We start from the raw sequence: 57,039 nt of genomic DNA, 5'->3' as shown, positions 1-57,039 counted from the left end.
GTTAAACGGCCACCTTGTAAAACCGGCCTCGTTTCACACGCATACGCATGTAAACGCACACCCTTCTCTTTCCCAATATAAAATGGGGCTAATGCTGTTCCATATCTAGCAGTTGCAATACTTCCAGCGTTACAAATTGTTAAAATTTTATCACCGTCTTTAAAACATGTTAAAGCATGTTCTCCAATACTTCGGCACACCATTTCATCCTCTTGCTGAATATGAAGCGCTTCTTCTTCTAATATTTTTTGAGCTTCTTTTATTGTAGTAATCTCTCGAATAGATTCTCTCATACGATCGATTGCCCAAAATAAATTGACTGCTGTCGGGCGTGATGTTCCTAAATAGTTACAATCTCTATTAAACTTCTTCTGAAACTCATAGATATTTATAGCATCGTATTTCTTTGCCGCAAGCGCCAAACCAAACGCAGCTACAATTCCAATTGCAGGCGCTCCTCGTACTTCTAACATAATGATACTTTTCCATACATCTTCAATATTCGTTAATGTTTTGTATTCAGTGAAATGCGGCAACTTTGTTTGATTTAATACTGCAATTGCATCGCCTTTCCAACTTACAGATCTCGGAATAGTAATAATTGTACTCATGCTTTTACGCCTCCAACTGTCTGTTGAAATAATGTTCGAAACAGTTGAATATCAGCACCCTTGGCTTCATATTTTATTAGTTCTCTACCTAAGGATAACGCTTGTTTTTTAGCTTGAATTCTATTTTCTTTATTTGCTATCCCATCTAAATCCGCTACATGAGCTAAGCCAATTGTTCTACGAATCAGTTCACATCCGGCAAATCCGACGGCATCAGTAAAGATATTTTGCAAAATAATTGGTAACCATTGTTTTTCTTTCGTATATGCTTCTACACCTTCGCCAATCCATAACTTCGTAAAGTTTTCTACAAAATAACTCCATGTCTTTTCTATATGGAAAAATAGTACACTTCTCTTTTCTTCTTCTCTAGATAAAGCATTTAATAATAGATTTGCAATAAATTGACCGATATCAAATCCAAATGGACCGTACGTTGCAAATTCTGGATCGATCACTTTCGTTTCAGAAGGTGATGAAAAAATACTACCAGTATGTAAATCACCATGAATAAGCGCTTCTTTTCTCGTTAAAAACTTATATTTATATTGTGCTACTTTTAGTTTTAAAGTTTTGTCACTCCAAAGTTCATCAATCACTGACTGTAAATCTGACTCATAATCATTCGTATCATAATGTCCAAACGGATCCGTAAAAACTAAATCTTCTGTAATTTTACTAAGGTCTGGATTTAGAAATGTACCTTCTAGTACCCTTTTCTCTTCTGACTGTAAACCGAAATCTGAAGTATAAAACAAAACATGTGCTAGAAAACGACCGATATGCTGGGATAAAAGTGGATATCCTTCTCCATCTATTAATCCTTTTCTTGTAATTGTTAGTCTTGATAAGTCTTCTATTACTGTAACTGCTAACTCTTCATCATGACTGTACACTACCGGAACATAATCTGGCACATACTTCGCAAAAATTTGTAATGCTTTACTTTCAATCGTCGCTCTTTTTATAGACAGTGGCCAGCTCTCACCAACTACTTTCGCATATGGCAGTGCTTGTTTTATTATAATAGACTTCTCTCCATCATCTAATTTGAACACGTAATTTAAATTTCCATCTCCAATTTCATGACAAACTACATTTGCTTTCTTTTCAAAATAACCGTGTTCTTTCGCATATTGTATAGCTGTTGTTTCAGTTAATGAATAATATCCCATCGTCTTCTCCTCCTTTTCATTCAGAGGTTTTTCTAAAATAGAAAAACCCCTTTCCACAAAGAAAGAGGTTTGAAGTTTATCTTCTCCCCTCTTATCTGCCAGAAAGTTTACTTTCTGCTGGAATTAGCACCGTGCCTTTTGGCGTCATAAACGCCCCATTTCACAATGGTATTACGGTCGGTTGCTGGGCTTCATCGGGCCAAATCCCTCCACCTGCTCTTGATAAGAGTTTTATAATTTTTAGAATTTTTAACTTTATGATGAAGACTATACCAAGAATAAAAATCACTTGTCAACATTTTATTTGTATAATTCTGGACGACGATCTGCAAAAACTGGAATTCCTTTACGTACCTCTTTAATTTTCTCGAATTTAAGTTCTCCAAATAAAATTGATTCCTCTTCATTTGCCTCTACCACAACTTCACCCCAAGGATCCACAATTAGAGAATGACCTGCAAACTCATTATTCGGATCCTTTCCTGCTCTATTGCACGCAACAACATAACACTGATTTTCAACTGCTCTCGCCTGTAAAAGCAAACGCCAATGTGCTAAACGTACTAATGGCCATTCTGCTACAACAAATAAAACTTTTGCACCTTTAGCAGTATGAACGCGCATCCACTCTGGAAAACGAATATCATAACAAATTGTACCAGCACACTCTACATCATCTAACTTAAATTCACCTGTCTCATTACCAGCAACTAAATATTTATGTTCATCCATCAGCTGAAATAAATGTACTTTACTATATTCATTGACTAGATTCCCTTCATTGTTTACAACATACATTGTATTTGTAACCCCTTGCTCTGTTTGCTTTGCTATGGAACCACCAACAATATGTACACCATATTGCTTCGACCATTCTTTCAACTTTTCTTTCGTTTCTAATCCATCCGTATCTGCAATTTTAGAAAGTCTCGTTAAATCATATCCTGTTGTCCATAGTTCTGGTAAGACGATAACATCTGGTCTTTCTTTCATCGCTTCACTTATTTTTTTTTTAGCGTTCTCAATATTTTTTTCTACATCTCCAAAGACAATATCCATTTGAATACATGCGACTTTCATTTTTTCAGCCCCATTCTCATTTTTTTCTTTACAAAATACTGGAAAGATTATATCATTTGTCACTAGAATTGTAACAACTTTCAAAAGAGGTGGAAAGTATGAAATTATTTCAACCTTCTGAGATAGTAACATCATTGCCAACACAATTTTTCGCTTCACTTGTTGCAAAAGTTAACAAAGTCGTTGCAGCTGGTCACGATGTTATTAATCTAGGTCAAGGTAATCCAGATCAACCAACACCGCAGCATATCGTTAAAGCTTTACAAGATGCTGCTGAAAAGACCATTCATCATAAATATCCGCCATTTCGCGGACACGAAAGCTTAAAAGAAGCCGTGGCAACATTCTATCAACGTGAATATGATGTAGTAGTAAATCCAAAAACTGAAGTTGCTATTTTGTTTGGCGGAAAGGCTGGATTAGTAGAATTACCAGTTTGTTTTACAAACCCTGGTGATACTATTCTCGTTCCAGATCCAGGCTATCCAGATTATTTATCAGGAGTTGCTTTAGCAAAAGCACAATTTGAAACAATGCCGCTTATTGCAGAAAATAATTTTTTACCGGATTATACAAAAATTGATGACTCTGTTGCGGAGCGAGCAAAGTTAATGTTTTTAAACTATCCAAATAACCCTACCGGTGCTACTGCATCAAAAGATTTTTTTGATGCAACCATTCATTTTGCTAATAAACATAATATATTAGTTGTTCATGATTTCGCTTACGGTGCTATCGGATTCGATGGTCAAAAGCCTGTTAGTTTCTTGCAAGCAGACGGCGCTAAAGATACAGGCATTGAGATTTACACTTTATCGAAAACTTTCAATATGGCTGGATGGCGTATTGCTTTTGCAGTAGGAAATGAAAGTGTCATCGAAACTATTAACCTATTGCAAGATCATATGTATGTTAGTATTTTTGGTGCAGTTCAAGATGCTGCCCGCGAAGCACTATTAGGCTCGCAGTCTTGTGTGGTAGATCTTGTTAATAGTTATGAATCTCGGAGAAATGCTCTTATTTCAGCTTGTCACTCAATTGGTTGGAAAGTAAACATTCCAACAGGATCATTCTTTGCATGGCTTCCTGTTCCAAAAGGATATACATCTGAGCAATTTTCTGACATTTTACTAGAAAAAGCACACGTTGCAGTTGCTCCTGGTGTTGGATTTGGTGAGCACGGCGAAGGGTATGTCCGTGTTGGTCTCTTGCATACAGAAGATAGATTACGAGAAGCAATTAATCGAATTGATAAATTAAATTTTTTCAAAAAGTCATTGACAACATAAAAAATATCTGACAAAATTCAGTTATCTTAAAAATTTAAACATTTCTAAATACTTCTTATCAAGAGCAGGTGGAGGGACGAGCCCGACGAAACCCGGCAACCGATCTACAATTGTAGACACGGTGCTAATTCTCGCAGCGTTACGCTGACAGATAAGGAGCTGGTTGTAAAAAAACCTCTCCTTAGCTGAGAGGTTTTTTTATTTAACTAGGAGGTTATAACAATGAGCGGAATTATAGCGACATATTTAATCCACGATGATTCTCACAACTTAGAAAAGAAAGCAGAACAAATTGCAATCGGTTTAACAATTGGTTCATGGACTCATTTACCACACTTATTACAAGAACAATTAAAACAACATAAAGGCAATGTCATTCATATTGAAGCGTTAGACGAACAAGAACATATTAACTCTTACCTTGGCAAAAAAGTATCACGTGGACTCATTAAAATTCATTATCCATCGCTGAACTTTAGCCCTGACTTACCAGCCATTTTGACAACAACATTTGGAAAACTTTCGTTAGATGGAGAAATTAAACTAATTGATTTAACATTCTCAGACGAATTAAAGAAACAGTTCCCTGGACCAAAATTTGGAATTGAAGGCATCCGAAACCTTTTACAAGTTCAAGATCGACCTCTTCTAATGAGTATTTTCAAAGGGATGATAGGACGGAATATTGGATATTTAAAAACTCAACTACGCGATCAGGCAATTGGAGGCGTAGATATTGTAAAAGATGATGAAATTTCATTCGAAAACTCATTAACACCACTTATAAAAAGAATTGAATCTGGGAAAGAAGTTTTACAATCTGTATACGAAACTTACGGGCATAAAACTTTATACGCAGTAAATTTAACAGGTCGAACTTATGATTTAAAAGAAAACGCGAAACGTGCGGTGGTAGCTGGAGCAGACATTCTTTTATTTAATGTATTTTCTTATGGATTAGATGTACTGCAAGCACTTGTAGAAGACGATGAAATTCCAATTCCTATTATGGCACACCCTGCTGTAAGTGGCGCATATTCATCATCGAAACTATACGGTTTCTCTTCTCCATTACTACTTGGAAAATTACTACGTTACGCTGGTGCTGATTTTTCTTTATTCCCATCACCATACGGCAACGTTGCATTAGAAAAAGAGGAAGCTCTTCTCATTACAGAAGCATTAACTGAGGAAGACCACTATTTCAAGAAAAGTTTTTCTGTTCCATCTGCTGGAATTCATCCTGGTTTCGTTCCCTTTATTTTACGAGATTTTGGTAAGGATGTTGTTATTAATGCCGGCGGCGGGATTCATGGGCATCCAAATGGAGCTCAAGGTGGTGGCAAAGCTTTCCGTGCTGCAATTGAAGCTACTTTACAAGGTAAACCACTCCATGAAGTGGATGAAATAAATTTGCATAGCGCACTACAAATATGGGGAAATCCTTCTCATGAGGTGAAATTATGAGTATTCAAGTATTTTGTGATTTCGATGGTACGATTACAAATAACGATAATATCATGTCCATTATGGAAAAATTCGCACCACCAGAAGCAGAGGAAATAAAGCAAAAAATTTTATCGCAAGAACTTTCTATTCAAGAAGGTGTTTCTCAATTATTTCGATTAATACCTATTAATCTACACGATGATATTATTCAGTTTTTACAAGAAACTGCTGAAATCCGTACAGGTTTTCATGAATTCATACAATTCATTAATGAAAATAACATTTCCTTTTACGTTATATCAGGTGGAATGGATTTCTTCGTCTATCCACTCTTACAAGAAATAATCCCTAAAGAACAAATTTATTGTAATGCAACTGACTTTTCAGGAGAATTTGTTGAAGTGAAATGGCCGCACCCTTGTGACGAGCAATGTCAGCATAGTTGTGGTCTCTGTAAATCATCATTAATTCGTAAACTAAGCTCTAAAGATGATTTTCATATTGTGATTGGAGATTCTATTACTGATTTACAAGCAACAAAACAAGCAGATAAAGTATTCGCCCGTGACTTCCTTATTACAAAGTGTGAAGAAAATCGTATTGCTTATACACCGTTTGAAACATTTCACGATGTTCTAGCTGAACTAAAACATTTGTTGGAGGTGAAATTATGAAACAACTTTTTCGTCAATGGTATGACTTAAGTGAAATTAAAAAAGAATTAACAACTCGGAATTGGTTTCCAGCAACGAGTGGAAATATTTCTATAAAAGTCAGTCATGATCCCCTTACTTTTCTTATTACAGCAAGTGGCAAAGATAAAACAAAAACCACTCCAGATGATTTTTTATTAGTAAATCATCAAGGAGTTCCCGTTTTAGAAACTGAGTTACGCCCTTCGGCAGAAACAATATTGCATACACATATTTATAACAATACGAACGCCGGGTGCGTACTTCATGTTCATACAACTGATAACAATGTCATCACAAATTTGTATAGTGATGCAGTCACCCTTCAAAATCAAGAGATTATTAAAGCTCTTGATATTTGGGAAGAAGGTGCAACGATTAACATTCCTATTATCGAAAATGATGCTCATATCCCGACGCTTGGAGAGAAATTCCGAAAGCATATACAAGGAGATTCAGGAGCAGTATTAATTCGAAACCATGGCATTACCGTATGGGGCCGTGATAGCTTTGATGCAAAAAAAAGATTAGAAGCTTATGAGTTTTTATTCCAATTTCATATAAAATTATTATCAATTCAAGGAGGCGTTTCTAATGGCGCAAATTCGTATTCATGAGGAAAATACTCGTATTGAAAATGAAGTAGAAGTATCAAACTTTCTACAAGGAGAAGATGTTTTATATGAGAAATGGAATATTTCTAAACTTCCTACTCATTTAAAAGAAAATTACTCCTTAACAGATGAAAACAAAGCTGAAATATTAACGTTGTTTTCAAAAGAAATTGCTGATGTTTCAGAGCGCAGAGGTTATAAAGCATATGATGTGATTTCACTTTCAAATAGCACACCTAACCTTGACGAGTTATTAATTAATTTCCAAAAAGAACACCATCATACTGACGATGAAGTTCGCTTTATTGTCAGCGGTCATGGCATCTTCGCTATTGAAGGAAAAGATGGTCGATTCTTTGACGTTGAACTCGAGCCTGGTGATCTTATATCTGTGCCTGAAAATGCAAGACACTATTTCACCTTACAAGATGATCGCCAAGTTGTAGCTATTCGTATTTTTGTTACAACAGAAGGTTGGGTTCCAATTTATTAAGGTAGCTAGTTGAATAAAAGAACTTGGAACCCCTTTTCCAACCTTTTATTCACTCTACATATATACATCCTCCTATGGAACAGGCTTATTTCATAACATTGAAGTAAGCCTGATTTTTTATTTACTAAAATGATTTGTCCCTTTCGTTTGTTCAAATCAAATATCTCGAATCACAATTCCACTTTATCAAGTACATTCCGGAATATATTTTGAACATTTATTGAACTTTTTTTGAATTTTTTCTGAAAATTCTGTTTTACGTATGATATACTACAAATAATAAGAAGGAACAGAATATTGCAAACAGAGGGGGATAATCATGAGTTTACTTATCGCACTTATACTAGGAGTTACATGCGGAGCTATTCCTGTCATTTTAGGAGCTATTATGGAAGAATTAGAAGTTGGTGTTTTAGGTTTTGCTGCATCATGTGTAAGCGCTTTATTTTTCGGTTTATATGGTGCTATTCCTGTTTCTATTCTGTGCGCATTTTATATACTACGCCATGCTCGCGCAAAACAGCTCGGCCCTAATCACATTGCCCAAGTTATTCCATTCCCAATTGAACGATGCCGCCGCGCTTCCAGCCTATAAAGTGAAACTTTAATCAGTGGGAGTTTTACTGCCCACAAATAGCGGGATAAATTATCCAACTTAAATATTATGCCTGCCTAAATAAATAAAAAGTCCTCAAATGAGGACTTTTTATTTATTTTCTTCTAGAAATTGAAACAATTCTTGCAAATGAAGTGCATCTTCACTGTAGCTAACGGATACATGACATGTCCCTTCAATCTCAGCATGCATATAAAGGACAATTCCATCCCGATCATATTTCAATGCCAAATAAAACTCCATTTCCTCTAACATCTTTTTCGAGCTTCGGATAACATAATGCCCTTTCTCATCTCTTCCATATTCAAAATCTGGTCCAAAATCGTATTTTTGTTTAAAAGCTTCTTTTTGCTTATCATTAATCTGTACACAAGTTGCTCGCTGCACAGCATCAATCATCTCGTCAAACTTTTGGAGATCCATTCCATTTACCCCCTTATATACTTTTTGTATAATACTTGTGTTCCGCTATTCTCTTTTCCATCTGCGATTAGCTCTTCATACAATTCCTTCGCTAGGGTTAAACCCGGTACTGGTAATTGTAATTTTTCAGCTTCATCTAAAGCAATCTTCATATCTTTCATAAAATGCTTTACATAAAAGCCAGGTTCAAAATCTCCTTTTAACATTCGAGGAGCTAAATTACTTAATGACCAGCTACCTGCTGCTCCTGTCGAAATACTCTCTAATACTTTATCTGCATTAAGTCCAGCCTTTTTCGCATATGCTACCGCTTCACATACGCCTATCATGTTAGAAGCAATTGCTATTTGATTGCACATTTTTGTATGTTGTCCACTCCCAGCAGGGCCTTGCAACTGAATATTTGTTCCTAGTTTTTCAAATAGAGGTAAGCAAATATCATATATTCTGTGCTCTCCACCAACCATAATTGCTAGTCTTGCTTCTTTAGCCCCAATGTCCCCGCCAGATACTGGTGCATCTAATGTATATATATTCTTGCTTTTCGCAACTTCATTAATACGTTTTGCCAATGTTGGTGTAGATGTTGTAAAGTCAATTGCTATCGTACCTTCATTTGCATGTTCTAAAATTCCATCAATCCCAAAGTACACTTCCTCTACATCATGAGGATAACCAACCATCGTCATAACAACATCAACTTGCTTTACTAACGCTTTCGGTGTATCACACCAAGTCGCACCCTCTTGCACTAAAGAAGCTGCCTTCGCTTTCGTTCTATTATATACATATACTTTATGACCGCCTTGCATTAAATGATGTACCATACTTTTTCCCATTACACCAATACCGATGAAACCTATTGATAAATTTTTATTCTCCATCTTCTCATCCCCTTTGTTCTAATAAATCATTTACCATCTTCCGAAATTCCTTATTAAAATCATCATCCAAACTATTCTTCACATTTGAGAATAAAATAACAAACGTTCCTTTTTCTTTATTGAAATTATTAAACGTATTCCAACCAGATAATACACCATGGTTATGGAAAAAATCAGGATATATGTAAAAGCTAAATGCATATTTCCTCTCTGCTGAAGGTGTAAACATCGCTTGTATACTTTGTTCAGAAAGAAGCTTCCCATTTATAATCGCTTCATCTAATTTTTTCATATCCCCTACTGTCGTATACATCTCACCCGATCCATATAACCAGTCCATTCCTAATTTTTGTGCTGGTACAAGATCTTGGTCTTTCTTCACATAACCCTTCGTGAAGTTTTTATCTCCAGGTACCATATTTCCCATACCCGATTCATGCATCTCTGCTTTTGTAAATATATTCTCCTTTATGTAATCTCCTAAAGGCTTTTTCGATATACTTTCTATAATAAAAGCAAGCACCATATAATTATAATCTGTATACCTCCAACCTGTTCCTGGAGGAAATTCTACATTTTGACGTCCAATCCAATTAATTAACTGTAAACGGGAGGCTGCATTCACATTTCCTTTGGCATGTTCAGGCAAACCCGAGGTATGTGTTAATAAATGATATAACGTGATATTTTTATCTGCTGGAAATGAAGGAATGTATTTATTTACATTATCTTGGATATTTAACTTCCCTTGTTCTTGTAACTGTAGAATGGATGTAGCAACAACTGTTTTCGTAATAGAACCGATACGATATTTTGTTTGAGGCGTATTTTCTATTTTATTTTGAACATCAGCATATCCATATCCTTTATTCAATATAACATGCTCTTTATCTGTCACCAAAACTGTCCCATTAAATTGCTTTCCTACTAAATACTGATCTAACTTTTGAGATATACTAGCATAATCAATTTTTTGTACTTCTTCTATATTATCCTGTACCTCTGACTCAATAGCAGGGGTTACCTTTGTTGTTAATACTGCTTGTTCCTTTGGATCGGGACTATAGAGAAAATAGTATACTCCGCCACAAACTACAGCAGACAGTGAAGCCATAACCATTATTTTTTTTATCATATTGTTCCTCCGTAATTACTTCATGTGAACTACCCACCACTTAGTCTCTCTTGCGAGCTTACTTGAAGTGGGAGCTTCTCGGTTAAAATGGTCCCCCATATTCTATTATCAAGTAATAAAAAAAAATCGCAACAATTTGTTGCGAAAAATCACATTTTTTCTTTTCTATATATACATACTTGATTTTTCCCATTTTTTTTCGCTTCATATAACGCAATATCCGCTCTTTGCATTAACTCTTCTCTTGTAATCCCTTGCTCATATAACGCAACTCCAAAACTCGCTGTTAATTTCGAAATTCCAGAGAAATGCTTTGTTTCAATGAAAAATCGCAATGATTCCGCAACTTGAAACGCTTCTTTTTCTACCGTATTTGTCACTAATATTATAAATTCCTCTCCTCCCCATCTTGCAAATACATGTTGATCTTCAACTTTAGATTTCATAAGATCTGCAAGTTGTACTAATGCTAAATCGCCAAAATCATGACCATATGTGTCATTTACTGATTTAAAATTATCTATATCAAACAAAATAAGTGCAACTTTTTCATCATTACGTAATACATTCTCCCACTCTGTCTCCAATATTTGTTGGAATTTCAAGCGATTATATATTTCTGTCAATGAATCTATCATAGCCAATCTTTCTTGCTCTTGATAGATTTCATCTAATTCTGTAATCTCTGTGCATTTTACTATAAATCGCGATAAGTCTTCTGGTAATGGTGTCGCACGTAATAGAAAAGTAAATGCTTCTCCTTCATAATTGTACATTTTAATTCTTCTTCCATTTGATAAAGTATCATCCAGCCATGTTATATCGTGAGTCGTCGAATAATATCCGTTCTCTCTAATAAGATGTTCTGCAAACACTAAATGTTGTTCACGATACGTAAATAAATTATCATGTCCGAAGAATTGTAAAAAATTCGTATTACAATCAACAATCTCATCATCTTCTACTATAAATAATAAATCATTTTGAAAATCAAACATCGTTTGAAGCAATTCTTGTTGTAAACCTACTTGCCGCACTAAAGAAAGTTGATATAAACTCTTATTCACTTCCTCTAGTACCACTTGTGGAGTTACTGGTGCTATAACAATATTACGTATTCCTAACAGTAGTAAATCTGCAAACTGATTGTCTATCTGTTGATCCCAAATGATAATGAATGTGCTCTGTGAATTATATATATTCTTTATATATTTTATTTGAGCAAAATCTGTTACATACATAATTACAATATGTGGTCTAGTTCTATGAAACAATATTTCTCCTTCTTCAAAACTATTTGCTATAAACATACATTTTGGATGGACGTTTTCTATCGTTTGTTGATGTGTACATCCATCTTCTATATAAAGGACATCCAACTGAAGATCTTGTAATACATTTTGGAAAACAGTATTCTCTAATAAAAAATGTAGTATGTTCATCACTAGTCTTCACTCACTTCATATATCTTGTTTTACTGAATTCCTCACAATCATTTTATAAAGAATTGTGAGGAACTCATATTAACAAGCTAATTGAGAATGTTATCTTCGCTTATCTGCTCTGGAAATTCCTTTTTAGTGTATGATTATATGAATTGTATCGTTTGTATGAATGCCCTGCCTTACTATTTAAAACTTGACAATTAAAATAAAGGTATTATATTCTTAAATTCAATAACTTACAAAATGTAAGTAGAGTATATTACATTTATTTCATATTAAGTTGATATGTAATTTGGAGGATATATAATGACAAACAACGACTTTTTTAACGTTTTATATGAACGCACATCTACACGTGCATTCAACCCTGAAAAAGAAATTTCATCTACAGAGTTACATGAAATTTTAAAAGCAGCTGCGCAAGCACCTTCTGCTTGGAACTTGCAACACTGGAAATTCCTTGTTTTCCAAGGCGAAGATGTACAAAAACGATTACACCCAATTGCTTATAACCAACAACAAATTCTTGATGCTTCTGCCGTAGTCGCTATTTTAGGTGATTTAGAGGCATATAAAAATGTTGAACCTGTTTACGGTCCAATTGTAGAACAAGGATTTATGAAAGCAGACGCAAAAGAGCGCTTAGCTAAAAATATTGAATCTGCATATACTCGTGAGCAATACCCACGAGATGCTGCCTTTTCAAATGCTGCTTTAGCAGCAATGCAACTTATGCTTGCTGCTAAAGCAACTGGCTGGGATACTTGCGCAATTGGTGGTTTCAACCCACAAGCACTAATGGAAGAATTTAATGTTTCATCTCGTTACGTACCAATTATGCTTATTACAATTGGTGAATCAACTTTAAAAGGTCACCCTGCACCGCGCATGAGCGTAGAACAAGTAAGTGAATGGGCGAAATAATAAAAACGAAGGTAATTTCATTACCTTCGTTTTTTTATATTCTGTCACACATCCGTAATATTACAATGTATTATTCGACATCTATACATAGAGAAATTGTAATTTTTACGCTATCACCATAAACAAATATGGCGTTTTGTGTCGAAATTTGTTAAAGCATTGAAATATAACCGTGTATTTTTGTTACAATTGTGATAAAATGATAACAAATAGATAACAAGAGAGGGATTTTCATTGAGTTCATACGGAAGCTTTATCGCACTTTTGAGTTACATAGTAACTGTACTACTGCTATATTTTATTGGCGATGCTGCAAACATATCAGTGTTACAATTCCCTAAAGAAGAAGCGTTACAATTAGAAGCAGAAAAACATACTGCACGATCCATTGCACCACTACTCTTAGCTCTTCCTGTATATATCATCGTTTTATATAAAAGTAAAAAAGTGTAAAGGCTACCTATTCCATTCATTTCGGTGGTCTTTACATTTTTTTGTGACATTTCCCCTATTTTAAACATCATTCCATACTAAATACCCATCTAGTCATTTAAAATGAGAAAATCCCCTAGAAAAATTTCCATTATCTGTCCAGTCACTAACTACCGAACTTACATAGATTATAAGTGTGAAGGGGGTGATGAGGATTATGTTTGGATCATTTGGATGCTGTGATAACTTTAGAGACTGTCATCATCGTGAAAGAGAGTGTGACCATCGCGACCATCGCGAGAAAGAGAAAGAGAGAGAAGAAGTTAGACCACAACGACCTGCTGTATGTAACGTACTTGCTAGCATTTCAGTTGGAACAGAGCTTTCTCTTTTAAGCATTAGAGGTAACGGAACATTCAATAATGTAATTTTTGAAGGTTTCGCTAACGGTGTTGCTCTTTTCTCTGCTTTAGCTCGTAATGACAAAGACAACAAAGATAACAATAAAGACGATAAGAACAATCAAAATCGAAATACTTTTACTGGCATTTTACGTGTTTGCCCAACTGATATCGTTGCAATCGCTATCTAATTCTGTTCTTTATCCTCAATAGCCGCAAAATAAGATATACTTTTCTCATAGAAAAAACCTGAGACCGATTTCAAATCGACTCAGGTTTTTTTACTATTATATGCTTTTAACTAATTCAACAACTTCTTCAGCAGTTGACATTGTTAATGCTTTTTCTGCTAATGTTTCCATTTCTGCTTTTGACAACTTGCTTAGTTGTGTTCTTGCAGGAAGAATAGATGTTGCACTCATACTGAACTCATCTAAACCTAAGCCTAATAATAATGGGATAGCAAGTGCATCTCCCGCCATCTCACCACACATACCAGCCCATTTGCCTTCTTTATGAGCAGCATCGATAACCATTTTTACAAGACGTAAAATAGATGGGTTATATGGTTGGTATAAGTAAGCTACACGTTCGTTCATACGGTCTGCAGCCATTGTGTATTGGATTAAGTCATTTGTTCCGATAGAGAAGAAATCAACTTCTTTTGCGAACTGATCTGCTAATACTGCTGAAGCTGGAATTTCAACCATCATACCAACTTCAATAGAATCAGAAACCGTTGTACCCGCTTGAACAAGTCTTTCTTTCTCTTCTAATAAGATTGCTTTCGCTTGACGGAACTCATCAAGAGTTGCAATCATTGGGAACATAATTTTTAAGTTACCGTATACGCTAGCACGAAGTAATGCACGAAGTTGTGTACGGAACACATCTTGCTCATCAAGACATAAGCGAATTGCACGGTATCCTAAGAACGGGTTCATTTCTTTTGGTAAATGTAAGTATGGAAGTTCTTTATCTCCACCGATATCAAGTGTACGAACAACGACAGGTTGATCTTCTTTTACACCTTCAAGAACTGCTTTATACGCTTCGAACTGCTCTTCTTCTGTTGGAAGATTGTCACGGCCCATGTATAAGAATTCTGTACGGTATAAACCAACGCCTTCTCCGCCATTATCGATAATACCTTGTACATCATTTGGTGTTCCGATATTAGCAACAAGCTCAACGTGATGTCCATCACTTGTTACAGTTGCTTGGTCTTTTAATTTTGCCCATACAGCTTTTTGCTCTTCAAATTTAGCTTTCTTTTCTTCAAAAGAACGAAGAGTTTCTTCAGATGGGTTTACAATTACTTCTCCATCTAAACCGTCAATGATTACGATATCGCCGTTTTGGATTTTCTCCATAACAACCTTCGTACCAACAACAGCTGGAATTTCCATAGAACGAGCCATAATTGCAGAGTGAGATGTACGTCCACCGATATCAGTTGTGAAACCTTTTGCATACTTACGGTTTAACTGAGCTGTATCAGATGGTGTTAAATCTTCAGCAATGATGATTACTTCTTCAGAAATTGTACCAGGGTTTGAGAAGTTAATTCCTAGTAAATGTGCAAGCACACGTTTTGTTACGTCGCGAATATCCGCAGCACGTTCTTTCATGTATTCGTTATCCATGTTTTCAAACATAGAAATAAACATTGATGCAACTTCATCCATTGCAAATTCAGCATTTACTTTTTCGCCATTTACTTTATCTTTTACTGGATTTACTAATTCTGGATCATTTAATACTAATAAATGTGCTTCAAAGATAGCAGCTTTATCAGCACCTAGCTCAGCAAAAGCATGGTCCTTAATAGCTTCTAGTTCAGATTTTGCTTTCTCAAGCGCAGCGTCTAAGCGTGCAATTTCAGCAGCTTCGTCTGTAATTGATTTCTTTTCAATGTTAAATTCAGGATTCTCAAGTCTGAAAGCCTTTGCAATAGCAATCCCACTTGATGCAGCGATCCCTTGAATGTTAAGAGTCATTATTCTCCTAATCCTTCGTTTTTCATAGTTTCTTCGATAGCTGCTAGTGCTTGAGCTGCATCATCACCATTTGCAGTGACCTTAATTTCCGCGCCTTGTTGAATTCCTAAAGACATAACACCCATGATTGATTTTAAGTTAACGTTTTTTCCGTTATACTCTAAGTTGATGTCAGAACCAAATTTGCTTGCAGTGTTTACAAGTAGAGTTGCTGGACGAGCATGAATTCCTGAGTCGCTAGTTACTTTAAAGATTTTTTCCATGATAATTTATCTCCTTCAAATACAGTATTTTTTTAGTTGTATAGACGTGAGTACTACATCATCTATTGTATATAATAGGCGATGTTCGGTCAACCACATCGCCTATTATAATTATAAACATTTTGCGTCAAATTCCTACTGAATGTCAATAATAGCGTTTTCGCCCTTCTTAACATTTCCATCTTTTTTCAATTCGACTTGTTGCCCTTGTTGTAAATTCGTAAAGACGATTGGTGTAATAATAGATGGTGCATTTTCTTTTACAAATGCAAGATCTACTTTTAATAATGGTTGTCCTTGCTTCACTTTATCACCTTGTGCTACAAGCGCTTCAAAGCCTTCACCATTTAATTTTACAGTATCAATACCGAAGTGGATTAAAATTTCTTTTCCGCCTTCAGACTGAATACCAATCGCATGTTTTGTAGGGAATACATTTACAATCTCACCATTAACCGGAGAAACTACTGTTCCTTCTGTTGGCTCAATCGCAAATCCATCTCCCATCATTTTCCCTGAGAATACTTGGTCAGGTACTTCTGTAATCGGTAAGATTTTCCCTTCAATTGGTGAAACGATTGTTTCATTTTCATCAACCTGTTGAGGAGCTTCTTCCACTTTTACAGGCGCTTCTTTTTCAACATGAGGTGTACGACCTGACATAATATCATGAATTTGTGATTTTAATGTGTCAGATTTCGGTCCGAAAATAGCTTGAATGTTATTTCCAACTTCAAGTACACCGGCTGCTCCAAGCTCTTTTAAGCGGTCTTTATTTACATTTTTTTGTTCGTTAACTTGAACGCGTAAACGAGTAATACAAGCATCTAACGAAGCAATATTTTCTTTACCACCAAGTGCTACTAATACTTCACGTGGAAGTTCTCCTGCTTCTGTTTTCCCTGCGCCTTCATTAGCATTCGCTACTTCACGACCAGGTGTTTTTAAGTTCCATTTACGGATTGCGAAACGGAATCCGAAGTAGTAAATAACTGCTAGTACAAGACCAACAATAATTACCCACCACCATGCCGTACGACCTGGTAGTACACCGAATAATATGAAGTCAATTAAACCACCAGAGAATGTCATACCAATTTTAACACCTAAAATTTGCATTGTCATAAATGATAGACCAGCGAATACTGCATGAATTCCGAATAATACTGGTGCTACGAATAAGAATGAAAATTCAAGCGGTTCTGTAATACCTGTTAAGAAAGATGTTAATGCAGCAGATCCTAAAATACCAGCTGCTAATTTTTTATTTTCCGGACGTGCTTCATGGTACATTGCTAAAGCTGCTGCTGGAAGACCGAACATCATGAACGGATACTTACCAGTTGTAAATGTACCTGCTGTTAATTCTACGCCGTCTTTTAACTGTGCCATAAAGATTTTTTGGTCACCACGGATTAATTCGCCAGCTGCATTTGTATACTGACCGAATTCGAACCAGAACGGTGAATAGAAAATATGATGTAATCCAAATGGAATTAATGAACGTTCGATTAAACCGAATATAAATGCTGCTATCGTTCTATTTGCATCAATCATTTGATGTGAGAACGTATTTAAGCCACCCTGAATGTATGGCCAAATGAAGCACATGATAATACCTACCACTAAAGAGAATGTTGCAGTTGCGATTGGTACGAAACGCTTACCTGCAAAGAAACCTAAGTATGATGGTAATTCAATGTTGAAGTATTTATTATAACAATATGCCGCTACTATCCCGACGATAATACCACCAAACACTCCTGTTTGCAGCGTTGGAATTCCTAATACGTTTGCATATGCTGGATCTGAAAATCCAATTTTCACTGGATCTGTTCCAGTGCTTGTTACTTTCACTAGTTTATCTACTTCTAAGAACACACTCATCGTTTTGTTCATAATTAAGTATCCGACGAACGCTGCTAAACCAGCTACTCCGTCTCCACCAGCTAAACCGATCGCTACCCCAACTGCGAATAATAGCGCAAGGTTAGCGAAAATAATATCACCAGATTGTTCCATAATTTTTGCAACCATTACGAACCAATCTGCTTTTAAAGCAGGGATAACATTTGTTAGTTGTGGATTTTGAAATGCATTACCAAATCCAAGTAAAATACCTGCTGCCGGTAAAATCGCTACTGGAAGCATAAGCGCTTTTCCGACTTTTTGAAGAACACCAAAGATCTTCTTAAACATGGAAACCCTTCCTCTCTTATCTATATTGATACTTTTCGACAAACGCCAAAAAGGCATGAGGAAAAAAAGATAGAACGATAGCTATACAAAGGGTAGTATGTCCCTTTCTTTAGCTTACATTCCCAACTTTTCTCCACTCATGCCTGATCGAATCAGTAACACGTGTCAAAAATAGGATTACGTATAAGTTCACTATAATTAAAGCAAACGTTTTCGTTATTTACCTTAATGTGTTTGTCGAATTTTGTATAACTTTGCAATAGTTATTATACATAACTATTGTAAGCGATTCAATCATTTTTTTTAACGTTTTCATTTTAGACAAAAATATATGTCTTTTTACACATGTTCTGCTTTCACTAATCGTTGTAAATGCATCGTTAAATAAATGCTCTCCGCTTCATAAACAGGAAGTTGTAATTCGTTCTGCATTACTTTGACTAGCTTCCACGCCAAATTGTAACAAACTGGATATTCTAATTTTAATAAATCAGCAAAACTTTGTGCTTCTTCTACTTTTTCTCCTTTTTTCACCCGTTCAATAGCATATTGTAAATGGCGAATAAGGCGTAAATAATGAATGCTTTCTTGGTCTAATGTAATTTGTAGGTTTGTCTCAATTAAAGACACAAGTTGTGCAATAAGACGAGAATTTTGATTAACAGAAGATAAATCAGAGTTTGTAAGCGAGCTATAAATATGGAGTGCGATAAAGCCTACTTCTCCTTCTGGCAATGTAATTTGCAAACGAGAATTTAAAAGTTTCACAACTCCTTCAGCAATTTCATATTCCTCTGGATATAGCATTTTCGTTTCAACTAAAAAAGGATTATCTATTGTAAGTCCTTGTTTCAGCCTTTTAATTGCAAAAGAAATATGATCTGTTAAAGCGATATGAATATGTTCATTTAATGGAGACTCCGCTTTTTCTTGAATGTATAACATAATATCATTCATCAATTCAATTAGCTTTTCACTCACATGCGGCACTAAAAGTTTGTATTGTTCTCGATCACGTTCATTTTTTAAAACAAACATTTTCTCAATTTGTTCTTGCTCCAACACATCTTCAACCTTTTTTCCAAATCCAATTCCTTTACCGATCACTACTACTTCCTCGTGTTCAGGATGGCTAGCAATGATGACATTATTATTTAAAACTTTTTTAATTTCTAGATAATTACTCATATAACACCACCCTCGTACTTAAATAGCCTACTTTTATGTTACAGAACATTCTTCTTTGTCGTCAATGTAAAACATCTACCATTTGATAAAAATTCATTTTTTAGACATGTTTGTATATGATGCGTATAATGTAGGAGCAACTGTACATAGAAAGGAGATAGCAACATGATTAAAATGTTTGTAAGTGATATTGACGGTACAATGATGCAGCATGGAGGTCTGATTGATGAACAGGATGTTGCGGCACTTCGCAGTCTTGCTGAGCAAAATGTTATTCTTTGCTTCGCTTCTGGACGACTTGATAATGAAATCGCAGACTTAATGAAAGCTGTAAATACAAATTTCCATCGTATTAGTGTAAATGGTGTGTTTGTATACACTAATGAAAATAAGCAACTATTATCCGCAAATTTTGATTCCAGCATTCTTCCTGATTTACTAGCTATGACAAATCAAGACCCTTATTTCCGTTATGTAAGTGATGAGCATAATTACTATATTGAAGAAAAGACACCTTTTATTCATGAACTCGAAAAACAAGTAGCAATGACTTCTGTTGAAGAACCAAATTTATTACAGAAAATCGATGATACAATTTTTCCAAATAAAATTTCTATCGGTGGAACAAAAGAAAACTTACAACTCCTTCAAAAAAAGATCGATGAAAAATTCCATGGAAAAGTTAGTACTTTCATTTCAGCTGAACAATGTTTAGATGTAATGCCACCAAATATTAGTAAAGGTTCTGCTATTTCTGTTTTATTACAAGAGTTTCAAATACAACCAGAGGAGGTTGCATGCATAGGGGATTCTTACAATGATATTCCAATGTTTTCCTTAACTCCTCATAGTTTTGCTATGTCTCAAGCTGATGATGCGGTAAAAGAGCACGCTCACTATGTAGTAGATGCTGTCAAAGATGCCGTTAACCAAGTACTTGTTTATAATGAAGAAGCAAATAAAAATACGACTCGATCCTTATAAGGATGAGTCGTATTTTTATTTCTTTACATGTTGAAAACATCAAAGTTCACTGTACTTCACAAACTGAAATATATTACTTGTTACGTGCGATGTTCGTAATAAACTTGTAACGATCCCCACGATAAATACATTTCACATACTCTAACGGTAACTCACCTTCTGAATATGACCATTGACGCATTACAAGTACAGGCGCCTTTTTAGGAATATGCAGATGTTCAGCTTCATTATCCGTTGCAATTGAAGCTTCAATTGATTGAGTAGCGCGAACAAGCTTAAAGCCCAGTTTTTTCTCTAAATGTTCATATAAAGATTGTTGTAATATTTCTTCGTTAATATCTTTCACAAGAGTTGGCGACAAATATGTCGTCTCAAATGCAATCGGTTCGTCATCAGCTAAGCGCGTACGCCTCACTTCATAAACCGATTCTCCCTCTTGTATTCTCAGCCGGTCTGCTATTTTAGCAGTAGCTGGAACTAGGCGGAAACTTAATAACTGGCTGCTCGGTTTCATACCACGAGAAATCATATCTTCTGTGAATCCCGTCATTCCTTGCAACTTTTGCTCCACTTTCGGAAGTTGGACGAACGTTCCAATCCCACGTTTCCGGTATAAATAACCTTGTTCCACTAAGTTATTAATCGCCTGTCTGATTGTCATACGACTCACTTCGAACTTATCACAAAGTTCATTCTCAGATGGAATTTTATCTCCCGGCTTCCATTCGCCTTCCTCAATTAGCTGTTTCACCCACTCTTGAATCTGATAATAAATCGGAAATGGTGAATACTTGTCGATGTTCATCAGCAATCGCCTCACTGCATAAAGATAGAGCTTCTGGATCTGCGATTACGGTCACATTCGGATGACGTTGTAGAACTGTAGCAGGACACGCCTCACTATATTCACCTTGCAATAATTCTTTAATAGCTTCTGCCTTTTTAGATCCCATAGCAACAAGTAGAATTTGTTTCGCTTTCATAATACTTCCAATTCCCATTGTAATCGCATGAGTCGGCACATCTTCTTCATTTTCAAAGAAGCGAAGGTTTGCTTGGCGTGTAGATTCTGTTAATTCTACAATGTTAGTTGGAGAATTAAATGGTGTTCCTGGCTCATTAAATCCGATGTGACCGTTTTCACCGATTCCAAGAATCTGTAAGTCAACTGGGTTAGCTACTAGAATGCCTTCATAACGCTTGCACTCTTCCTCTAAATCACTTGCCATCCCATTCGGTACATAAGTTTGTTTAAATGGAAGATGATCAAACAACTGTTCTTGCATGAAATAGTGATAGCTGTTTTTATCTTCGTGTGGTAAATTTACGTACTCATCTAAGTTTACAGTGGTTGCATGACTTGTATCAAGTTTATTTTTTCGCATTTCTGCATAAATACCTAATGGAGAGCTTCCTGTAGCCATTCCTAAAGTTGGATTTTCTTTTGATTTTACAACCTCTTTAATTAACTTATAACCTGCTTCTGCTAATTCTTCTGGAGTTTTTACAACTAGAATATTCATCTAATTACTTCCCTTCCTTCATATGAATTCCTAAACGAACCGTATCATATACATGTAATTCTTCAGTCATAACAACAAAGTCTGCATCTTTACCTACCGCTAACGCGCCTTTATTATTTAATCCAAATTCTTCTGCTTGGTTAACTGATGTCATTAACACTGCCTCCTCGATTGAACATCCTGTAAATTCAATTACATTTCGGAAAGCTTGATCCATTTTCAAAATACTACCAGCTAACGTTCCATCTTCTAATCGGGCACTGCCATCTTTTACATGTACTGGCTGTCCGCCAAGCTCATATAATCCTTCTTCAAGACCTTTTGCACGCATTGCATCTGTAATGACACTTACTTTTTTCGGTCCTTTTAATTTATATGCTAATTTCACCATATCAGGGTGAATGTGAATACCATCTGTAATTACTTCAACCATTACATCTGGATTTAATAACACATGACCAACAACTCCTGGTTCACGATGATGTAATCCACGCATTTGATTGTATAAATGTGTTGCATGTGTAATTTTTCTATTTTTCAGTTGTGCATCAATTGCATCTGTATGCCCCATTGTGCCAACAACACCTGTTTCAGCAAGATACTGTTCAAACTCTAACGCACCTTCTTCTTCCGGTGCATATGTTACTAATTTAATTAGATTACCGCTTGCTTCCTGCCATTGTTTAAATTGCTCGATACTCGCAGGAACAATATGTTCAAGTGGTTGTGCACCCGCACGTTTTTTTGAAACATATGGTCCTTCTAAGTGAATATATTCGAAATGTGCTCCTTTGTCTTTCGCTTCCTTCGCAGCACTTAGCGCCGCTTCAATCGCTTCTGGAGCTTGTGTCATTGTTGTTGGGAAGTAAGTTGTAACTCCTTCTTTTAACATTTCTTTACCAAGAGTTACTAATCCATCGCTATTTGCATCCATCGCATCAATATCGTATCCACCATGAATATGAACATCAATCATACCTGGAATCACAATCTTTCCTGCCACATCTAACACAGTTTCATTTTCTTGTGATACATATTGAGCCATCAAACCAATTTCTTTAACTGTTTCTGTGTAACGAATAAATCCGTTTTCCACTACTTCTTTACCTGTATAAATTTCGGCATTGATGACAACTTGCGTTTTCATTTTCATCGACCCTTTCCCATGAAATACCTACTTATTATTATTACCTTATTCGCCTAATTCCATCTTAATATACACACAAGTAGTTGTCTATACATTCTAATGAAATTTCCTCTTCGTTCAGCGAAAAAAGGAAATTGATTTCTTTTTCATTCTAATATATATTATCCATTTTTACCAAAATGGATAATAACCTCTTATATAATTAGTTACTTAAGTAATGGCATAAGACCGCTTGCCCCCATAGTAATATGTTCACCATCTGTTTCTATTTCCACAGTTCGCTTGTTTGTTCCATATATCATTATACCACGCTGTTTTAATCGTCTTACTACACTCTGATGAGGATGCCCATACGGATTTCTACTCCCGTACGAAAGAATAGCGAATTGTGGATCTACTTTTTTTAAGAATGTTTCACTCGTTGAAGTATACGAGCCATGATGCCCAACTTTTAATACATCTGCATGTACATCAAATTGCTTTAATATTTCATTTTCCGTCCGTATATCAGCATCACCCATTAATAAAAAGTCCGCTTTACCATATCGAATCTTTAACACAATTGAGGACTCGTTATTCTCGTCTTTCGATTTACCATTGTTTAATACTTGTATAGAAACATGTGGATCTAGCGGTATGTATTGTCCTTCCTTCACTGAAATGAAAGGAATGCCCCTTTTTTTAATGTTATTTCGATACGTATGATAAGTAAATGAACTATATGTTTTCCCGCTATCTAATACGAGGGAAACTGGCATTTGCTCTACAATTGGAATAAGTCCTCCTATATGGTCCATATCAGGATGAGTACTTACAATCACATCTAAATGATTAATTCTTTTTTCAATTAGTTTTTGAATAATGACCTCTCCCGCTTCATAAGGACCCCCATCTATTAACATCGTTTGACCATTTGGCAATGTAATAAGTGTCGCATCACCTTGTCCAACTTTTAAAAAACTCACTTTCATTTTACCGAAATGTTGCCGCTGCATATGTATAGAAGACGCAGTATGAATAGACATCATATATCTTTTAGCCGATGCGCTGTTTAACGAAAAACATAATAAAACAGAAACCAACAATAGAATACTCCGTACACCTTTCATAACTCGTCTCCTTTTTTCATTTAGTATGGCACGCTCTGTAATTGATATACAAAAAAAGCTTAGCAAAATGCTAAGCTTTTATTTTGATAATTCCTGTAAAGAACCAAAGAATAAATCTGCTTCATTCATTTGTTCATTTTCTTCCGAAAGAGGTGGTAAATCATCTAATGTTTTCAATCCAAACGTATCTAGAAATTCTTTCGTCGTTCCGTATAAAATAGGGCGCCCTGGTCCTTCCGCTCTTCCCGTTTCTTTTATAAGTAAGTGTGAAACTAACGTTTGTAATGCCTTATCCGTTTTCACACCTCTAATCTCTTCCATTTCTGTCCTTGTAATCGGTTGACGGTACGCAACGATTGCCAACGTTTCAAGAGCTGCTTGAGAAAGTGAAGCCGCGGTTGGAGTATCTATTAATTTTTGATAGTACGAAGCATGTTCTTTCTTTGTTGCAAAACGATACACTTTTGCATATTGTACAATTTGCAAACCGCGATTCGATCCTTCGCATTCTTTTTGCATTTCCTCTATACTGTTTATTACTTCTTCCACTTCAACTTCCAGAACTTTAGCTATCTGTTCCGGATAAATCCCTTCGTCACCTGCAACAAATAAAAGCCCTTCAATAATCGATTTTTGTTCTTTTCTATCCATTTTACGAACTCCTTTCTCCTATTTCCCATAAAAAACACACATAAAAAAACCGAATCACAGTAAATGCGTTCGGTTCAATATTTCTTCTCTCGTTCCAAACGATACATTAAAACCTAACATGAGATAAAATATTTCTATCCCATCTTCACATCAACTCTATACGGATTTATTAGAGCTTGATACGAAAATTTCATCAAAATTATGTTCCTGCTCAATTATGATTTGTTGATTTTTCATTAGCTCAAGAACCGCTAAAAATGTTACAACCATTATTTCACGTTCTTCATCAGCAAACAAATCATAAAAGCTTTGACGACCGCCTCTTACTTCTAACTGTTGTAGAATATCAGTCATTCGCTGTGCAATTGGTATTTCTTGGCGAGTAATTCGCGTTGTTACGGGGGTTTTTGCTTTTTTACGACGCATTAGCTTTTGAAATGCCGCTAACATATCATATAACGTAACATCAAGAGGTAAGCTTGTCTCCTCTTCTTGTTGAAATGATGTAAAATCAATTGGCGGACGTGTATATAGCTGTGCTCTTTCTTGTTCTCTTTCTTTTAACTCAGTAGCAACTTGCTTATATTTCTTATATTCAATTAACCTCTCCATCAATTCTTGACGAGGATCATCTATAAAGTCTTCACCGTTATCAGGTACATCTTCTTCTTGTTTCGGTAACAACATTTTACTTTTAATTTGTAATAACGTTGCAGCCATTACTAAATACTCACTGGCAACATCTAATTGTAATTCTTTCATCGTATGGACATAAGATAGATATTGCTCTGTAATTTTCGCTACAGGAATATTATATATATCAATTTCGTAACGATTTATTAAGTGTAACAATAGATCTAAAGGCCCTTCAAAAGCCTCTACTTTAAAATTATACTGCACAAAGCATCCCACCACATTTTTTCTATAACACCATAAGTATAGAGCATACTCATGTTCTATCCAACCTTTTTAAGAAATTTAATTAAAAATAGACCTATGCCCATGTCATAATGCCCACCGCTTCATATGATAACAATGTAGTAAGAACAATGTAGGAGGTCAAAAAACTATGGGTCACGTTGATTGCGGTTTTAGCGGTGGGTTCGCATTACTTGTTGTACTGTTCATTTTACTAATCATTGTAGGAGCAGCTTGCTTCTGCTAATAGGACGCAATAAAGCGACTAGGGATATTTCCCTAGTCGCTTATTGTTAATATTTCTATGATAAACTGTACATATACCCGTTAGACAGGAGCGAATAAAATGTATCCTACCGAGTACATACAATTTTTAATTCATTTTCACGGAGATTACGATTATTTTGAATGTCATGAAATATTAGAAGAGTATTGGAAATTAAAACCTAGAGGAGAACGCGACAATTACTTAGTCGGTCTCATTCAAATTGCTGTTTCCTTATACCATCACAGACGATCCAACTGGAATGGTGCAGAGAAGATGATAAAAAGCGCAATAGCACTTTTAGAAAAGAACAGTACATCTTTACATCAATTAGGAATAGATCATAAACAACTTATGTTCTTATTAAATGAAAGATTACACTCTATCCACAAAAAGGAAATTTTTGCGCCGTTATTTTTACCCTTATTAGACGTATCGTTAGAAAAACAATGCATACAGTTATGTAAGAAACAAAACCTCTCTTGGAAAGATGTGAACGTCATTCCTGGTGAATACATCATAAGTAAGCACACATTGCGTGATCGAACAGAAGTCATTTCTGAGCGACACGAGCAACTACAAAAAAGAAAGCAGAGATAATAAACTACTTATCCCTGCTTTCATGAATGTATATTTTGTTCAAGCTCTTTACACTTTTTGCAAAAACTTGCTGTTTGCTCATTTCCGCAAATTGTAAACTCAAGAAATTTACTCTTAAGCTCTTGAACCATCTTCGTCCCAATCCCCATATGACGGTGAGACGGATTCACGCTCAAATGCTGAATTTCCAATACCTGATCTTCTTTTTTTATAATCCCCATTATCCCAACAAAATCTTCATTTTGTTTCCACAAATACAATTGCCAATCCTCTTTCGCCTCATACTCTTTCATTGTCAATTGTAATGTTTTCACATCTTTTTCAGTTGGCATAAATGAAAGAAGCCCCATTGCAATTTTTTCATAACTTTTTTTAAAACGAATTAACATAACCCTTATCCCTTCTTACAAAAGTTACAAACTATTTATCCCCTCAATCACTCTTTTCATATCACATTCATTCTACAATATTTTTACCAGAGTGAGAAGGGGCTGAAATAACTTGATAATCATACAAAGCGTTAAGAAGAAAGTCAAATATATGTTTCCACGCTATTTCTTTCTATTACACCGCTCAAAAAAGAGACAATACTATATAGGAACTAAAAGGAAAATCCCTTTCTCATCACATTTCACTTATTAACCACTTTTGAACAAAGTAGTTCTACCAAAAGCAATATGTTAAGAGAAATACATTTATTGAAGCATATAATTCGTACTCTATCCTATGTATTTTGTTAAAAGTGTGTTCTTATGAACAATATAATTTAACGTTAGTAGACGTCCTATTTGTGTCATATACTTTGAAATATATACCAATTCCTGTTTATAGGAAATAAAAAAAGAGAGCAAAATCGCTCTCCTTTTCTCGTAACTTATTCTTCCCAAACTTTAACTTCTTTCATTACATCGCCTTGACGCATGTTTAATACTGTTTCAATACCGCTTGTTGCTTTACCGAATACAGTATGTACGCCATCTAAATGCGGTTGTGGCTCATGAACAACAAAGAATTGGCTACCACCTGTATTACGGCCAGCATGTGCCATAGAAAGTGAGCCAACAAGATGTCTATGAGGATTTCCATCAGTTTCACATGGGATAGAGTAACCTGGGCCACCTGCTCCTGTGCCTGTTGGGTCTCCACCTTGGCTTACGAAGCCAGGAATAACGCGGTGGAATGTCACACCATCATAAAATCCTTGCTCTGCTAATTTTTTAAAGTTTTCTACTGTTTTTGGTGCCTCTTCTGGGAAAAATTCTAAATCGATTTTTTCGCCATTTTCCATTAATATGTATCCTAAAGTTTTCATATGTATATGTCTCCTTTCAACTATCTCAGCACTATATTACCATATTCATGACGAGAAACAAAAAGAATCCGACAATCTGCATACTTCTTTTTTGAAATGTGGAAGAAGCTAGGTGACAAATAAGAAAAATATACTATAATAACTGTGTTGCCCGAAAATTTAAGAAAGAGAAAGGGAGCGATTTTTCGTGAAAACGAAATTACTAGCTCTGCTATTAGCTGTAGCCGTATTTATTATGCCAACAGCTTCATTTGCAGACATCATTGAGGGAGAATCAATTGTTACACTAGGAGAAAACTTATCTGAACAACAGAAACAAGATCTTTTGAAAGAAATGAAAGCACCAAAAGATGCACAAATTATTACTGTATCTAATGCGGAAGAACATAAATTTCTAGAGGGCATCGTTCCAAAAGCGCAAATTGGTACGAGAGCTATTTCCTCTTCTATGATTACATACACAAAACCAGGTTCAGGTCTCATTGTACGCTCAAAAAACATTAATTCGATAACAGATGCAATGTACACAAATGCACTTATTACAGCAGGTGTGAAAGATGCAGAGATTCAAATTACTGCACCATTTAAAGTTTCAGGAACTGCTGCTTTAACAGGTTTAATGAAGGCCTATGAAACAACATCAAACAAAGCCATTCCTGAAGAAGTAAAAAAAGTAGCCAATGAAGAAATGGTACAAACAGCCCAGCTTGGTGATAAAATCGGCGAAGAAAAAGCAGTTCAACTTGTTGCAAAAATTAAAGAAGAAATTGCAAAAGAACAGCCCAAAACCACTGAAGATTTACGTTCATTAATTAAAAAAATTGCTGATCAACTTGGCATTACATTAACAGATGAACAGTTGGATAACTTAGTATCGTTATTTGATAAAATGAAAAATCTTAATATCGATTGGAACCAAGTTGGTAGCCAATTAGAAAAAGCAAAAGACCATGTGTCTGCCTTCTTAGGATCTGATGAAGGGCAAAGTTTCCTAGATAAAGTAAAAGATTTCTTCTCTAGTATCATTGATTTCGTTAAATCTTTATTCAAGTAAAAAAGAAGCTCGCCAATGACGAGCTTCTTTTTTATACAAGTAACGGTAATTTCATAATAGCTTCTTCAACCGAACGAACAACATAATTTGCTTTCTCCTTCACATACGGATGAGCATGATGGAGGGTGAAGGAGTGCGGGGTTACTTCAAACATAGAAATATCATTGAAAGAATCTCCAATACACGCAACTTCATTTGCTTCAATTTGCAAATGTTCCATTAATCGCTTCAGAGCGCTTCCTTTACTTACACCTCTTGGCATAATGTCAACATAGCGCTTACCCGATATAAAAACTTCCGCTTCGCTCTGAAATGTATCTCGCAACTCTTGATCTAATGCTACAATTTTTTCTTCTTCGCCAAAAACAAATAATTTCGCAGGATGTACAGTCTTCCCAAATTCCTCTTCTAACTCTTCGATTTCAGCAATATGTACTCCCATATACTCTTCAAAAGTATGGTGATGTTCATTCTTCCTTTTTGTATATCGCTGCTCATTTGCACAAACAATATCTGCTAGTCCCTTTTTATGTATATATTGATATATTTCCTGGGCAACCCCATCTTCAAAACTCGATTCATGAAATACTTTTCCATCCGGTAGTATCATTGTCGCTCCATTTAAACTAGTTGTGTAATACGGGAACGAAAACCTTTTTACCGCCTCATCAATTCGGTGAGTAAAACGGCCAGAGGCAAAACAAATATTTGTCCCATTTTCAGCTAGCCAACAAAGCGCTCGTTCATCTTCTTTTTGCATATCATTCATATTGTAAACGAGTGTATCATCTAAATCACTTACAAATAGTTTAATCATATCCTCTTCCCCTTCCATACACAATATCTACTCTAATTGTACAAAAAAAATGTTTGATTTTTGTTAAAAAAACAATAAATTTTCAATAAAAAAATAAACAGGAGCATAATCCCGTTTATTTTTGTCTTCTTACATTTTGAGGTCGTACAATACTAGGACGCACTTTTAAACTCGACATAGTCGGACGGAGTAAAATTTTCGTTAACGCGCCCCAATCAAACGGTAAAAACGGCCATAAATACGGTGTTTGTAAACTTTTTATAGACGCTAAAAATAAAATCAACATCGTCATTCCAATTACAAATCCCATCTCATGAAAGATGCCGGTTAAAATAATGACAAATAATTTTCCGACCTTATTTCCAAGTCCAAGCTCATAACTCGGAGTTGCAAATGATCCAATCATAGAAACCGCTACATACAAAATAACTTCTGGTACAAACAAACCTACATCAATTGCAATTTGACCAATTAATATAGCTGAAATTAATCCTGCTGCCGACGACAATGATGTCGGTGTATGAATGGCGGCCATTCTTAAAAATTCGAGTCCGACTTCCGCCATCAAAATTTGTAATAAAATCGGTAAATGCGTCATCTTATTTGGTCCAATGAAAGCAAGACTTTCCGGTAAAAGAGTCGGATCAAAAACGAAAACTAGCCAAAATGGCAGTAAGAATAGCGAAAATATAACACCTAAAAAACGTACCCAACGTAAAAATGTACCTACAGCTGGATTTTGTCTAAACTCTTCTGCATGCTGTAAATGGTGGAAATATGTTGTTGGAGTGATCATAACACTTGGTGATGTGTCAACAAGTACTAACACATGTCCTTCTAATAGATGATTTGCTGCTACATCTGGTCTTTCTGTGTATCGGATAAGCGGGAATGGATTATAACCTTGTTTCACTACAAATTCTTCTACTGTTTTATCCGCCATCGTAATCCCGTCTACATCAATGTTATTTAATTCTTGTTTTATAATCTTTACTAAATCTGGATTTGCAACATCTTGAACGTATGTAATACAAATATCCGTTTGCGATCTATCTCCGACTCGAATCATTTCATTTCGAAGACGTGGATCGCGTATCCTTCTACGAATTAATGCTGTATTTACAACGATATTTTCAACAAAACCATCCCTTGCACCGCGTACTACCTTTTCTGTATCTGGTTCTGTCGGTGTCCGGCCCGGGTAACTACGAACATCTATTGCGAACGCTTCCGTTTCGCCTTCCACAAATATAATAATGAGTCCTGATAATACTTGGAGCATTACCTCATCCATCGTCTTCACTTTACTTACTTGTTGATGAATTAAACGATTCTCTAAAAGCTTTACTGTATCTTCTTCTACATCCCTTATTTCATTTGTATCCACCGCTTCTTCTAAAATAGGGATAATATAATTCGTATCACAAAGTCCATTTACAAATAACACACCAATTTCTTTATTTAAAATTTGAAATTTACGAATACCAACATCGTATGTAACACCGAGTCCGACTGTTTGCTTTAAGTAGTTTTCATTATCACTTAAAAAAGATGAAATCGGGATATTCACTTTTTTAGGCTTCGTCATAAAACCCACTCCTTTCCAAAATTAATTGAATCGCTTTTCTAGTAATAGGTGATCCTCTCTCCCATTCATCATTTCCGCACATCTTGCCAATATCGCCGACCCCCACTATGACAGGAACATTCAGACCATCTAAACAATAAATCGTATCCCCACTAATCCTGCCAATTTCACCATCTGGGAGTCCAAATTTATCAACGCCATATTCTGTCAAATTCCCATTCCGATCTACACTTACATCTACACGCGCCCATTCCCAATGATGTGTATTAGATGCTACTGCTAAAATACCGAGTACATCAACTTGTTTATGTGTTGCGACATACTTTAACGCCTTTTCACCAGATCCTTCTCCTATAAATCCGCTGTCATCAAACATGACAAATACAGGGTCATATGGCGTTTGCATAATAAGCTCAACAACTTTCTTCCCTGTCAATTTGGTCGGATTACTTTGCGATGCTGAAATACACCTCCCCCCAAATTCCTTTGTTAACAGCTCAATTGTCCGCTTTGCATATTCATCTCCATCTGTGACCAAAACAACCCTTCGTCTCATTTGATTTATCCTTTCGGTTTACATATAAGTGCAACAAAAAATGAAAATAATATCGCTGCTGAAATCCCCGCAGACGTTAAGCTAAACATACCGATTCCAATTCCTAAATATCCATGTTTTTCTGCCGCATGCATTGCCCCGTGCAATAGTGAGTGTCCAAAACTTGTAATAGGGACTGTTGCCCCAGCACCTGCAAATTTTATAAGTTTATCGTACAATCCGAATCCGTCTAAAATAGCTCCGGCGACTACAAAAGTTGCCATTAAATGTGCCGGTGTTAACTTTGCGAAATCTAGCAACACTTGTCCAATTACACAAATAGCTCCTCCTACAAGAAATGCATATATAAAATCCACAATTCACTCTCCTTTAACGCTTTCAAACACAATACCATGCGCAATCGTTGGAATCGTTTCCTTCTGTTGTATCATCATGGGGCTTAATAGAGCTCCAGTTGCAACGACAAAAATTCTTTGTAAATTCCCTTTTTGCATTTCACGCAATAAATGGCCGTATGTTACAACAGCTGAACAAGCACAACCACTGCCCCCTGCAAACACTTCTTCTTGATTTGAATTGTAAATCATTAATCCACAATCATTGTATACATTCCCCAAATCATACCCTTCCTCAAGTAAAAGTTGTTTCGCAATTGGTGTCCCAACAGCCGATAAATCACCAGTAACAATAAGATCATAATCAGCTGCACTTCTTCTCAAATCTTCAAAATGTTGTTGAATTGTATGAGCAGCAGCTGGTGCCATCGCTGATCCCATATCTAAAGGATTAGCAATTCCTAAATCTTGCACTTTACCAATTGTTGCTGCTGTTATTTTAATTGCACTCTCCTCATTGCTAATTAATATTGACCCTGCTCCGGTAACAGTTGAGTTTGCTGTCCCTGGCTTTTGTCCTCCGTATTCTGTTGGGGAACGAAATTGTCTTTCAGCCGTCGCATTATGACTACTTACTGTAGCTAAAATACGATTCGCAAATCCACCATCTATAAAAGCTGATCCAATCGCCAAAGTTTCCATTGACGTCGCACAAGCGCTGAACATCCCTAAAAAAGGAATACCATACTCACGAGCAACATAATTTGCTGTCACTGTTTGGTTTAATAAATCTCCCGCTAAAAAGAAATCAATTTGCGATTTTTTTATATTCCCTTTTTGCATCGCTTGTTGAATTGAGTCTGACATTAACCTTCGTTCAGCAAGTTCCCAGTTTTCCTCTCCGCAATGTAAGTCAGAATATGAAATATCAAAATCCTTTCCAAGAGGGCCTTCAGCTTCTTTCGGACCGACAGCAGTACCAGTTGCATTCACGAAGATATCATTTTGAAATACCCACGTTTGTTTTCCTGTCAATCTCATACCCACCCCTCCTTTAAGACATTAAAATTTGAAATGTATATCTTATTAACCCGATAATGTATGCACCGACGACTCCAAATACAATGACACTTCCTGCAAGCTTAAACATGTTAGTAGCGATTCCTAGAACAATCCCTTCACTCCTATGTTCTAGTGCGGCACTCGCCATAGAATTCGCAAATCCAGTAACTGGTACTGCTGATCCCGCTCCAGAAAACTGCCCGATTTTATCATATACACCACACCCTGTTAAAATCGCCGACAATAACACAAGCGTTGCAACTGTCGGATTTCCTGCCTCTTGTTCACTAAAGTGAAAATAATGTATATAAAATTTCATCAATATTTCTCCGACTGTACAAATGAGCCCACCTACAAGAAATGCCTTCACACAATTTAGCAAATAGTTTGGCTTTGGATGGTACTCCTTCACTTTATTTATGTAATCATCTTTCAGTTTTCGCCTTGTCATATATATTGCCTCCTACTTTACGAAATAAATCCAGTGAAACAATGAGCCTATTACTTTTCCAAGTACAAGAGCAACGAGTAAAACAACAATTTTCCCCTCTACCCCGACTCGTTTCGCTAAAATAGGTAAAACATTTAATACTTCTGTTAATGCCGCAGCAAGCATTCCAATGAATGTGCCACAAAATAACCCTAATATTACAAGCCAATATTGCGATGTTTGAAATGTAATGTTTTTCAAACTACACCAAGCCCCAGTTAAAGTACCCGCAATGACAGCCCACTCAAAATATTGAATATGCTTTCCACTTCTCGTTAATTGAGCTAAGCGCGGGATAATACCGAGAACAGCTAAAAAGGCAACATATCCGCTACCTACTGCAATCCCGCCAGCTAAACCAATTAATATAACAAACCCACATTCAATCATCGGCAAGTTGTTTCGTGTTATCCTTGTTTTCATTAACAATTACATATTGATCAAGCGACTGCTGATATTGAAACATCTCAACTTCTAACGGACTAGGCTCTTCATTAATTCGCTTTTGAAATACATGATTAAAAAATAAAACCATACCTAATCCAAGACCTACTGAATATGGAACTTGAAATAATAGTGGTTGCTCCTTAAACTCTCCAGTAATCATGTAATATAACCGTTGATGTACTTGTTGCATACTTACATCCTCATGGAAATAAATTATTGCAAGGGCCGCTCCAATGAAAAGTAACAACCATACAAGTCCAAAGAAAATTGGGGGTACTTTCTTTTTTTCATATATAATTTCAACAAGAGTTTGTCCAGAACCCAGTAAATTAATTTGTACATGAGATGCTTTTTGTTGAATAATCTCAATTACTTTCATGACATCAATTACAACATGCGTCTTATCATGTGCTGTTATTTTGTAGACTATCTCATTTTGTAACAACTCAACTACAAAAGAATCTCCGGCAAGTTGAGCAACATCGCTCAGCTTTACTTCATACGTAGGAGACACTTTTAAGCGATTGCGCATTTTAATATAAATTGTTCCTTCCAATTTCCATTCACCCCTTCACTCTTCCTCGTAGTTGTAGTATGGTTATTGAATTTTTTTCTAATACAATTTTTTCATAAAAAAACATCTGTACCGCTTCGGTACAGATGTTTTTTAGCTTATGCCTTTTTCTTAAATAAATTTGCAATACTTAATGCAAGTCCTCCCCAAATGACTACCATACCTATAACCATCATCATAATCGCTGATCCACTCATCATGAAACACCTCGGTCCTTCCATTCTTTTTCAAGCTGGACAGAGTCTGAATGTATTTGTGCATTCCATTTTTTCAGACTAATGACTAGTGCAACTATAAGAAACGCTGCCGCTATCGACCAACCATACGTTACAACAAACTCTGTTGGATAACCTCCGTAGTTCTTTTTAATGTTTTGGATTGTACCATCAATTAACATATACCCTAACATAAGTGGAGTAATAACGAGTAAACTCACTCTCCAAAACGTTCCTAACTTTATATCAGATACAAAGTTTGCATGATTTTGATAAACTGGTAAACGGCGCAAGATTAGTCCTATTGTAACTACTTCAACGAGTGCAATTGTAATCAATCCAAAATTGTTAGCGAAGTAATCAACAACATCTAAGAACATAAGTCCACCACGTGTTGCAAAAACAAGAGAAACTAATACTAATAGCGTTCCCATAATTCCAATCGTCTTTTGACGACTCAAGCTGAATTTTTCAGATACAGCGGCAAAGCATACTTCTGCAAGTGAAATGAGTGATGTAATTCCAGCAACAGTTAGAGATAAGAAGAATAATACACCAAATAACGGCGACATCGGTAACTCATTAATAATTTGCGGGAATACTACAAATGCAAGTCCTACACCAGCACTAGCTACTTTATCAACCGGTACCCCCATGTTATTCGCCATAAATCCAAGAGCTGCAAAGACACCAATACCTGCCAATAATTCAAATCCTGAATTTGCAAATCCTGTAATAAAAGCATTATTTGTTGTATCTGAGTTTTTCGGTAAATAACTAGAATACGTAATCATAATTCCGAATGCTAAAGATAAACTAAAGAAAATTTGACCGTAAGCAGCAAGCCATACTTTCCCATCAAAAATACGACTCCAATCTGGTTTAAAAAATGCATCTAGCCCCTGCATCGCACCTTCCATCGTCACTGCACGAACAACGATAATAAGGAACATAACAACTAGTAAAGGAATAAAAATACGGTTAACAACTTCGATTCCTTTTTTAACTCCTTTAAACGCAACACCAAGCACAATAATCCAAACGAGAGCTAACGGAATTAATACTTCTGGTACGAGCCCCCCGAATTGTCCTGGCTTATCTGCAACATGTAAATATTCTTTAAATAAAAATGATTGCGTGTCTTTCCCCCATGCTCCAGTAATTGCAAAGTACGTATAGGAAATAGACCAAGCAATGATTACAGCGTAATATGTTGAAACAATAAATGTCACACACATTTGCCACCATCCAATAAATTCAGCACGTCGATGAATACGGAAGAATGTAAGTGGCGCCGAACCACGATGACGATGCCCAAGAGCAAACTCGAAAGCTAACAATGAAATACCAGTCGTTAATAATGCAAATAAGTACGGTAAAAAGAATGCGCCTCCCCCGTTTTCATACGCTGTATAAGGAAAACGCCATATATTCCCTAGTCCAACAGCGGAACCGATTGCTGCAAAAATAAATCCAGCCCTAGTTCCCCATTGTTGCCTCGTTTCCATGTTTCCTTCCCCCTTTGTGACAAGTTCATACTTGGATTATAGTTTAAATTAACTAAATTATCAATAAATTCTGTAAATTTTTAGCGATAGTTGGAATCTTCTCCTTTTCGTGACAATAAAAAAAAATCGAATAGATAGCTATTCATCTATTCGATCTTTCATCTGTTTTAATATTTTCTTTTCAAGTCTTGAAACTTGTACTTGCGAAATGCCTATGCGCTCCGCTACTTCTGATTGGGTTTGGTCTTTATAATAGCGCAAATACACAATTAGCCTTTCTCGTTCATCCAATTCTCTAATTGCTTCTTTTAAAGCAATTTTATCAAACCATTTCGTTTCCGATTGATCTGCAATTTGATCTAAAATAGTAATTGGATCTCCGTCGTTTTCATACACAGTTTCATGTATCGACGAAGGAGCACGACTCGCTTCTTGCGCCAGAACAACTTCTTCCGGCGTTAGTTCAAGAGCCTGTGCTACCTCATTAATCGTTGGAGCCCTTCCAAATTCTTTCGAAAGCTCGTCTCTCATCTTTCGGACTTTGTTTCCTGTTTCTTTTAAAGATCTACTTACTTTCACTGATCCATCATCACGTAAAAATCGTTGTATTTCACCGATAATCATTGGAACTGCATATGTTGAAAATTTCACGTCGAAAGATAAATCAAATTTATCTACCGATTTTAAGAGTCCAATACATCCAATTTGAAATAAATCGTCTGGTTCGTATCCTCGATTAAGAAATCGCTGTACAACCGACCATACGAGACGCATATTACTTTGAACGATTGTATCTCTCGCTTGTTGATCTCCATCTTGACTTTTTTGAATTAACGCTTTTAGCTCGTGGTCCTTTAACTGAGGTTTCTTCTTCTCATTTCTGACCTCTATGTCCATTGGCTATTCTCCTTAATTGCATAGAGCGTTACTATTTGATAAGTATTTTGTCAAATGGATTGTTGTCCCGAAAGATTCGTTTGAAATAACTTCTACTTCATCCATAAAATTTTCCATGATAGTAAATCCCATTCCGGAACGCTCTAATTCAGGTTTAGTTGTAAAAAGGGGTTGTCTTGCTTCATCTAAGTTAAAGATACCAATCCCTTCATCTCGAATCGTGAGTTTCACCATCGCTTCTTCCAAAATCACTGAAATATAAACAACACCTTCTGCATTTCCTTCATACCCATGAATAATTGCATTTGTAACCGCTTCTGACACAACTGTTTTAATCTCTGTTAGTTCTTCCATCGTCGGGTCTAATTGCGCAATAAAAGCAGCTACCGTAACACGAGCGAATGATTCATTCTGACTTAACGCTGAAAATTGAAGGTTCATTTCATTTCTCATCTACGCCACCCCCAACGTCGCGAGCGCATGCGCTTCACTTTCTTCTAAACGAACAATTTTGAATAGACCTGACATTTCAAATAAACGTTTAACGGGCGGTGAAATTGCACAGACAACCATCTCTCCACCTAATCCCTTTACATGTTTATATCGGCCTAATATAACGCCTAAACCAGAACTATCCATAAATGTTAAGTTCTCTAGGCTCAAAATAATATGATGAACACCATGTGTCTCAATCATATCTGTGACTTTCGTTCGCAACTCTTCAGCAGTATGATGATCTAACTCGCCCTCTAGCCTCACGCATAAGACGTCACGTTTTACTTCTAAATGCATGGAAAGACTCACACGATTTCCTCCTTATGCTCAAACTTTACTCATTAACATAAGATTTTCGTGATATAAAATCAGAATCCTTCCTACTGACAAAAGAAGAACTATTTCGTCATAAAGTGAAACCTTTCAGCAATTATTTCAGTAAATACGAATAGAAAAACATCAAAATTTTCGCCGCTATTTTGATGTTGAAAACATCCCAAAACTTCTTTTAAATAACTCCCACCAGCTCGCTGCCTCAACATCTTCTTTCGCTACAATTGTTTGTTTTAATAAAACATCTTTATCTCTTTTAATAACAAGTGTGCCAAGTGCATCACCTTTTTTAATCGGTGCCTTCACTTTCTTTTCAGCAATCACTTCTTGTTTAACTTTGTCCATATTTTCGCCCTTCTTCATAAGAAGAGACACATTGTCTGACGCAACTAAATCTACTTTTTCTTCCTTACCTTTTCCTACTTGTACAGTTTTAATTTTCTCACCACGTGTATACAATTTCTTTGTCATGTATTGTCCAAATGCATAATCAAGAAGCTTCGTTACTTGATTGTTCCGCTCTTTTGATGTAGGTGCTCCCATTACAACTGAAATAACACGCATACCATTTTTCTCAGCCGATGCCGTTAAACAATATTTCGCTTCTGTCGTAAAGCCTGTTTTCACTCCATCTACTCCAGGATAAAAACGTACTAGCTTATTCGTATTAACAAGCCAAAACTTCTTATCCGTATTTTCACGTAAATAGTCTTCATATTTACCTGTGTATTTTCGAATAAGTGGATACTTCATCAACTCTTTCGCCATAATAGCCATATCATTCGCTGTAGAATAATGATCTTTCGCCGGGAGACCTGTCGGATTTTGAAAATGTGTATTTTTCAATCCTAGATCTTTCGCTTTTTTGTTCATCATATTTACGAAACCTTCTTCTGAACCAGCGATATGCTCAGCTACTGCAACAGATGCATCATTTCCAGATGCAATTGCAATGCCCTTTAACATTTCATTTACAGTCATCTCTTCCCCAGGTTCTAGAAAAATTTGTGATCCGCCCATTGAAGCTGCGTGTTCACTCGCTCTTACTTTATCGTTTAGTTTTAGTTTTCCTTTTTCAACTTGTTCCATAATTAATAGCATTGTCATAATCTTTGTCATACTAGCAGGTGGTAACTTTTCATTCGGATTTTTATCAAACAAAACTTTACCTGTATCTTGCTCAATTACGATGGCTGACGACGCTTGTTCCGCTAACTTCGGCGTGGTTTCTTCTGTTTTTTCCTGCTTCGTTTTCTCAGATTGTGCGAAACTAACTGAAGTACCAGAAAGCAATAACATGAAACAAACAAGTATTCCAAAAACTCGCTTCATGACTAACCCTCCATTCTATATCAAACTTATTTTTTCCAATTTATACATTTTTAATACCATATTTTCCTATTATTTTCAGTTGACAAATAAATTCATTGCCTATATTGTATTAAGTGTATTACATGCAGTAGTACACTTAATACTCATCAGGAAGGAGACATTGCTCTTGCATATTCAACTTGATCCAAGAAGCAACACTCCGATATGGGAACAAATTGTTCAAAATATAAAAGAGCTCGTACTAAAAAATATGTTAGCTCCAAGTGATAAACTTCCTTCTGTACGCGAGCTTGCTTCTTTGCTCGTTATAAATCCAAATACAGTAAGTAAAGCTTATCAAGAATTAGAGCGACAAGGGATTATTGAAACATTACGAGGAAAAGGAACATTTGTAGCCCAATCGATTACCCCAACATTAGACGAAAGGAAAATCGCTATGGTTGAAAAGCAATTTCATCAATTATTACTAGAAGCCTCTTATCTTGGGATTACGAAAGATAAAATTCATGATTGGATAGATTCATACTACAAGGAGATTGGAGGAACTACAGATGTTGAAAGTGACAAGCTTGAAGAAAACAATTGATAACCAAACGATTTTAGACGATGTTTCTTTCACATTACAAAAAGGTAGTATCGTCGGATTGCTCGGAAGAAATGGCGCAGGGAAAACAACTTTATTACGAACGATGGTCGGCATTTTAGACCCCGATGAAGGAACTGTTACATATGAGGGTACAGATGTTCATATGCATCCTGAAATTAAACAAAGAGTTGTATACGTTCCAGATTCTACTAACATACTGAACGGATATACAGTGAAGGAAATCGTAAAGTTTTATAAAGCGGTTTATACAGCATTTGATGAACAGTATTTTTATGAAATATTAGAACGTTTTAATTTACCAAACAAACGTATTCGTAGTTACTCAAAAGGAATGAAAGCACTGCTTGCGATCATTTTAGCTTTCGCTGCAAAAGCAGAATATGTCATTTTAGATGAACCGACAAACGGACTTGATCCTATCGTTAAAAGACAGATTCTACAATTTCTCGTTGAAGAAGTAGCAGAAAAAGAAATTACAATTTTTATCTCCACTCACCATTTAGATGAAGTTGAAAAAATTGCCGATACAATCATTATTTTAAAAGGACATACAGTAGATTCTATTACATCACTAGATGATGCAAAATCACGATTTGCCAAAATACAAGTTGCTTATGAACGTTCATTACCTCAAAAACTAGAAAACTTAAGCAATATTAAAATATTAAACCAAACAGGAAAAGTATATACAATCTTAATTGAGGAAAATGTGGCTACAACACTGGAGAAGTTTTATAAAGAGCAACCAATACTCATTGAAGAATTAACAATGTCACTTGAAGATGTCTTCGTTACGACACTTGAGGGGGATGAGTATGTTTCATAAGGCATTGTGGATGTGGAATTGGAAGCGCGGGAAATATGCTGTATTACTGTTCTTCTTTAGTTCGCTTTATCTTTTATCTTTCGGATACTATAAAGCAGCCGAGCGACAACTTGCTAATTATTATAAATTGCATGAAAAGGGAACGTTCTATTATGATTATGCTTTTTTGTCAAATACAGGTAATAGTTTTTGGCTAACTATTCTTATTATTTCTATAGCTTGTCTATTAATAGGATGGGAACGTAGCAACCAATCTAATACCCTACTTATGGCAATGCCATTTAAAAGAAAAGATGTTTTCTTATCCAAATGGGCTTTCGGTTCATTCTGTATTGTAGGCTCATTCCTTATAAACTGGATTCTTATGTACTTTATTTATAAAACAACCATTCATTTTGATTATCAATCATTTGGGCCATTTCATCGATACTTTCTTTATGCGATTGTTTCATATGTTGCAGTATATACAGCTGCATTATGTATCGGTACCTTTACTGGAAGTATTGTTTCGCAAGCCGTTTTTTGTATTCCTTGGTTACTAATGGGTCTTACATTTATTTCATTACTATACAATTTTACAATAAATCATTTTGATGCTACGAATAATAGAAACTCTCACTCATATGAAAGTCTTTCTGAAATAAATAAAAAAACAAATATTGTGGCACCAATATATAATTTTTCTATTTATTACGATTATGATCCAAAATTACGTAAAAAAGAAAATGACCCAACTACTTTAAGAGATCCAGCATCGCATATGTATTATTCGGCTAAGTCAATGTTACTCCCTATTTTCTATACAATATTTTACTTACTACTTGGAACATATTTATATACACGATCACCAAATGAAAACGGTCGAAAGATATTTATTTTCCAAAAACATTTAAAAATATGGATATGGGGGACAACCATTTACTTTGCATTACTAGGTGGCTATAAAATAACTCAATTTAATTTCTTACTTAGCTATTATATCGGGTTGTTTCTCGCTGGAATTATCACTTATGTTGTATTATCACGTCTAACAAATTATAAAGTTTTTTAAAGGAGAGATCCTATGTTTCAAAAAGCAATATGGCTAAGAACGTATCAGCAAAGTAAGTATGTTGTATGGTTATTTTGGCTCGTCAGCTTCTATACTTTATCATATAAATACTATATGTCTTCTATTCAAGAGCAATACTTTCTAAATGACAATAAAAAGTGGAACTATGTATATCATTACCACTTTGATTTAACACTCATAGATCCTGTCATACTGTTAGGTAGTGTACTTATCGTTCTAGCTTGTACTTTAATTGGATGGGAAAGACAAAATAACTCTAGTGACTTGTTATGGTCTATGCCCTTTAAACGTTCACACCTCTATATAACAAAATGGTTGTTTGGAATCTGTAATATTGTTGCGATTGTCGTTTTAAACTGGGGACTATTTGCTATTATGAAAAAGTTGACTTTTCATAATAAGTATCAAGTATTCTCCCCATTTCATAGCTACTTTATATACATGTTAATTGTATTAATTGCTATTTATACGCTTGCTTTATGTATAGGAACAATTACTGGGAATACTCTCTCGCAGGGACTTCTCACTGCAGCTATATTCATGTTTCCATTGTTATTTCCATCCCTTATCTCAGCAGTCATCGCTGTTCACTCGAATACTGACTTTCATGAGGACAATGGCAATATGCATCGTGTTATGGAAAACATACGCATTTCAGGTCCAGCAGAAGATTTTCATATTAGATTTGATTATAATCCGCAAAGTGCCTATACCGATCCTGATGGAGTGCGTCATAATGAACCAAACTTTACAAAAATCCCTTCAGTAAAAACATTGATTGGACCTATTGTAAATATAATTATTTTATTACCACTCGGTATATATTTATATGTTCGTTCAGTCAATGAGCGGAATGGTAGTTTCTTACTATATCCAAAGCTTCAAAAAATATTTATGTTCTGCGCTATTTTCTGTATTGGAATTAGCGGTGGTTTAATAATTGGCGGAACCCATTCGTTGCTTAATTTTTACATTGGTTTGTTCGGAACAAGCATAATTAGCTATTTTCTTCTATCTAAAATATTGAGATTGAAGGTCTCTTGGAATTTCAAATAAAATAACCTCCTCACTAAGAGGAGGTTATTTTATTTTCTCTCTCCTATCTCCATACACCATCTCTTCTTTCATCCCAAATCCATCACCGTTTTGCACAATTTGCTCTGTCGGTGCAACTACACTTTCAGCAACTTTCCATTCCCCACGTTCTTTCACAAATACTTGCAGAAAATAGTTCATACCATTTAATTGATATGCATTTTCTTTTTTCACATTATAGTGCACCGCAATGTAATACACTTGGATATTTTCTTTTCCTGCTTTCGATACGTATTGCGATAATCTAGGAATGTACATAGCTGCTTTTTGAAACGGTAAGTGCTTCGCTTTAACGAGCGATGAACTTGTTACGTTACGTAATGTGTCTTGATTACGAATATTATCACTATGGTGGAATAATACTGCGTTTTGCATAGAGCGAACCCATAATTTCGAATATAAGACAGTATTATCGTTTTCAATGTATTTCACTTCTTTTTGCACGACTTGAATTGGAGTATCAGCGTATAAGAATGTATTAAAACAAAAAAAACTTCCTAATAAAATGGTAAGTCCAGCAATATATTTCATAATCTTTCCTCCGATCTGTTTAATTAAAGTATCGGAGTTTCAAAATATTTTTATTCAAAAGAAAAAGGATAGGAAAGCTCTCGCTTCCTATCCTCATTTATTATAATACGCGGCCAAATAGCTCTAAAACCATTTCTATCTCTTGGTCGCTCCAACCTTTAAATTTCTCTTTATAATATTCTTTACGCACAGCTTCAAGTTTTTCAGTTACTTCTCGTCCGTTTTCTGTAATTTCTAAGTATACGATACGACGGTCTGAATTTGAACGTTTTCTTTCAACAAATCCTTTTCGCACGAGACGATCTGTTACAGCTGTAATATGACTGGAGGTTACGTTTACTTCACTCGCAATTTGCGAAGCCATCTGTGGACTTTTTAAAAATAACGCACGTAATACAGAGAATTCGTTATATGGCATATGCTCTGAAAAACGTGTATTAATATCATTTTGTAATAAACGTATCATCTTTCGAAATGATGCAGATAAATCTAAAATCAGTGTTTCTCTATTTTCGCTCACTAGCCTCGTCCCTTTTTTATCATATTTACAAATATTATAATCTATAAATACCTATGTTGTATATGCTTTCTTCCCTCAACATTCTCATTTATGTAACTTTTTTCATACGATTTTCTTTTTTGTTCACACATATACATGTAAAAAAGGATGGTGAGCATAAATGCAAAGTGGAATGAATCCGTATTTACATAATATCCGTACGACAAATACTGGTAAAGAAGCTACTATTACTGTACAAGGAGAAGGCATTATAAAAGCAAAACCAAATGTTGTCATATTAACACTGGGCATTCGAACGGATAGTAAAAATGTAAAACAAGCGCAAGAAGAAAATGCAGTGCAATCGAAACAATTGCTTGATGCACTCAAACAGCTAGGTATTGCCGATAAAGATATAGAAACCATTTCTTATACAATTACGCCTCAATACGAATATGTAAATGATAAAGCATTACTACAAGGCTACCGTGTGGAGCATTTGTATGAAATTACCGTTTTAAATGTGCAAAAAGCAGGGGAAGTATATGATATAGCCGTTTCGAATGGTGCAAACGTAGCAAAAGGATTACGTTTTCGAATATCTCATCCAAATAAATATTATGAGCAAGCTCTCATTCAAGCTCTGCAACAAGCAGTAGACAAAGCTCGTACAATTGCGAGTACCTACAATTTAAATATTAATCCTGTTCCCCTCTCATTCGTTGAAGAATCTGTCCAATTACCACGGGAGATCGCATCATATGCTACTTTGCATGCGCAAGCGGCTCCGCCCATTCAATCAGGAGAACTAGAAATCATTTCATCTATCCGGGCAATTTTTACGTATTTATAAATAAATTCATTTATAAGTAACCGTTATCATTTTCGTTGTTGTAAAAACATGATGTTCTGATATAATAAAGGACGGTGAGCTCTTACATAAGAGATATCACGGGTGGGAGAGGGATATGAAAAAGAAGGTTTAACATGAAAGGAATACTTGAAAGAACATTTAAATTAGACTTACACCAAACATCACCAAAACAAGAAGTTTTAGCTGGAGTCACGTCATTTTTCACAATCGTTTATATTATGATTGTAAATGCGTCAATCTTATCAGATGCCGGCATTCCTCTTGAAGCAGGAATTTTGGCAACTGTTTTCAGTTCATTTGTCGGATGTCTACTTATGGCATTTTGGGCAAATGCACCTGCTATTCTTGTCCCTGGTATGGGTGTAAATGCATTCTTCACGTACACTGCTGTGCATACGCTCGGTTTAGCTTGGCAAGAAGCATTGGCAGCTGTTTTTATCGCCGGTATTATTTTTGCAATTGCTGCTTTTACACCAATTGCTCGCGTGCTTTCGGTATCGATTCCAAAGTCATTAAAGGAAGCGATCACTGTCGGTATCGGGTTGTTTTTAGCTTTCATAGGCTTGCAAAAAGGTGGTTTAGTCGTTTCGCATCCTAATACTGCTGTTGCAATGGGGAAATTAAGTAGTCCTGTCGTTCTTGCAACACTACTTACTCTTATTGTGGCACTTGTGCTATTTGTTCGTAACGTACGTGGAAACTTTTTATGGACGATTGCAATTGGAACTGGTATTGCATGGCTGTTTGGTCTTGTTGATACGAGTCAAATGGGAAATAGTTCGTTTTCATTCGCTAATTATGGCGATGTGTTTGGAGCTATGTCATTTGGGAAACTTTCTTCCTTACCATTTTGGATTGCAACATTCTCCTTAAGCATGGTGCTTATTTTTGAGAACATGGGACTACTACACGGTTTATTAGAAGATGATCGTAAATTCCCACGTGCTTACCAAGCAAATGCAATTTCAGCAATGACATGTGGTCTATTTGGCACAAGCCCTACCGTTTCAACAGTAGAGAGTGCCGCAGGTATTACTGCAGGCGGAAAAACAGGTCTGACGTCTATCGTTACAGGGTTGTTATTCTTCGCATCACTGTTTGCGCTTCCGTTTGTCAAAATAATTCCTGATAGTGCCATTGCACCAATCTTAATTATTATTGGCGGTCTGATGATTACAAGCATTCAACAAATTCCTCTGAACGACTTTTCAGAAGGATTTCCAGCGTTTTTAATTATCGTTATGATCCCGCTCACATATAGTATCGCTGATGGCATTGCGTTCGGATTTATTGCTTATCCTATCTTGAAAGTTGCACTTGGAAAGCGTAAAGAAGTCGCACCGTCCATGTATATTATTACATGCTTATTCTTAGCCATGTTCGTATTACACGCTATTGGCTAAGAAAAAAACACCGAGGAAATCCTCGGTGTTTTTTTACTTAAACCAACCTTTTTTATAAAACCAAGCCATCATTCCGCCGCCAATTAATGCCATTAAAATTAAGCAAATAAAATAACTATACTTCCCGCCAAGCTCTGGCATATGTGCGAAGTTCATGCCGTATACCCCTGCAATAAATGTTAACGGCATGAAAATAGTTGAGAAAACAGTTAATGTTTTCATAATATTGTTCATATGGTGGGAATTCAATGAAAAGTAACTATCTCGAATATCTGCCGTCAATTCACGGCTCGCTTCAATCATCTCTGTCAGTTTAAGCAAATGATCATGTATGTCTTTAAAATAAATTTCATGATCGCTTATACCGTAAAAACGAGTTGAATTTAAAATGCGATACAATAAATCACGCATCGGAATAATCGTACGCCTTAGCTTAGATAAATCTGTCCGAATATCAAATACCTCTTCTAGCACACTTCCTGCTGTCTCACCCGTTAAATTATCATCAATTGCATTTAAATGGTCTTCAATGTAATATACAGGTGCGAAATAATCATCTACAATTTGGTCAATAATTGTATGTGCTACATTTAAAGGACTCTTCTTAATACGTTTCTTCTCACCGAGCGTTTTCCATACTCTTTCAATCGCATTGTTATGAGAGAAGTGAAAAGAGACTATATATCGATCACTAACAAATAAATCGATTTCATGCGGTTCTAATCCGTCTTCTCCGAATGCATGGAGAACTAAAAAGTTATATCCATCATAAAAATCTACCTTTGGCCTCTGTACATACTCTACACAATCTTCAATTGCAAGGGGATGGAATTTGAAGTGATCTTGTAAAATATATGTATACTCCTCTTTCGTCGGCTTATATAAATCAAGCCAATACCATACGATGTTTTCTTGTCTCGTTTCTTCTAGCGACACATCATATAAAACTTCATTTTTTTTCGTTATTGCACAAATTCTAATCATAATTTCACCCTTTACTATTATAAACAAAAAATAGTAAAAAAAGCCAAGGAGAAATCTCCTCAGCTTTTTTTATTACTTCGTTACAATACCGTGTACTAAAGTTGGTGCATCTACGTGGTCTTTAGCGATTTTCATGTTCTCATAAATTTTCGCTTTTACATCTTCAACATTTTCGCGGTTTGCGTAAATTGTAACAAGAGAGTCACCTTTTTTCACGCTATCGCCTACTTTTTTGCGAAGCATTAGACCAACTGCTAAATCAATTTCAGACTCTTTCGTTGCACGCCCTGCTCCTAAAAGCATTGCTGCTGTTCCGATTTCATCTGCAACGATTTCCGATACGTAACCGTCTTCTTTCGCTTCCACTTCAATTTTAAATTGTGCTTGTGGCAATTTAGAAGGATCATCAACAACAGATGCATCGCCGCCTTGCGCGGATAAGAACGTTTTAAATGATTCTAGCGCTTTACCATTGTTCATTACTTCAATTAACTTTTCACGTGCATCTTCTAAAGATGAAGCTTGTCCAGCAAGGTACACCATCTGACTTCCAAGTGTTAAACATAACTCTTCTAAATCTTTCGGTCCCTTACCTTGTAATGTATCAATTGCTTCTTGTACTTCTAATGCATTACCAATTGCTTCACCAAGCGGCTGACTCATATCAGAAATAACCGCCATCGTATTACGACCAACGTTATTACCAATGCGTACCATTGCTTCTGCTAAACGCTTTGCATCTTCATCCGTTTTCATAAACGCGCCTGCTCCAGTTTTTACATCAAGAACAATTGCATCTGCACCAGCAGCAATCTTTTTACTCATAATTGAGCTAGCGATAAGAGGAATTGAATTTACTGTTGCAGTTACATCACGAAGCGCATATAACTTTTTATCAGCAGGTGTTAAGTTTCCACTTTGACCAATAACAGCGATTTTATTTTCATTTACAAGACGCATGAATTCATCATTTTCAATTTCCACATGGAATCCTGGTACTGCTTCTAATTTATCAATTGTACCACCCGTATGTCCTAGACCTCGTCCAGACATTTTCGCAACTGGTACACCTAAAGCAGCTACTAATGGACCTAATACAAGTGTCGTTGTATCACCAACTCCACCCGTTGAATGCTTATCTACTTTTACCCCTTCAATGGCTGATAAGTCAATTGTATCACCGCTATTTACCATTGCCATCGTTAAATCTGCACGTTCTTGATCATTCATATCTTGGAAGAAAATTGCCATTGCAAGTGAACTCATTTGATAATCTGGAATACTACCATTTGTGTATCCTTCAACGATAAAGTTAATTTCTTCTGTCGTTAATGCATGTCCATCACGTTTTTTTGCAATTAGGTCCACCATTCTCATTGTGAAGTCACCCCTTCATTTGTTTTACAATTGCTTTTACTAATGCTAAGAAATTAGCTTTAACACGTTCTGTCGTTTCAATTACTTCATCGTGGTGAAGTGGTTGATCTAAAATACCAGCTGCCATATTTGAAATACAAGAAATACCTAGTACTTTCATACCTGCATGACGAGCTACAATTACTTCTGGTACTGTTGACATACCAACTGCATCTCCGCCAAGTGTACGAAGCATACGAATTTCAGCAGGTGTTTCATATACAGGACCTGTCATTCCAACATATACACCTTCTTGTACTTTAATATTTAAATCTGCTGCAACTTGTTTCGCCATTTCGCGAAGTTCTGGCGTATATGATGTAGACATATCAGGGAAACGTACACCCATTTCAGAATCATTTGGTCCGATTAATGGGTTCGTACCCATGAAGTTAATATGGTCTGAAATTAACATAAGATCGCCTGGTTCAAATGATGTATTTACACCACCAGCTGCGTTCGTTACAACAACTGTTTCTACACCTAGTTCTTTCATAACACGAACTGGGAATGTTACTTTTTGCATATCGTATCCTTCGTAGAAATGGAAACGTCCTTGCATTGCTACTACTGTTACACCTTGAAGTGTACCGAATACAAGTTGACCTGCATGTCCTTCTACAGTTGAAACTGGGAATTCAGGGATTTCACTGTATGGTACTGTTACTGCGTTCTCGATTTCATCTGCTAATACACCTAGTCCAGATCCAAGGATTAGTCCTACTTGTGGTGTCTCTTGAAATTTCTCTTTTAAGTATGAAGCTGATTTTGTAATTAGTTCACGATTCATCTGTTTATCCCCCTATTTCTTTAGCTCGTTTAAGAAGCTTGTTCCATGTTCTGGCATTTTAACATTAAAGTTTTCTGCTACAGTTGCACCAATATCAGCAAATGTTTGACGAAGTGATAACTCTTGTCCGCCTTCTTTCATGCTTGGGCTATATGCTAATAACGGTACATATTCACGTGTATGATCAGTACCAGGATGTACTGGATCATTACCATGGTCTGCTGTAATTAATAATAGATCATCTTCTTTTAGTTTTTCGAATACTTCTGGAAGACGTGCGTCATATTCTTGTAGAGCTTCTCCGTACCCTTGTGGGTCACGACGATGACCAAATAAGGCATCAAAGTCAACTAAGTTTAAGAAGCTAATACCTGTAAAGTCCATATTTAATGTATCTACAAGCTTGTCCATTCCATCCATATTTGATTTCGTACGAAGTGATTCAGTTACACCTTCTCCATCATAAATGTCAGCAATTTTACCAATAGCAATTACATCATAATCGCTATCTTTAAGTTCATTCATTACTGTGCGACCAAATGGTTTTAACGCATAGTCATGACGATTTGGTGTACGTGTGAAGTTTCCTGGCTCTCCAACGAACGGACGAGCAATAACACGCCCTACCATGTACTTCTCATCTAATGTTAATTCACGTGCGATTTTACAAATTTTATATAGCTCTTCAAGTGGTACTACTTCTTCATGAGCTGCGATTTGTAATACACTATCAGCAGACGTGTAAACAATTAAAGAACCTGTTTCCATTTGTTCTTGACCAAGCTCAACAAGTACTTCAGTTCCAGAGGCTGGTTTATTACCGATAATTTTACGACCTGTCTTTTCTTCTAATTCATCAAGTAATTCTTTCGGGAATCCTTCAGGAAACACTTGGAATGGTGTATCAATGTAAAGGCCCATGATTTCCCAGTGACCTGTCATTGTATCTTTACCTGTAGATTTCTCTTGCATTTTTGTATAATATCCAAGCGGTTTCTCTACTTTAGAGATTCCTTTCATTTCACGAATATTACCAAGGCCTAATTTCACCATGTTTGGCATGTGTAATCCATTCATATGTTCAGCGATATGACCAATTGTATCAGAACCTAAATCACCAAACTGCTCAGCATCTGGTGCTTCACCGATTCCCACAGAGTCCATTACGACTAGGAAAATACGTTTATATTTATTCATAACTGCAACCTCCTATATGTTCAGTTCTACTTCTTGTAGTATGTTCAAAACGCTATAAAGTGAAACTGTTATCAATGGGAATTATCTTTCGTCCTCATTATCAAACAGTACTGCTTTAAATCAGTCTCTAACTTTTTCGTTTTACTTTCAAACGAATCAAAAAAATTTCTAGTTTTTTCTAAGTCAGATGTCAGACATCTGATATTGATATCATACCATGTTTACGCTTTCTTTTTAATACATTTTCGTAGAATTTCTCATTTTCTTTACCATTCTATTGTAATCCATTCTGCAAAGAAGTGCTAATCATTTTATAACATATTTCCTAATATAAAAATAAAAAGCAGCTCTAAAGAGCTACTTTTTATTTTACTTCTACTGTTTCTTCTTTATGTTCATGTAGTTCACCTTTTCTTACATGAACTTTCACTTTATAAGCACCATTCTCTTTGAAAGTATGTTTACTTTCATACTCCCCTTTATTCCCTTCTTTCGCCGGAATAAATTCGTGTTTTTCAACGCCGTCTTTCCAAATCTCAAGTTGTACTTCAGCACCAGTTAACGCTTCTTCTTTTTGTTTTAAATGGACTTTCATTGTTGATTCAGCATTTGCTTTTATGTCACCGGCCATAAGATGAATCATTGTGTCACTTTTATGATCACCGTGTCCTGCACTATGATCACCACTTTCTTTTTTCGCATCTTCTACTTTCGCATTCCCTACAGCAACTTTGTGTTCTGGCATAACGTGTATATCACGTGCATTTGTATGAGGAATAATATGATATACTCCATCAGTTTCAAATGTTTTCTCTACTGCATAAACACCTTTTCCTTTATGCTTACCATCTAACATCTCGTGTTTCTCGTCGCCATCTTTCCAAATCTCAAACTTTACGTCATCAGCATCCGTTACTCTTTCTTTTCCTTGTGTAACAAGTGCTTGTACTTCTGTTTTTTCACCAGGTTTAATTTCTTTCGGATTCGTTTGAACCGCTACGTCTATACCTTCAAGTTTCTGTCCTTTTTTCGGTTCTTCTTTGTTTGTATTACAGCCAGCCAATGCTAGCATCGCGATAAATAATGTAATAATAAGTTTTTTCATCTTCATTTCCTCCTTCATACTTTCCTTAGTATAGAGGAAATACATTGTAATATTCTAGTCTTCTGCTGAAAACAATGTACGAAATGTTTGTGAAGTTTCTGTGAAATGGTTCACTCTTCTTAATCTATGAAAAAAGAGCATAGTGACTATGCTCTCGGGTGAAACTGTTTATATACATCTTTTAATCTAGTTTTTGAAACGTGCGTATAAATTTGTGTCGTCGAAATATCTGCATGTCCAAGCATTTCCTGTACAGCACGTAAGTCTGCCCCATTTTCTAATAGATGCGTAGCAAAAGAGTGACGCAACGTATGCGGTGTAAGCTCTTTTGCAATATTCGCTTCTTTCGCTAGCCGTTTTAAAATTTTCCAAAATCCCTGTCTCGATAATCGATTACCATGATGGTTTAAAAAGAGCGCATCTACTGCTTTTTTACCCATCAATTCTCTTCTTCCTTTTTCAATATACTTTTGAATCGCTTCTGTCGCTAAGCTTCCTAGTGGAATAATTCTTTCTTTGTTCCCTTTCCCGATACAGCGAACAAATCCCATCGTTAAGTGCACATCTTCTAAATTTAATGCAATTAATTCTGAAACACGAAGTCCTGTTGCATACAACAACTCTAACATTGCCTTATCACGAATCCCAAAAGCACTTGCCGTTTTCGGTGTTTGAAGCAATGCTTCCACTTCGTCGATTGATAATACTTTTGGTAATTTCCGTTCCCCTTGTGGCGTTTCAATATGTACCGATGGGTCATGCTCCACTGCTCGTTCACGAAGTAAAAATTGATGAAACGAACGAATCGATGCAATATGACGCGCCAATGTTTTTGAAGATTTCCCGTTTTCTTTTAAATGCTGCAAAAAGTTAACAATATGCAAGCGTGTCACTTCATGAAACGTCTTCGTTTGTTCTACATTTTGCAAATACTTCACATAGCTTTTTAAATCGCGTTCATAAGATACAACTGTATTTTTCGCTAAACCTTTTTCAACAATCATATAATGAATAAAATCTTTTAATTGATCTTCCAATCTACACTACTCCCCATTTTCATAGAAAAACATCATTCTATTTACGAAAGCATCCTTTTCCGGCTCCTCATTCCCTGATACTTTTTCTACAGTCTCTTCTTTTGGCTTTTCATAACGATGGTAACTTTCATATTCTTGATTTATCCATAGTATAGCGAAATAAAACAAAATCGTACAACTTGTAAATAATAAAAATACTTTCATCCCATCAAAAGTTAATTTTAAAGCTCGGCGCATTGTAAATTCCTCCAAAATATAAGTTATTACAACATATGCCAAGCTTTCACCAATTTATACCTTATTCAAATAAAAAACCTCTTCCTAGTTAAATAGGAAAAGGTTATTTTTCATCCGTTTCATTTTCTTGACAATTTTTACAAATCCCATGGAATGTTAAACGATGATCTTTCACCTTAAAGCTCCAGTCTCGTTCCACTTTATTCTCCACTTCACCAAGTAAATCTTCTTGTATTTCTTGTACAGCACCACATTGTGTACAGATTAAATGATGATGGAAACGCTGTGCACCTTCTTGGCGTAAGTCATAACGCGAAACACCGTCTCCAAAGTTAATCTTATCGACAACTTTCAACTCAGACAATAACTCTAAAGTTCGATAGACGGTTGCTAATCCGATCTCTGGCGACTTTTCTTTTACAAGGAGGTATACATCTTCTGCGCTTAAATGATCTTCTTCATTTTCTAGCAGCACACGAACTGTTGCTTCACGTTGTGGTGTCAATTTATAGCTCGCTGCATGTAATTGCTTCTTAATTCGTTCAATTCTTTCTTCCATTCGGTACTACTCCCTCCTCGCCACTCTTACACCATTATATCAGAAGAAGGGCTCCTGTCAAAAGAAAAACAATAAAAACAAATTGATAATTATTCTCAAAAAGTATTTATTGTTTGTTAATAGCCTCCACAACTTCTTTCATTAAAATTGGTGATGCATACGCTTCGACACTGGAAGCAATAGCTAGTACCGCTCCAATCACGAGAAAAAAGCATGTATAGCGAATTAATAACGGCAATAGTGGCTCAGTTATTTTCCGGATAAATTGATGCCTAATCATTCTCAAGGAAAAGCTTGCAGCAATTGTTGTCATAACGAGAAATACAGGAATTATAATTAAATTTTGTGGCAATACAGATACAAATGCTAATAATAGTCCATTCCATCCGTGCTGACTTACTAAAAAACCTACTGTAAATCCAACAACTACCCCTTTTAAAAATAGTAAGATAAAAATGAGCGGCAACCCAATAATTGAAATCCCCAAAATCCAAATAAAGCCGATATATTTTAATTGCGAAAAGTAACTTTCTCGAAACATTTCGCCCGCGACAGCAAATTCTCCTTTAGAAACTTGTCCAAAAAAACGCTGTAAATAAAATGATAAATCTTGCTTTTGGTTTATTTGTAAACTATTCACAAGAATCGCTCCAAATATTACTCCCATCAGTAATAAAACCGCATTAAATATATACAGTGAAGAATTTTCCTGTATGTGAGACATTACACGGTCTTGCCACGTTTTTCGCCACATTTTCCTTCCCTCCGTTCACACTCTTACTAAAAATGTATGAAAGAAAGAAAAAAAGTATGACGAATTAGCATTGAAATTCCGCTCTACTTTGCTAAACTAAAAAGTAGAGAATAGGAGGGATTTCTCTTGAAACCATTATTATTAGATTTTCCAACATTATTTCAAACTGAGCGCTTGCAAGTACGTAAACCGTTTCCAGGTGATGGAACAGAAGTATATGAAGCAATCCAAGCTTCGCTAGAAGACTTATTACCATGGATGCCAATTACAGCTGAAACAGAAGAACGTGCTGAAGAAATTGTTCGCGAAGCTCACGGACAGTTTTTACTTCGTGAAACACTTGATTTCCACTTATACGATAAAGTATCTGGTACATTCATCGGAGCTATTACGCTCAAGCCTGAAAACTGGGATATTCCAAAGTTTTCACTTCACTTTTGGCTACATAGCGCTTATACAAAGCATGGCTATATGACAGAAGCCATTAAAGGTGCGATTCAATTTGCATTTGATAAACTAGGTGCTAGAAGAATTGAAATTCGTACTGATGCAACAAATATAAACGCATGTAACTTAGCAGAACGTCTAGAATTTATTTTAGAAGGTACAATGGAAAATGATTTCCTAGCACCCGATGGCAGCTTACGCGATGCACGTGTATATGCAAAAATCAACTAAAAACACTCGCCTTAGGCGAGTGTTTATTTTTGTAATTGTAAATATTGTACTGCAAACATCGTCTTAGCATCATGTATGCGAAGGTCTTTCATAAGATCAATCGCTTCTTCTAATGACACTTCCATTAATTCCACAAATTCATCTTCATCTAAAGCTGCTTTATTTTCTTTTTGTTTTAATCCTGTCGCTTTATATACATATAAAATCTCATCTGCAAAACCAGGTGATGTATAGAAAGATGTAATAAGTTCCATATTTTCACATACATATCCTGTTTCTTCTTCTAATTCACGAACTGCTGTTACCTCTGGCTTTTCCCCAGGTTCTAACTTCCCAGCAGGAATTTCCACAATTGCCTTTTCGAGAGCTTTACGATACTGCTCAACGAGTACAATTTTCCCCTCATCAGTAATAGCAATAATAGCAACTGCCCCAGGGTGATTTACGATTTCACGTTTACTCATTTCTCCATTTGGTAATACTACATCATCAACACGAACTTTTATAACTCTACCATCAAAAATCGGTTCAGTTTTTACTGTTCTTTCTGCAAGATTACTCATACTACTTCATCTCCCTGTTCTATTTCCTAATCGTTCTTCATACATTTTACCACATTGAAAGGAGCGTGATAGAAATGAAAGTTTACATTTTACCAAATCGCGTCACTTTAGTCGGCAAAGCATGGCAAATTCGTCATAAGCTAAAACAATATGGCAAAGAGTATACAACTGTACAAGAGTGGATTACAGCAAATAAAAAGTAAACGTTTGTCAACCTCCTTCCCCTTTCGTACAATAAAGGTAAGGAGGTTGACCTATGAAAAAACGTCAATTAGGAAACTCAGATTTATATGTTACGGAAATTGGATTTGGCTGTATGTCTCTCGGTGCATCTGAGGCTGAAGCTATGCGTATTATCGATGAGGCAATCGATTTAGGAATTAATTTTTTTGATACAGCGGACTTATACGATTATGGATTAAATGAAGAATTTGTTGGAAAAGCTCTGAAAGGAAAACGTGACCAAATTGTTCTTACAACAAAGGTTGGAAATCGATGGACAGAAGAAAAAAACGGTTGGTCTTGGGATCCTTCTAAAGCTTATATAAAGACCGAAGTAAAAGAGAGTTTACGTAGACTTCAAACAGATTATATTGATTTATATCAACTGCATGGCGGGACGATTGAAGATCCTATAGATGAAACAGTTGAAGCCTTTGAAGAATTAAAAAAAGAAGGGATTATTCGTCATTATGGTATCTCTTCTATACGTCCAAATGTCATTCGTGAGTATGCAAAACGATCAAATATCGTTAGCATATTAATGGAATACAGCCTTTTAAATCGTCGCCCAGAAGAATGGTTCCCGCTTCTTAATGAACAGCAAATTAGCGTTATTGCTCGCGGACCACTTGCAAAAGGGATTTTAACTAACAATAATACAAGAAAGATAGAAAGAGTAAAAGAAAAAGATTACCTCTCTTATTCTTACGATGAGTTATATTCGACACTCGCGAGTGTAAAAGAAATAATCGGAGAAAGCTCTTTAACAGGAACAGCTATTCAATATTGCTTACATAACGAAACTGTTGCAGCTGTTATACCTGGTGCAAGCTCTATTCAACAATTGCAAGAAAATATACAAGCTAGCCAACAGTTATCTTTAACAAAAGAAGAATATGTACAACTTCAAAAGATTGTTAAGTATGATTCATATGCTTTGCATCGCTAAAATATTGATACCGATAAAAACAAAAGACTGCCCCCAACACTGAACTGTACCCTATAAAATGGACAGTTTAATAAAAAAGCCCTGAAAAATCAAGCACTTAAAAGGTGGTTCCGATA

Annotated in this window: 67 protein-coding genes and 2 riboswitches (1 of these 69 only partly in view); of the genes, 22 read left to right on the top strand and 45 right to left on the bottom strand. The window is 35.8% G+C overall.

Going from position 1 to position 57,039, the window contains the following annotated elements; translation table 11 throughout:
• The 3 genes from mtnA to B5P42_RS23875 all read right to left on the bottom strand — a co-directional run.
• Positions 1 to 611 carry the 5' portion of an S-methyl-5-thioribose-1-phosphate isomerase gene (gene mtnA / locus B5P42_RS23885; protein ID WP_113735423.1) on the bottom strand. Its footprint begins 445 nt before the window's first position, so the window shows 611 of its 1,056 coding nt (coding positions 1-611); its start codon is at positions 609 to 611; its stop codon lies off the left edge, out of view.
• The gene (gene mtnK, locus B5P42_RS23880; RefSeq protein WP_113735422.1) at positions 608 to 1,786 is read right to left on the bottom strand and encodes an S-methyl-5-thioribose kinase; all 1,179 of its coding nucleotides are present in this window, start codon (positions 1,784 to 1,786) and stop codon (positions 608 to 610) included. Before mtnK ends, mtnA begins: the two co-directional genes overlap by 4 nt.
• An 88-nt stretch (positions 1,787 to 1,874) precedes the next feature.
• Positions 1,875 to 2,015, bottom strand: a riboswitch (SAM riboswitch).
• 71 nt (positions 2,016 to 2,086) lie between these two features.
• On the bottom strand, positions 2,087 to 2,950 hold the full coding sequence (locus B5P42_RS23875) for a carbon-nitrogen family hydrolase (RefSeq protein WP_113735428.1): 864 nt from the start codon (positions 2,948 to 2,950) through the stop codon (positions 2,087 to 2,089).
• 14 nt (positions 2,951 to 2,964) lie between these two features.
• On the opposite strand from B5P42_RS23875, the gene B5P42_RS23870 reads away from it, so the two are divergent.
• The 6 genes from B5P42_RS23870 (at position 2,965) to B5P42_RS23845 (ending at position 7,998) form a co-directional block, all read left to right on the top strand.
• Entirely contained in the window at positions 2,965 to 4,155 is a 1,191-nt protein-coding gene (locus B5P42_RS23870) for a pyridoxal phosphate-dependent aminotransferase (protein ID WP_002128923.1), read from the top strand.
• A gap of 52 nt (positions 4,156 to 4,207) precedes the next feature.
• Positions 4,208 to 4,313, top strand: a riboswitch (SAM riboswitch).
• A 64-nt stretch (positions 4,314 to 4,377) separates the two neighbouring features.
• Complete coding sequence (gene mtnW / locus B5P42_RS23865) at positions 4,378 to 5,622, top strand: 2,3-diketo-5-methylthiopentyl-1-phosphate enolase (RefSeq protein WP_113735421.1); 1,245 nt, start codon at positions 4,378 to 4,380, stop codon at positions 5,620 to 5,622.
• Complete coding sequence (locus tag B5P42_RS23860; protein WP_002128925.1) at positions 5,619 to 6,278, top strand: 2-hydroxy-3-keto-5-methylthiopentenyl-1-phosphate phosphatase; 660 nt, start codon at positions 5,619 to 5,621, stop codon at positions 6,276 to 6,278. Before mtnW ends, B5P42_RS23860 begins: the two co-directional genes overlap by 4 nt.
• Entirely contained in the window at positions 6,275 to 6,913 is a 639-nt protein-coding gene (locus B5P42_RS23855) for a methylthioribulose 1-phosphate dehydratase (RefSeq protein WP_002128926.1), read from the top strand. The genes B5P42_RS23860 and B5P42_RS23855 overlap by 4 nt, the downstream gene beginning before the upstream one ends.
• Entirely contained in the window at positions 6,891 to 7,403 is a 513-nt protein-coding gene (locus tag B5P42_RS23850; RefSeq protein ID WP_002111583.1) for a 1,2-dihydroxy-3-keto-5-methylthiopentene dioxygenase, read from the top strand. The genes B5P42_RS23855 and B5P42_RS23850 overlap by 23 nt, the downstream gene beginning before the upstream one ends.
• A 319-nt stretch (positions 7,404 to 7,722) precedes the next feature.
• Positions 7,723 to 7,998 carry a hypothetical protein gene (locus tag B5P42_RS23845; RefSeq protein ID WP_002033923.1) on the top strand — a complete coding sequence of 92 codons (276 nt, stop codon included), beginning with the start codon at positions 7,723 to 7,725 and terminating at the stop codon, positions 7,996 to 7,998.
• A gap of 111 nt (positions 7,999 to 8,109) precedes the next feature.
• On the opposite strand, the gene B5P42_RS23840 is transcribed toward B5P42_RS23845, so the two are convergent.
• From B5P42_RS23840 to B5P42_RS23825, 4 genes are all read right to left on the bottom strand, one after another.
• Positions 8,110 to 8,442, bottom strand: a complete 333-nt coding sequence (locus B5P42_RS23840) for a DUF3909 family protein (RefSeq protein WP_002014892.1) — start codon at positions 8,440 to 8,442, stop codon at positions 8,110 to 8,112.
• A 5-nt stretch (positions 8,443 to 8,447) separates the two neighbouring features.
• On the bottom strand, positions 8,448 to 9,326 hold the full coding sequence (locus tag B5P42_RS23835; RefSeq protein WP_044442761.1) for an NAD(P)-dependent oxidoreductase: 879 nt from the start codon (positions 9,324 to 9,326) through the stop codon (positions 8,448 to 8,450).
• Positions 9,327 to 9,330: 4 nt separating this feature from the next.
• Complete coding sequence (locus B5P42_RS23830; RefSeq protein WP_002088417.1) at positions 9,331 to 10,461, bottom strand: serine hydrolase domain-containing protein; 1,131 nt, start codon at positions 10,459 to 10,461, stop codon at positions 9,331 to 9,333.
• Positions 10,462 to 10,610: 149 nt separating this feature from the next.
• On the bottom strand, positions 10,611 to 11,903 hold the full coding sequence (locus tag B5P42_RS23825) for a GGDEF domain-containing protein (RefSeq protein WP_113735420.1): 1,293 nt from the start codon (positions 11,901 to 11,903) through the stop codon (positions 10,611 to 10,613).
• A gap of 309 nt (positions 11,904 to 12,212) precedes the next feature.
• Here B5P42_RS23825 and B5P42_RS23820 point away from each other — a divergent pair, with 309 nt between their 5' ends.
• The 3 genes from B5P42_RS23820 to B5P42_RS23810 all read left to right on the top strand — a co-directional run bounded on the left by B5P42_RS23820 (position 12,213) and on the right by B5P42_RS23810 (position 13,854).
• Complete coding sequence (locus B5P42_RS23820) at positions 12,213 to 12,830, top strand: nitroreductase family protein (protein ID WP_002033918.1); 618 nt, start codon at positions 12,213 to 12,215, stop codon at positions 12,828 to 12,830.
• 234 nt (positions 12,831 to 13,064) lie between these two features.
• A complete protein-coding gene (locus B5P42_RS23815; RefSeq protein ID WP_002088422.1) occupies positions 13,065 to 13,283 on the top strand; it encodes a hypothetical protein in 219 nt (72 codons plus the stop codon).
• A gap of 196 nt (positions 13,284 to 13,479) precedes the next feature.
• Positions 13,480 to 13,854, top strand: coding sequence for a DUF3915 domain-containing protein (locus tag B5P42_RS23810; RefSeq protein WP_113735419.1), 375 nt, complete (start codon positions 13,480 to 13,482; stop codon positions 13,852 to 13,854).
• Positions 13,855 to 13,950: 96 nt separating this feature from the next.
• On the opposite strand, the gene ptsP is transcribed toward B5P42_RS23810, so the two are convergent.
• From ptsP to glcT, 4 genes are all read right to left on the bottom strand, one after another.
• Positions 13,951 to 15,663 (bottom strand): phosphoenolpyruvate--protein phosphotransferase, encoded by a 1,713-nt coding sequence (gene ptsP, locus B5P42_RS23805; protein WP_113735418.1) that lies wholly within the window; start codon positions 15,661 to 15,663, stop codon positions 13,951 to 13,953.
• Positions 15,663 to 15,926, bottom strand: a complete 264-nt coding sequence (gene ptsH, locus B5P42_RS23800) for a phosphocarrier protein HPr (RefSeq protein WP_002033915.1) — start codon at positions 15,924 to 15,926, stop codon at positions 15,663 to 15,665. Before ptsH ends, ptsP begins: the two co-directional genes overlap by 1 nt.
• Positions 15,927 to 16,061: 135 nt before the next feature.
• On the bottom strand, positions 16,062 to 18,125 hold the full coding sequence (gene ptsG / locus B5P42_RS23795; protein ID WP_002014901.1) for a PTS glucose transporter subunit IIABC: 2,064 nt from the start codon (positions 18,123 to 18,125) through the stop codon (positions 16,062 to 16,064).
• A 339-nt stretch (positions 18,126 to 18,464) separates the two neighbouring features.
• Positions 18,465 to 19,313: a glucose PTS transporter transcription antiterminator GlcT gene (gene glcT / locus B5P42_RS23790; protein WP_113735417.1), complete on the bottom strand. Its 849-nt coding sequence runs from the start codon at positions 19,311 to 19,313 to the stop codon at positions 18,465 to 18,467.
• Between the two features lie 165 nt (positions 19,314 to 19,478).
• On the opposite strand from glcT, the gene B5P42_RS23785 reads away from it, so the two are divergent.
• Complete coding sequence (locus B5P42_RS23785) at positions 19,479 to 20,297, top strand: Cof-type HAD-IIB family hydrolase (protein ID WP_002014903.1); 819 nt, start codon at positions 19,479 to 19,481, stop codon at positions 20,295 to 20,297.
• Positions 20,298 to 20,370: 73 nt separating this feature from the next.
• Here the strand turns inward: B5P42_RS23785 and phnF are convergent, their stop codons facing one another.
• The 6 genes from phnF to B5P42_RS23750 all read right to left on the bottom strand — a co-directional run bounded on the left by phnF (position 20,371) and on the right by B5P42_RS23750 (position 25,627).
• The gene (gene phnF / locus B5P42_RS23780) at positions 20,371 to 21,102 is read right to left on the bottom strand and encodes a phosphonate metabolism transcriptional regulator PhnF (protein ID WP_078172874.1); all 732 of its coding nucleotides are present in this window, start codon (positions 21,100 to 21,102) and stop codon (positions 20,371 to 20,373) included.
• A complete protein-coding gene (nagB, locus tag B5P42_RS23775) occupies positions 21,032 to 21,820 on the bottom strand; it encodes a glucosamine-6-phosphate deaminase (RefSeq protein WP_002033913.1) in 789 nt (262 codons plus the stop codon). The genes phnF and nagB overlap by 71 nt, the downstream gene beginning before the upstream one ends.
• 4 nt (positions 21,821 to 21,824) lie before the next feature.
• Positions 21,825 to 22,967 (bottom strand): N-acetylglucosamine-6-phosphate deacetylase, encoded by a 1,143-nt coding sequence (nagA, locus tag B5P42_RS23770; RefSeq protein WP_002088433.1) that lies wholly within the window; start codon positions 22,965 to 22,967, stop codon positions 21,825 to 21,827.
• Positions 22,968 to 23,173: 206 nt separating this feature from the next.
• Positions 23,174 to 24,076: a ComEC/Rec2 family competence protein gene (locus tag B5P42_RS23765; protein WP_002128943.1), complete on the bottom strand. Its 903-nt coding sequence runs from the start codon at positions 24,074 to 24,076 to the stop codon at positions 23,174 to 23,176.
• A 78-nt stretch (positions 24,077 to 24,154) separates the two neighbouring features.
• Positions 24,155 to 24,727 carry an SMC-Scp complex subunit ScpB gene (gene scpB / locus B5P42_RS23760; RefSeq protein WP_002128944.1) on the bottom strand — a complete coding sequence of 191 codons (573 nt, stop codon included), beginning with the start codon at positions 24,725 to 24,727 and terminating at the stop codon, positions 24,155 to 24,157.
• 156 nt (positions 24,728 to 24,883) lie between these two features.
• On the bottom strand, positions 24,884 to 25,627 hold the full coding sequence (locus tag B5P42_RS23750) for a segregation/condensation protein A (RefSeq protein ID WP_002143025.1): 744 nt from the start codon (positions 25,625 to 25,627) through the stop codon (positions 24,884 to 24,886).
• A gap of 169 nt (positions 25,628 to 25,796) precedes the next feature.
• On the opposite strand from B5P42_RS23750, the gene B5P42_RS23745 reads away from it, so the two are divergent.
• Complete coding sequence (locus tag B5P42_RS23745; protein WP_000510194.1) at positions 25,797 to 25,892, top strand: YjcZ family sporulation protein; 96 nt, start codon at positions 25,797 to 25,799, stop codon at positions 25,890 to 25,892.
• 99 nt (positions 25,893 to 25,991) lie between these two features.
• A complete protein-coding gene (locus tag B5P42_RS23740; RefSeq protein WP_002167723.1) occupies positions 25,992 to 26,510 on the top strand; it encodes a DUF309 domain-containing protein in 519 nt (172 codons plus the stop codon).
• A gap of 20 nt (positions 26,511 to 26,530) precedes the next feature.
• On the opposite strand, the gene ribT is transcribed toward B5P42_RS23740, so the two are convergent.
• Positions 26,531 to 26,899, bottom strand: coding sequence for a GNAT family N-acetyltransferase RibT (gene ribT / locus B5P42_RS23735; RefSeq protein ID WP_000908403.1), 369 nt, complete (start codon positions 26,897 to 26,899; stop codon positions 26,531 to 26,533).
• A gap of 485 nt (positions 26,900 to 27,384) precedes the next feature.
• Positions 27,385 to 27,822 carry a peptidylprolyl isomerase gene (locus tag B5P42_RS23730; RefSeq protein WP_000853785.1) on the bottom strand — a complete coding sequence of 146 codons (438 nt, stop codon included), beginning with the start codon at positions 27,820 to 27,822 and terminating at the stop codon, positions 27,385 to 27,387.
• A gap of 187 nt (positions 27,823 to 28,009) precedes the next feature.
• Here B5P42_RS23730 and B5P42_RS23725 point away from each other — a divergent pair, with 187 nt between their 5' ends.
• Positions 28,010 to 28,876: a DUF1002 domain-containing protein gene (locus tag B5P42_RS23725; protein WP_002143030.1), complete on the top strand. Its 867-nt coding sequence runs from the start codon at positions 28,010 to 28,012 to the stop codon at positions 28,874 to 28,876.
• A 31-nt stretch (positions 28,877 to 28,907) separates the two neighbouring features.
• Here the strand turns inward: B5P42_RS23725 and B5P42_RS23720 are convergent, their stop codons facing one another.
• From B5P42_RS23720 to dacF, 14 genes are all read right to left on the bottom strand, one after another.
• Entirely contained in the window at positions 28,908 to 29,711 is an 804-nt protein-coding gene (locus tag B5P42_RS23720; protein ID WP_113735416.1) for a Cof-type HAD-IIB family hydrolase, read from the bottom strand.
• Between the two features lie 97 nt (positions 29,712 to 29,808).
• Positions 29,809 to 31,281: a spore germination protein SpoVAF gene (gene spoVAF / locus B5P42_RS23715; RefSeq protein ID WP_113735415.1), complete on the bottom strand. Its 1,473-nt coding sequence runs from the start codon at positions 31,279 to 31,281 to the stop codon at positions 29,809 to 29,811.
• The gene (gene spoVAEA, locus B5P42_RS23710) at positions 31,268 to 31,837 is read right to left on the bottom strand and encodes a stage V sporulation protein SpoVABEA (protein ID WP_002088445.1); all 570 of its coding nucleotides are present in this window, start codon (positions 31,835 to 31,837) and stop codon (positions 31,268 to 31,270) included. The genes spoVAF and spoVAEA overlap by 14 nt, the downstream gene beginning before the upstream one ends.
• 5 nt (positions 31,838 to 31,842) lie before the next feature.
• Positions 31,843 to 32,193, bottom strand: coding sequence for a stage V sporulation protein AE (gene spoVAE / locus B5P42_RS23705; RefSeq protein WP_002014916.1), 351 nt, complete (start codon positions 32,191 to 32,193; stop codon positions 31,843 to 31,845).
• A 3-nt stretch (positions 32,194 to 32,196) separates the two neighbouring features.
• Positions 32,197 to 33,213, bottom strand: coding sequence for a stage V sporulation protein AD (gene spoVAD / locus B5P42_RS23700; protein WP_113735414.1), 1,017 nt, complete (start codon positions 33,211 to 33,213; stop codon positions 32,197 to 32,199).
• A 13-nt stretch (positions 33,214 to 33,226) separates the two neighbouring features.
• Positions 33,227 to 33,685: a stage V sporulation protein AC gene (gene spoVAC, locus B5P42_RS23695; protein ID WP_002014918.1), complete on the bottom strand. Its 459-nt coding sequence runs from the start codon at positions 33,683 to 33,685 to the stop codon at positions 33,227 to 33,229.
• A gap of 12 nt (positions 33,686 to 33,697) precedes the next feature.
• Positions 33,698 to 34,114 carry a stage V sporulation protein SpoVAB gene (spoVAB, locus tag B5P42_RS23690; RefSeq protein ID WP_000568664.1) on the bottom strand — a complete coding sequence of 139 codons (417 nt, stop codon included), beginning with the start codon at positions 34,112 to 34,114 and terminating at the stop codon, positions 33,698 to 33,700.
• Positions 34,107 to 34,727, bottom strand: coding sequence for a stage V sporulation protein AA (locus tag B5P42_RS23685; protein WP_113735413.1), 621 nt, complete (start codon positions 34,725 to 34,727; stop codon positions 34,107 to 34,109). Before B5P42_RS23685 ends, spoVAB begins: the two co-directional genes overlap by 8 nt.
• 116 nt (positions 34,728 to 34,843) lie before the next feature.
• Positions 34,844 to 34,942, bottom strand: a complete 99-nt coding sequence (locus tag B5P42_RS23680; RefSeq protein ID WP_000016829.1) for a methionine/alanine import family NSS transporter small subunit — start codon at positions 34,940 to 34,942, stop codon at positions 34,844 to 34,846.
• The gene (locus B5P42_RS23675) at positions 34,942 to 36,468 is read right to left on the bottom strand and encodes a sodium-dependent transporter (RefSeq protein WP_002014921.1); all 1,527 of its coding nucleotides are present in this window, start codon (positions 36,466 to 36,468) and stop codon (positions 34,942 to 34,944) included. Before B5P42_RS23675 ends, B5P42_RS23680 begins: the two co-directional genes overlap by 1 nt.
• Before the next feature lie 138 nt (positions 36,469 to 36,606).
• Positions 36,607 to 37,365 carry an RNA polymerase sporulation sigma factor SigF gene (sigF, locus tag B5P42_RS23670; RefSeq protein WP_002014922.1) on the bottom strand — a complete coding sequence of 253 codons (759 nt, stop codon included), beginning with the start codon at positions 37,363 to 37,365 and terminating at the stop codon, positions 36,607 to 36,609.
• A 12-nt stretch (positions 37,366 to 37,377) separates the two neighbouring features.
• Positions 37,378 to 37,818 (bottom strand): anti-sigma F factor, encoded by a 441-nt coding sequence (gene spoIIAB / locus B5P42_RS23665; protein WP_001243400.1) that lies wholly within the window; start codon positions 37,816 to 37,818, stop codon positions 37,378 to 37,380.
• Positions 37,819 to 38,169 carry an anti-sigma F factor antagonist gene (spoIIAA, locus tag B5P42_RS23660; protein ID WP_002128957.1) on the bottom strand — a complete coding sequence of 117 codons (351 nt, stop codon included), beginning with the start codon at positions 38,167 to 38,169 and terminating at the stop codon, positions 37,819 to 37,821. It abuts the gene before it with no gap.
• 165 nt (positions 38,170 to 38,334) lie between these two features.
• Positions 38,335 to 39,525, bottom strand: a complete 1,191-nt coding sequence (gene dacF / locus B5P42_RS23655) for a serine-type D-Ala-D-Ala carboxypeptidase DacF (protein ID WP_002088461.1) — start codon at positions 39,523 to 39,525, stop codon at positions 38,335 to 38,337.
• A gap of 166 nt (positions 39,526 to 39,691) precedes the next feature.
• Here dacF and B5P42_RS23650 point away from each other — a divergent pair, with 166 nt between their 5' ends.
• Genes B5P42_RS23650 through B5P42_RS23635 form a run of 4 tightly spaced genes read left to right on the top strand, consistent with a single transcriptional unit; the run spans position 39,692 to position 43,086 of the window.
• Entirely contained in the window at positions 39,692 to 40,111 is a 420-nt protein-coding gene (locus B5P42_RS23650) for a GntR family transcriptional regulator (RefSeq protein ID WP_105589648.1), read from the top strand.
• Positions 40,077 to 40,958, top strand: coding sequence for an ABC transporter ATP-binding protein (locus B5P42_RS23645; protein WP_113735412.1), 882 nt, complete (start codon positions 40,077 to 40,079; stop codon positions 40,956 to 40,958). Before B5P42_RS23650 ends, B5P42_RS23645 begins: the two co-directional genes overlap by 35 nt.
• Positions 40,948 to 42,009 (top strand): ABC transporter permease subunit, encoded by a 1,062-nt coding sequence (locus B5P42_RS23640; protein WP_105589650.1) that lies wholly within the window; start codon positions 40,948 to 40,950, stop codon positions 42,007 to 42,009. Before B5P42_RS23645 ends, B5P42_RS23640 begins: the two co-directional genes overlap by 11 nt.
• A 12-nt stretch (positions 42,010 to 42,021) precedes the next feature.
• Positions 42,022 to 43,086 carry an ABC transporter permease subunit gene (locus B5P42_RS23635; RefSeq protein WP_113735411.1) on the top strand — a complete coding sequence of 355 codons (1,065 nt, stop codon included), beginning with the start codon at positions 42,022 to 42,024 and terminating at the stop codon, positions 43,084 to 43,086.
• Positions 43,087 to 43,110: 24 nt separating this feature from the next.
• Here B5P42_RS23635 and B5P42_RS23630 read toward each other — a convergent pair whose 3' ends face one another.
• On the bottom strand, positions 43,111 to 43,656 hold the full coding sequence (locus B5P42_RS23630) for a hypothetical protein (protein WP_105589652.1): 546 nt from the start codon (positions 43,654 to 43,656) through the stop codon (positions 43,111 to 43,113).
• A 100-nt stretch (positions 43,657 to 43,756) separates the two neighbouring features.
• On the bottom strand, positions 43,757 to 44,176 hold the full coding sequence (locus B5P42_RS23625) for a MarR family winged helix-turn-helix transcriptional regulator (RefSeq protein WP_060749666.1): 420 nt from the start codon (positions 44,174 to 44,176) through the stop codon (positions 43,757 to 43,759).
• Between the two features lie 160 nt (positions 44,177 to 44,336).
• Here B5P42_RS23625 and B5P42_RS23620 point away from each other — a divergent pair, with 160 nt between their 5' ends.
• Positions 44,337 to 45,008, top strand: a complete 672-nt coding sequence (locus B5P42_RS23620; RefSeq protein ID WP_002067033.1) for an SIMPL domain-containing protein — start codon at positions 44,337 to 44,339, stop codon at positions 45,006 to 45,008.
• 134 nt (positions 45,009 to 45,142) lie between these two features.
• Positions 45,143 to 46,432, top strand: a complete 1,290-nt coding sequence (locus tag B5P42_RS23615; protein WP_002192601.1) for an NCS2 family permease — start codon at positions 45,143 to 45,145, stop codon at positions 46,430 to 46,432.
• Positions 46,433 to 46,465: 33 nt separating this feature from the next.
• On the opposite strand, the gene corA is transcribed toward B5P42_RS23615, so the two are convergent.
• The 9 genes from corA to spoIIM all read right to left on the bottom strand — a co-directional run bounded on the left by corA (position 46,466) and on the right by spoIIM (position 54,511).
• Positions 46,466 to 47,416 (bottom strand): magnesium/cobalt transporter CorA, encoded by a 951-nt coding sequence (gene corA / locus B5P42_RS23610; protein ID WP_002033891.1) that lies wholly within the window; start codon positions 47,414 to 47,416, stop codon positions 46,466 to 46,468.
• Positions 47,417 to 47,488: 72 nt separating this feature from the next.
• On the bottom strand, positions 47,489 to 48,793 hold the full coding sequence (locus tag B5P42_RS23605) for a pyrimidine-nucleoside phosphorylase (protein ID WP_002067030.1): 1,305 nt from the start codon (positions 48,791 to 48,793) through the stop codon (positions 47,489 to 47,491).
• A 7-nt stretch (positions 48,794 to 48,800) separates the two neighbouring features.
• Positions 48,801 to 49,622: a purine-nucleoside phosphorylase gene (locus B5P42_RS23600; protein WP_001078443.1), complete on the bottom strand. Its 822-nt coding sequence runs from the start codon at positions 49,620 to 49,622 to the stop codon at positions 48,801 to 48,803.
• A 12-nt stretch (positions 49,623 to 49,634) separates the two neighbouring features.
• Positions 49,635 to 50,819 carry a phosphopentomutase gene (gene deoB, locus B5P42_RS23595; protein ID WP_002014935.1) on the bottom strand — a complete coding sequence of 395 codons (1,185 nt, stop codon included), beginning with the start codon at positions 50,817 to 50,819 and terminating at the stop codon, positions 49,635 to 49,637.
• 364 nt (positions 50,820 to 51,183) lie between these two features.
• Complete coding sequence (locus tag B5P42_RS23590) at positions 51,184 to 51,924, bottom strand: FixH family protein (protein WP_002138213.1); 741 nt, start codon at positions 51,922 to 51,924, stop codon at positions 51,184 to 51,186.
• A 146-nt stretch (positions 51,925 to 52,070) separates the two neighbouring features.
• The gene (gene xerD / locus B5P42_RS23585) at positions 52,071 to 52,961 is read right to left on the bottom strand and encodes a site-specific tyrosine recombinase XerD (RefSeq protein ID WP_002067028.1); all 891 of its coding nucleotides are present in this window, start codon (positions 52,959 to 52,961) and stop codon (positions 52,071 to 52,073) included.
• 6 nt (positions 52,962 to 52,967) lie between these two features.
• Entirely contained in the window at positions 52,968 to 53,198 is a 231-nt protein-coding gene (locus B5P42_RS23580) for a YqzK family protein (protein WP_002165108.1), read from the bottom strand.
• Between the two features lie 103 nt (positions 53,199 to 53,301).
• Complete coding sequence (gene fur, locus B5P42_RS23575; RefSeq protein WP_000392654.1) at positions 53,302 to 53,757, bottom strand: ferric iron uptake transcriptional regulator; 456 nt, start codon at positions 53,755 to 53,757, stop codon at positions 53,302 to 53,304.
• Between the two features lie 106 nt (positions 53,758 to 53,863).
• Positions 53,864 to 54,511: a stage II sporulation protein M gene (gene spoIIM, locus B5P42_RS23570; RefSeq protein WP_113735410.1), complete on the bottom strand. Its 648-nt coding sequence runs from the start codon at positions 54,509 to 54,511 to the stop codon at positions 53,864 to 53,866.
• Positions 54,512 to 54,637: 126 nt separating this feature from the next.
• On the opposite strand from spoIIM, the gene B5P42_RS23565 reads away from it, so the two are divergent.
• A complete protein-coding gene (locus B5P42_RS23565) occupies positions 54,638 to 55,189 on the top strand; it encodes a GNAT family N-acetyltransferase (RefSeq protein WP_002033881.1) in 552 nt (183 codons plus the stop codon).
• Positions 55,190 to 55,212: 23 nt separating this feature from the next.
• Here the strand turns inward: B5P42_RS23565 and B5P42_RS23560 are convergent, their stop codons facing one another.
• A complete protein-coding gene (locus B5P42_RS23560; protein ID WP_002014941.1) occupies positions 55,213 to 55,752 on the bottom strand; it encodes an NUDIX domain-containing protein in 540 nt (179 codons plus the stop codon).
• A 74-nt stretch (positions 55,753 to 55,826) separates the two neighbouring features.
• On the opposite strand from B5P42_RS23560, the gene mciZ reads away from it, so the two are divergent.
• On the top strand, positions 55,827 to 55,955 hold the full coding sequence (gene mciZ, locus B5P42_RS23555) for a Z-ring formation inhibitor MciZ (RefSeq protein WP_000870295.1): 129 nt from the start codon (positions 55,827 to 55,829) through the stop codon (positions 55,953 to 55,955).
• 53 nt (positions 55,956 to 56,008) lie between these two features.
• Entirely contained in the window at positions 56,009 to 56,923 is a 915-nt protein-coding gene (locus B5P42_RS23550; RefSeq protein WP_113735409.1) for an aldo/keto reductase, read from the top strand.
• Positions 56,924 to 57,039: the final 116 nt, after the last annotated feature.

This window comes from Bacillus sp. SRB_331, from assembly GCF_003264175.1.
Taxonomy (GTDB): domain Bacteria; phylum Bacillota; class Bacilli; order Bacillales; family Bacillaceae_G; genus Bacillus_A; species Bacillus_A mycoides.
Note: the sequence above shows the minus strand (reverse complement) of the source record. Positions and strands in the feature narration are given on the sequence as shown.

Coding starts and splice junctions, on each gene's coding strand:
- mtnK (WP_113735422.1), bottom strand. CDS start 1,786: ATGGGATATTATTCATTAACTGAAACAACAGCTATACAATATGCGAAA.
- B5P42_RS23870 (WP_002128923.1), top strand. CDS start 2,965: ATGAAATTATTTCAACCTTCTGAGATAGTAACATCATTGCCAACACAA.
- mtnW (WP_113735421.1), top strand. CDS start 4,378: ATGAGCGGAATTATAGCGACATATTTAATCCACGATGATTCTCACAAC.
- B5P42_RS23860 (WP_002128925.1), top strand. CDS start 5,619: ATGAGTATTCAAGTATTTTGTGATTTCGATGGTACGATTACAAATAAC.
- B5P42_RS23855 (WP_002128926.1), top strand. CDS start 6,275: ATGAAACAACTTTTTCGTCAATGGTATGACTTAAGTGAAATTAAAAAA.
- B5P42_RS23850 (WP_002111583.1), top strand. CDS start 6,891: ATGGCGCAAATTCGTATTCATGAGGAAAATACTCGTATTGAAAATGAA.
- B5P42_RS23845 (WP_002033923.1), top strand. CDS start 7,723: ATGAGTTTACTTATCGCACTTATACTAGGAGTTACATGCGGAGCTATT.
- B5P42_RS23840 (WP_002014892.1), bottom strand. CDS start 8,442: ATGGATCTCCAAAAGTTTGACGAGATGATTGATGCTGTGCAGCGAGCA.
- B5P42_RS23835 (WP_044442761.1), bottom strand. CDS start 9,326: ATGGAGAATAAAAATTTATCAATAGGTTTCATCGGTATTGGTGTAATG.
- B5P42_RS23830 (WP_002088417.1), bottom strand. CDS start 10,461: ATGATAAAAAAAATAATGGTTATGGCTTCACTGTCTGCTGTAGTTTGT.
- B5P42_RS23825 (WP_113735420.1), bottom strand. CDS start 11,903: ATGAACATACTACATTTTTTATTAGAGAATACTGTTTTCCAAAATGTA.
- B5P42_RS23820 (WP_002033918.1), top strand. CDS start 12,213: ATGACAAACAACGACTTTTTTAACGTTTTATATGAACGCACATCTACA.
- B5P42_RS23810 (WP_113735419.1), top strand. CDS start 13,480: ATGTTTGGATCATTTGGATGCTGTGATAACTTTAGAGACTGTCATCAT.
- ptsP (WP_113735418.1), bottom strand. CDS start 15,663: ATGACTCTTAACATTCAAGGGATCGCTGCATCAAGTGGGATTGCTATT.
- ptsH (WP_002033915.1), bottom strand. CDS start 15,926: ATGGAAAAAATCTTTAAAGTAACTAGCGACTCAGGAATTCATGCTCGT.
- ptsG (WP_002014901.1), bottom strand. CDS start 18,125: ATGTTTAAGAAGATCTTTGGTGTTCTTCAAAAAGTCGGAAAAGCGCTT.
- glcT (WP_113735417.1), bottom strand. CDS start 19,313: ATGAGTAATTATCTAGAAATTAAAAAAGTTTTAAATAATAATGTCATC.
- B5P42_RS23785 (WP_002014903.1), top strand. CDS start 19,479: ATGATTAAAATGTTTGTAAGTGATATTGACGGTACAATGATGCAGCAT.
- phnF (WP_078172874.1), bottom strand. CDS start 21,102: ATGAACATCGACAAGTATTCACCATTTCCGATTTATTATCAGATTCAA.
- nagB (WP_002033913.1), bottom strand. CDS start 21,820: ATGAATATTCTAGTTGTAAAAACTCCAGAAGAATTAGCAGAAGCAGGT.
- nagA (WP_002088433.1), bottom strand. CDS start 22,967: ATGAAAACGCAAGTTGTCATCAATGCCGAAATTTATACAGGTAAAGAA.
- B5P42_RS23765 (WP_002128943.1), bottom strand. CDS start 24,076: ATGAAAGGTGTACGGAGTATTCTATTGTTGGTTTCTGTTTTATTATGT.
- scpB (WP_002128944.1), bottom strand. CDS start 24,727: ATGGATAGAAAAGAACAAAAATCGATTATTGAAGGGCTTTTATTTGTT.
- B5P42_RS23745 (WP_000510194.1), top strand. CDS start 25,797: ATGGGTCACGTTGATTGCGGTTTTAGCGGTGGGTTCGCATTACTTGTT.
- B5P42_RS23740 (WP_002167723.1), top strand. CDS start 25,992: ATGTATCCTACCGAGTACATACAATTTTTAATTCATTTTCACGGAGAT.
- ribT (WP_000908403.1), bottom strand. CDS start 26,899: ATGTTAATTCGTTTTAAAAAAAGTTATGAAAAAATTGCAATGGGGCTT.
- B5P42_RS23730 (WP_000853785.1), bottom strand. CDS start 27,822: ATGAAAACTTTAGGATACATATTAATGGAAAATGGCGAAAAAATCGAT.
- B5P42_RS23720 (WP_113735416.1), bottom strand. CDS start 29,711: ATGGAAGGGGAAGAGGATATGATTAAACTATTTGTAAGTGATTTAGAT.
- spoVAF (WP_113735415.1), bottom strand. CDS start 31,281: ATGACGAAGCCTAAAAAAGTGAATATCCCGATTTCATCTTTTTTAAGT.
- spoVAEA (WP_002088445.1), bottom strand. CDS start 31,837: ATGAGACGAAGGGTTGTTTTGGTCACAGATGGAGATGAATATGCAAAG.
- spoVAD (WP_113735414.1), bottom strand. CDS start 33,213: ATGAGATTGACAGGAAAACAAACGTGGGTATTTCAAAATGATATCTTC.
- spoVAC (WP_002014918.1), bottom strand. CDS start 33,685: ATGACAAGGCGAAAACTGAAAGATGATTACATAAATAAAGTGAAGGAG.
- spoVAB (WP_000568664.1), bottom strand. CDS start 34,114: ATGATTGAATGTGGGTTTGTTATATTAATTGGTTTAGCTGGCGGGATT.
- B5P42_RS23680 (WP_000016829.1), bottom strand. CDS start 34,942: ATGAGTGGATCAGCGATTATGATGATGGTTATAGGTATGGTAGTCATT.
- B5P42_RS23675 (WP_002014921.1), bottom strand. CDS start 36,468: ATGGAAACGAGGCAACAATGGGGAACTAGGGCTGGATTTATTTTTGCA.
- sigF (WP_002014922.1), bottom strand. CDS start 37,365: ATGGACATAGAGGTCAGAAATGAGAAGAAGAAACCTCAGTTAAAGGAC.
- spoIIAB (WP_001243400.1), bottom strand. CDS start 37,818: ATGAGAAATGAAATGAACCTTCAATTTTCAGCGTTAAGTCAGAATGAA.
- dacF (WP_002088461.1), bottom strand. CDS start 39,525: ATGAAGCGAGTTTTTGGAATACTTGTTTGTTTCATGTTATTGCTTTCT.
- B5P42_RS23645 (WP_113735412.1), top strand. CDS start 40,077: ATGTTGAAAGTGACAAGCTTGAAGAAAACAATTGATAACCAAACGATT.
- B5P42_RS23640 (WP_105589650.1), top strand. CDS start 40,948: ATGTTTCATAAGGCATTGTGGATGTGGAATTGGAAGCGCGGGAAATAT.
- B5P42_RS23635 (WP_113735411.1), top strand. CDS start 42,022: ATGTTTCAAAAAGCAATATGGCTAAGAACGTATCAGCAAAGTAAGTAT.
- B5P42_RS23630 (WP_105589652.1), bottom strand. CDS start 43,656: ATGAAATATATTGCTGGACTTACCATTTTATTAGGAAGTTTTTTTTGT.
- B5P42_RS23620 (WP_002067033.1), top strand. CDS start 44,337: ATGCAAAGTGGAATGAATCCGTATTTACATAATATCCGTACGACAAAT.
- B5P42_RS23615 (WP_002192601.1), top strand. CDS start 45,143: ATGAAAGGAATACTTGAAAGAACATTTAAATTAGACTTACACCAAACA.
- corA (WP_002033891.1), bottom strand. CDS start 47,416: ATGATTAGAATTTGTGCAATAACGAAAAAAAATGAAGTTTTATATGAT.
- B5P42_RS23605 (WP_002067030.1), bottom strand. CDS start 48,793: ATGAGAATGGTGGACCTAATTGCAAAAAAACGTGATGGACATGCATTA.
- B5P42_RS23600 (WP_001078443.1), bottom strand. CDS start 49,622: ATGAATCGTGAACTAATTACAAAATCAGCTTCATACTTAAAAGAGAAA.
- deoB (WP_002014935.1), bottom strand. CDS start 50,819: ATGAATAAATATAAACGTATTTTCCTAGTCGTAATGGACTCTGTGGGA.
- B5P42_RS23590 (WP_002138213.1), bottom strand. CDS start 51,924: ATGAAAAAACTTATTATTACATTATTTATCGCGATGCTAGCATTGGCT.
- B5P42_RS23580 (WP_002165108.1), bottom strand. CDS start 53,198: ATGCGCCGAGCTTTAAAATTAACTTTTGATGGGATGAAAGTATTTTTA.
- fur (WP_000392654.1), bottom strand. CDS start 53,757: ATGGAAGAAAGAATTGAACGAATTAAGAAGCAATTACATGCAGCGAGC.
- spoIIM (WP_113735410.1), bottom strand. CDS start 54,511: ATGTGGCGAAAAACGTGGCAAGACCGTGTAATGTCTCACATACAGGAA.
- B5P42_RS23560 (WP_002014941.1), bottom strand. CDS start 55,752: ATGAGTAATCTTGCAGAAAGAACAGTAAAAACTGAACCGATTTTTGAT.
- mciZ (WP_000870295.1), top strand. CDS start 55,827: ATGAAAGTTTACATTTTACCAAATCGCGTCACTTTAGTCGGCAAAGCA.
- B5P42_RS23550 (WP_113735409.1), top strand. CDS start 56,009: ATGAAAAAACGTCAATTAGGAAACTCAGATTTATATGTTACGGAAATT.